Annotated in this window: 53 protein-coding genes; 31 read left to right on the top strand and 22 right to left on the bottom strand. The window is 62.4% G+C overall.

What is annotated here, in order from left to right; genetic code table 11:
- The first annotated feature begins 228 nt into the window (after nt 1-228).
- A complete protein-coding gene (gene htpG / locus ACH2CW_RS13530) occupies nt 229-2,109 on the top strand; it encodes a molecular chaperone HtpG (protein WP_395058985.1) in 1,881 nt (626 codons plus the stop codon).
- A 10-nt stretch (nt 2,110-2,119) separates the two neighbouring features.
- Here the strand turns inward: htpG and ACH2CW_RS13525 are convergent, their stop codons facing one another.
- The 3 genes from ACH2CW_RS13525 to ACH2CW_RS13515 form a co-directional block, all read right to left on the bottom strand.
- A complete protein-coding gene (locus tag ACH2CW_RS13525) occupies nt 2,120-2,827 on the bottom strand; it encodes a molybdate ABC transporter substrate-binding protein (protein ID WP_395058983.1) in 708 nt (235 codons plus the stop codon).
- A 14-nt stretch (nt 2,828-2,841) separates the two neighbouring features.
- Nucleotides 2,842-3,702, bottom strand: a complete 861-nt coding sequence (locus ACH2CW_RS13520) for a tripartite tricarboxylate transporter substrate binding protein (RefSeq protein WP_395058981.1) — start codon at nt 3,700-3,702, stop codon at nt 2,842-2,844.
- Between the two features lie 152 nt (nt 3,703-3,854).
- The gene (locus ACH2CW_RS13515) at nt 3,855-4,823 is read right to left on the bottom strand and encodes a tripartite tricarboxylate transporter substrate binding protein (RefSeq protein ID WP_395058979.1); all 969 of its coding nucleotides are present in this window, start codon (nt 4,821-4,823) and stop codon (nt 3,855-3,857) included.
- 171 nt (nt 4,824-4,994) lie between these two features.
- Here ACH2CW_RS13515 and ACH2CW_RS13510 point away from each other — a divergent pair, with 171 nt between their 5' ends.
- Complete coding sequence (locus ACH2CW_RS13510; RefSeq protein WP_395058977.1) at nt 4,995-5,867, top strand: fumarylacetoacetate hydrolase family protein; 873 nt, start codon at nt 4,995-4,997, stop codon at nt 5,865-5,867.
- An 89-nt stretch (nt 5,868-5,956) separates the two neighbouring features.
- On the opposite strand, the gene ACH2CW_RS13505 is transcribed toward ACH2CW_RS13510, so the two are convergent.
- The 4 genes from ACH2CW_RS13505 to ACH2CW_RS13490 all read right to left on the bottom strand — a co-directional run bounded on the left by ACH2CW_RS13505 (nt 5,957) and on the right by ACH2CW_RS13490 (nt 9,391).
- Nucleotides 5,957-7,021 (bottom strand): serine/threonine protein kinase, encoded by a 1,065-nt coding sequence (locus ACH2CW_RS13505; RefSeq protein ID WP_395058975.1) that lies wholly within the window; start codon nt 7,019-7,021, stop codon nt 5,957-5,959.
- Nucleotides 7,022-7,132: 111 nt separating this feature from the next.
- A complete protein-coding gene (locus ACH2CW_RS13500) occupies nt 7,133-8,224 on the bottom strand; it encodes a DUF2855 family protein (RefSeq protein WP_395058973.1) in 1,092 nt (363 codons plus the stop codon).
- Between the two features lie 247 nt (nt 8,225-8,471).
- The gene (locus ACH2CW_RS13495; RefSeq protein WP_395058971.1) at nt 8,472-8,891 is read right to left on the bottom strand and encodes an organic hydroperoxide resistance protein; all 420 of its coding nucleotides are present in this window, start codon (nt 8,889-8,891) and stop codon (nt 8,472-8,474) included.
- 59 nt (nt 8,892-8,950) lie between these two features.
- Entirely contained in the window at nt 8,951-9,391 is a 441-nt protein-coding gene (locus ACH2CW_RS13490) for a MarR family winged helix-turn-helix transcriptional regulator (RefSeq protein WP_395058969.1), read from the bottom strand.
- 92 nt (nt 9,392-9,483) lie between these two features.
- Here ACH2CW_RS13490 and ACH2CW_RS13485 point away from each other — a divergent pair, with 92 nt between their 5' ends.
- Nucleotides 9,484-10,416, top strand: coding sequence for a class I SAM-dependent methyltransferase (locus ACH2CW_RS13485; protein ID WP_395058967.1), 933 nt, complete (start codon nt 9,484-9,486; stop codon nt 10,414-10,416).
- Nucleotides 10,417-10,458: 42 nt separating this feature from the next.
- Here ACH2CW_RS13485 and ugpQ read toward each other — a convergent pair whose 3' ends face one another.
- The 5 genes from ugpQ to ugpB all read right to left on the bottom strand — a co-directional run bounded on the left by ugpQ (nt 10,459) and on the right by ugpB (nt 15,413).
- On the bottom strand, nt 10,459-11,199 hold the full coding sequence (ugpQ, locus tag ACH2CW_RS13480) for a glycerophosphodiester phosphodiesterase (protein ID WP_395058965.1): 741 nt from the start codon (nt 11,197-11,199) through the stop codon (nt 10,459-10,461).
- Nucleotides 11,196-12,200 (bottom strand): sn-glycerol-3-phosphate import ATP-binding protein UgpC, encoded by a 1,005-nt coding sequence (locus ACH2CW_RS13475; protein ID WP_395058963.1) that lies wholly within the window; start codon nt 12,198-12,200, stop codon nt 11,196-11,198. Before ACH2CW_RS13475 ends, ugpQ begins: the two co-directional genes overlap by 4 nt.
- A 9-nt stretch (nt 12,201-12,209) precedes the next feature.
- On the bottom strand, nt 12,210-13,064 hold the full coding sequence (gene ugpE, locus ACH2CW_RS13470) for a sn-glycerol-3-phosphate ABC transporter permease UgpE (protein WP_395058961.1): 855 nt from the start codon (nt 13,062-13,064) through the stop codon (nt 12,210-12,212).
- A 58-nt stretch (nt 13,065-13,122) separates the two neighbouring features.
- Nucleotides 13,123-14,004, bottom strand: a complete 882-nt coding sequence (ugpA, locus tag ACH2CW_RS13465) for a sn-glycerol-3-phosphate ABC transporter permease UgpA (RefSeq protein ID WP_395058959.1) — start codon at nt 14,002-14,004, stop codon at nt 13,123-13,125.
- A 95-nt stretch (nt 14,005-14,099) separates the two neighbouring features.
- On the bottom strand, nt 14,100-15,413 hold the full coding sequence (gene ugpB / locus ACH2CW_RS13460) for a sn-glycerol-3-phosphate ABC transporter substrate-binding protein UgpB (protein WP_395058957.1): 1,314 nt from the start codon (nt 15,411-15,413) through the stop codon (nt 14,100-14,102).
- 213 nt (nt 15,414-15,626) lie between these two features.
- Between ugpB and ACH2CW_RS13455 the strand changes: the two genes are divergently transcribed.
- From ACH2CW_RS13455 to ACH2CW_RS13350, 22 genes are all read left to right on the top strand, one after another.
- Nucleotides 15,627-19,571, top strand: a complete 3,945-nt coding sequence (locus tag ACH2CW_RS13455; RefSeq protein WP_395058955.1) for a DUF3683 domain-containing protein — start codon at nt 15,627-15,629, stop codon at nt 19,569-19,571.
- Nucleotides 19,572-19,593: 22 nt separating this feature from the next.
- On the top strand, nt 19,594-20,007 hold the full coding sequence (locus ACH2CW_RS13450) for a gamma-butyrobetaine hydroxylase-like domain-containing protein (protein ID WP_395058953.1): 414 nt from the start codon (nt 19,594-19,596) through the stop codon (nt 20,005-20,007).
- Nucleotides 20,008-20,163: 156 nt separating this feature from the next.
- On the top strand, nt 20,164-20,895 hold the full coding sequence (gene ubiE / locus ACH2CW_RS13445; RefSeq protein ID WP_395058951.1) for a bifunctional demethylmenaquinone methyltransferase/2-methoxy-6-polyprenyl-1,4-benzoquinol methylase UbiE: 732 nt from the start codon (nt 20,164-20,166) through the stop codon (nt 20,893-20,895).
- 23 nt (nt 20,896-20,918) lie between these two features.
- Nucleotides 20,919-21,857 (top strand): Tim44 domain-containing protein, encoded by a 939-nt coding sequence (locus tag ACH2CW_RS13440; RefSeq protein ID WP_395058949.1) that lies wholly within the window; start codon nt 20,919-20,921, stop codon nt 21,855-21,857.
- Nucleotides 21,858-21,983: 126 nt separating this feature from the next.
- Nucleotides 21,984-22,559 (top strand): hypothetical protein, encoded by a 576-nt coding sequence (locus ACH2CW_RS13435; RefSeq protein WP_395058947.1) that lies wholly within the window; start codon nt 21,984-21,986, stop codon nt 22,557-22,559.
- Between the two features lie 55 nt (nt 22,560-22,614).
- Complete coding sequence (gene ubiB / locus ACH2CW_RS13430; protein WP_395058945.1) at nt 22,615-24,168, top strand: ubiquinone biosynthesis regulatory protein kinase UbiB; 1,554 nt, start codon at nt 22,615-22,617, stop codon at nt 24,166-24,168.
- Between the two features lie 46 nt (nt 24,169-24,214).
- Nucleotides 24,215-25,660: a sodium:solute symporter family protein gene (locus ACH2CW_RS13425; protein ID WP_395058943.1), complete on the top strand. Its 1,446-nt coding sequence runs from the start codon at nt 24,215-24,217 to the stop codon at nt 25,658-25,660.
- Nucleotides 25,661-25,762: 102 nt separating this feature from the next.
- The gene (locus tag ACH2CW_RS13420; RefSeq protein ID WP_395058941.1) at nt 25,763-26,110 is read left to right on the top strand and encodes an FmdB family zinc ribbon protein; all 348 of its coding nucleotides are present in this window, start codon (nt 25,763-25,765) and stop codon (nt 26,108-26,110) included.
- Nucleotides 26,110-26,730, top strand: a complete 621-nt coding sequence (locus tag ACH2CW_RS13415; protein WP_395058939.1) for a DUF502 domain-containing protein — start codon at nt 26,110-26,112, stop codon at nt 26,728-26,730. Before ACH2CW_RS13420 ends, ACH2CW_RS13415 begins: the two co-directional genes overlap by 1 nt.
- A 60-nt stretch (nt 26,731-26,790) precedes the next feature.
- Nucleotides 26,791-28,578, top strand: a complete 1,788-nt coding sequence (gene aspS, locus ACH2CW_RS13410; protein WP_395058937.1) for an aspartate--tRNA ligase — start codon at nt 26,791-26,793, stop codon at nt 28,576-28,578.
- 153 nt (nt 28,579-28,731) lie between these two features.
- Nucleotides 28,732-29,178 carry a dihydroneopterin triphosphate diphosphatase gene (nudB, locus tag ACH2CW_RS13405; RefSeq protein ID WP_395058935.1) on the top strand — a complete coding sequence of 149 codons (447 nt, stop codon included), beginning with the start codon at nt 28,732-28,734 and terminating at the stop codon, nt 29,176-29,178.
- A gap of 10 nt (nt 29,179-29,188) precedes the next feature.
- On the top strand, nt 29,189-30,433 hold the full coding sequence (clsB, locus tag ACH2CW_RS13400; protein ID WP_395058933.1) for a cardiolipin synthase ClsB: 1,245 nt from the start codon (nt 29,189-29,191) through the stop codon (nt 30,431-30,433).
- A 34-nt stretch (nt 30,434-30,467) separates the two neighbouring features.
- Nucleotides 30,468-31,514 (top strand): ligase-associated DNA damage response exonuclease, encoded by a 1,047-nt coding sequence (locus ACH2CW_RS13395; RefSeq protein WP_395058931.1) that lies wholly within the window; start codon nt 30,468-30,470, stop codon nt 31,512-31,514.
- Entirely contained in the window at nt 31,511-33,220 is a 1,710-nt protein-coding gene (locus tag ACH2CW_RS13390) for an ATP-dependent DNA ligase (protein ID WP_395058929.1), read from the top strand. The genes ACH2CW_RS13395 and ACH2CW_RS13390 overlap by 4 nt, the downstream gene beginning before the upstream one ends.
- A gap of 90 nt (nt 33,221-33,310) precedes the next feature.
- Nucleotides 33,311-34,045, top strand: a complete 735-nt coding sequence (folE, locus tag ACH2CW_RS13385) for a GTP cyclohydrolase I (protein ID WP_395058927.1) — start codon at nt 33,311-33,313, stop codon at nt 34,043-34,045.
- Between the two features lie 14 nt (nt 34,046-34,059).
- A complete protein-coding gene (locus ACH2CW_RS13380) occupies nt 34,060-34,485 on the top strand; it encodes a BLUF domain-containing protein (RefSeq protein ID WP_395058925.1) in 426 nt (141 codons plus the stop codon).
- Nucleotides 34,486-34,532: 47 nt separating this feature from the next.
- Nucleotides 34,533-35,414 carry an EamA family transporter gene (locus ACH2CW_RS13375; protein WP_395058923.1) on the top strand — a complete coding sequence of 294 codons (882 nt, stop codon included), beginning with the start codon at nt 34,533-34,535 and terminating at the stop codon, nt 35,412-35,414.
- A 14-nt stretch (nt 35,415-35,428) separates the two neighbouring features.
- Complete coding sequence (locus ACH2CW_RS13370; RefSeq protein WP_395058921.1) at nt 35,429-36,247, top strand: DUF429 domain-containing protein; 819 nt, start codon at nt 35,429-35,431, stop codon at nt 36,245-36,247.
- 92 nt (nt 36,248-36,339) lie between these two features.
- Nucleotides 36,340-36,708 carry a DUF2784 domain-containing protein gene (locus ACH2CW_RS13365; RefSeq protein WP_395058919.1) on the top strand — a complete coding sequence of 123 codons (369 nt, stop codon included), beginning with the start codon at nt 36,340-36,342 and terminating at the stop codon, nt 36,706-36,708.
- Nucleotides 36,705-37,199, top strand: a complete 495-nt coding sequence (locus ACH2CW_RS13360) for a thermonuclease family protein (RefSeq protein ID WP_395058917.1) — start codon at nt 36,705-36,707, stop codon at nt 37,197-37,199. Before ACH2CW_RS13365 ends, ACH2CW_RS13360 begins: the two co-directional genes overlap by 4 nt.
- A 118-nt stretch (nt 37,200-37,317) precedes the next feature.
- Nucleotides 37,318-37,515: a CsbD family protein gene (locus tag ACH2CW_RS13355; RefSeq protein WP_395058915.1), complete on the top strand. Its 198-nt coding sequence runs from the start codon at nt 37,318-37,320 to the stop codon at nt 37,513-37,515.
- A 49-nt stretch (nt 37,516-37,564) separates the two neighbouring features.
- On the top strand, nt 37,565-38,029 hold the full coding sequence (locus ACH2CW_RS13350) for a BON domain-containing protein (protein ID WP_395058913.1): 465 nt from the start codon (nt 37,565-37,567) through the stop codon (nt 38,027-38,029).
- A 159-nt stretch (nt 38,030-38,188) separates the two neighbouring features.
- Here the strand turns inward: ACH2CW_RS13350 and ACH2CW_RS13345 are convergent, their stop codons facing one another.
- From ACH2CW_RS13345 to ACH2CW_RS13320, 6 genes are all read right to left on the bottom strand, one after another.
- Nucleotides 38,189-38,503, bottom strand: a complete 315-nt coding sequence (locus ACH2CW_RS13345) for a BON domain-containing protein (RefSeq protein ID WP_395058912.1) — start codon at nt 38,501-38,503, stop codon at nt 38,189-38,191.
- A gap of 92 nt (nt 38,504-38,595) precedes the next feature.
- Nucleotides 38,596-39,060, bottom strand: coding sequence for a hypothetical protein (locus ACH2CW_RS13340; protein ID WP_395058910.1), 465 nt, complete (start codon nt 39,058-39,060; stop codon nt 38,596-38,598).
- A gap of 10 nt (nt 39,061-39,070) precedes the next feature.
- Nucleotides 39,071-39,391, bottom strand: coding sequence for a hypothetical protein (locus ACH2CW_RS13335; protein WP_395058908.1), 321 nt, complete (start codon nt 39,389-39,391; stop codon nt 39,071-39,073).
- Nucleotides 39,392-39,480: 89 nt separating this feature from the next.
- Nucleotides 39,481-39,885 carry a hypothetical protein gene (locus tag ACH2CW_RS13330; protein ID WP_395058906.1) on the bottom strand — a complete coding sequence of 135 codons (405 nt, stop codon included), beginning with the start codon at nt 39,883-39,885 and terminating at the stop codon, nt 39,481-39,483.
- A gap of 145 nt (nt 39,886-40,030) precedes the next feature.
- Nucleotides 40,031-40,195, bottom strand: a complete 165-nt coding sequence (locus ACH2CW_RS13325; protein WP_305560626.1) for a DUF1328 domain-containing protein — start codon at nt 40,193-40,195, stop codon at nt 40,031-40,033.
- Nucleotides 40,196-40,451: 256 nt separating this feature from the next.
- Nucleotides 40,452-41,801 carry a CHASE3 domain-containing protein gene (locus ACH2CW_RS13320; RefSeq protein WP_395058902.1) on the bottom strand — a complete coding sequence of 450 codons (1,350 nt, stop codon included), beginning with the start codon at nt 41,799-41,801 and terminating at the stop codon, nt 40,452-40,454.
- Nucleotides 41,802-41,935: 134 nt separating this feature from the next.
- Here ACH2CW_RS13320 and ACH2CW_RS13315 point away from each other — a divergent pair, with 134 nt between their 5' ends.
- A complete protein-coding gene (locus ACH2CW_RS13315) occupies nt 41,936-42,568 on the top strand; it encodes a response regulator transcription factor (protein ID WP_077593954.1) in 633 nt (210 codons plus the stop codon).
- Here the strand turns inward: ACH2CW_RS13315 and ACH2CW_RS13310 are convergent, their stop codons facing one another.
- Nucleotides 42,569-42,955, bottom strand: coding sequence for a response regulator transcription factor (locus ACH2CW_RS13310; protein WP_395058900.1), 387 nt, complete (start codon nt 42,953-42,955; stop codon nt 42,569-42,571).
- A gap of 331 nt (nt 42,956-43,286) precedes the next feature.
- Between ACH2CW_RS13310 and ACH2CW_RS13305 the strand changes: the two genes are divergently transcribed.
- Nucleotides 43,287-45,329 (top strand): AsmA family protein, encoded by a 2,043-nt coding sequence (locus tag ACH2CW_RS13305; RefSeq protein WP_395058898.1) that lies wholly within the window; start codon nt 43,287-43,289, stop codon nt 45,327-45,329.
- Nucleotides 45,330-45,341: 12 nt separating this feature from the next.
- Here the strand turns inward: ACH2CW_RS13305 and ACH2CW_RS13300 are convergent, their stop codons facing one another.
- The 3 genes from ACH2CW_RS13300 to gpmA all read right to left on the bottom strand — a co-directional run bounded on the left by ACH2CW_RS13300 (nt 45,342) and on the right by gpmA (nt 48,532).
- On the bottom strand, nt 45,342-46,097 hold the full coding sequence (locus ACH2CW_RS13300; RefSeq protein ID WP_395058896.1) for a HesA/MoeB/ThiF family protein: 756 nt from the start codon (nt 46,095-46,097) through the stop codon (nt 45,342-45,344).
- Nucleotides 46,098-46,189: 92 nt separating this feature from the next.
- Entirely contained in the window at nt 46,190-47,626 is a 1,437-nt protein-coding gene (locus tag ACH2CW_RS13295; protein ID WP_395058894.1) for a S41 family peptidase, read from the bottom strand.
- Nucleotides 47,627-47,788: 162 nt separating this feature from the next.
- On the bottom strand, nt 47,789-48,532 hold the full coding sequence (gpmA, locus tag ACH2CW_RS13290) for a 2,3-diphosphoglycerate-dependent phosphoglycerate mutase (RefSeq protein ID WP_395058892.1): 744 nt from the start codon (nt 48,530-48,532) through the stop codon (nt 47,789-47,791).
- 148 nt (nt 48,533-48,680) lie between these two features.
- Between gpmA and ACH2CW_RS13285 the strand changes: the two genes are divergently transcribed.
- From ACH2CW_RS13285 to ACH2CW_RS13270, 4 genes are all read left to right on the top strand, one after another.
- Entirely contained in the window at nt 48,681-49,091 is a 411-nt protein-coding gene (locus ACH2CW_RS13285) for a rhodanese-like domain-containing protein (RefSeq protein WP_395058890.1), read from the top strand.
- A 43-nt stretch (nt 49,092-49,134) separates the two neighbouring features.
- Entirely contained in the window at nt 49,135-49,392 is a 258-nt protein-coding gene (gene grxC, locus ACH2CW_RS13280; RefSeq protein ID WP_395058888.1) for a glutaredoxin 3, read from the top strand.
- A gap of 76 nt (nt 49,393-49,468) precedes the next feature.
- Nucleotides 49,469-49,936 carry a protein-export chaperone SecB gene (gene secB, locus ACH2CW_RS13275; protein WP_395058886.1) on the top strand — a complete coding sequence of 156 codons (468 nt, stop codon included), beginning with the start codon at nt 49,469-49,471 and terminating at the stop codon, nt 49,934-49,936.
- A 28-nt stretch (nt 49,937-49,964) separates the two neighbouring features.
- Nucleotides 49,965-51,014 carry an NAD(P)H-dependent glycerol-3-phosphate dehydrogenase gene (locus ACH2CW_RS13270; RefSeq protein WP_395058884.1) on the top strand — a complete coding sequence of 350 codons (1,050 nt, stop codon included), beginning with the start codon at nt 49,965-49,967 and terminating at the stop codon, nt 51,012-51,014.
- Nucleotides 51,015-51,325 lie beyond the last annotated feature (311 nt).

The raw sequence follows: 51,325 nt of genomic DNA, 5'->3' as shown, positions 1-51,325 counted from the left end.
CAAGGCCTTCGGTTCCGCCGCTGGCCGCGCATAAGCCGTCAAAGCGCCTGCGCTGCCCGGCAGCGTAACGCCAAACCCGCCCAGGGCAGCCTGGGCGGTTTTTTTCATGGCGGCGCGGGGTGGGGGTCAGACTTGCGACCCGCGATAATCGGTGCTTGAAATATCCACCCACGCCCTCAGTTCCTGAAGCGGCCTTTTTTCCCTTTCTTTATTTCAAGAAAAATCACCATGAGCAAGCAAACCCTTTCCTTTCAGGCGGAAGTCGCCCAGCTGTTGAAGCTGGTCACCCACTCCCTGTACTCCAACCCCGACATTTTCCTGCGCGAACTGGTCTCCAACGCTTCTGACGCCTGCGACAAGCTGCGTTTTGAGGGCCTCAACAATGCGGCACTCTACGAAAATGCCCCCAATCTGGAAGTCCGTGTCAGTTTTGACAAGGCGGCAAAAACCATCACCATCACCGACAACGGCATCGGTCTGTCGCAGCAGGACGCTGTCGAGCATCTGGGCACGATTGCCAAAAGCGGTACGCGCGACTTCATGTCCAAGCTCTCGGGCGACCAGAAAAACGATGCACAACTGATCGGCCAGTTCGGCGTCGGCTTTTATTCGGGTTTTATCGTCGCCGACAAGATCACGGTGGAAAGTCGCCGCGCCGGCTTGGCAGCGGCGGAAGGCGTGCGCTGGAGCAGCGCCGGCACGGGCGACTTCGAGGTCGAGACGATGGAGCGTGCCGAGCGCGGTACCAGCGTCATCCTGCACCTGAAAGACGATGCCGCCGAGTACCTGAACACCTGGAAGCTCAAAAGCATCATCAGCAAGTACTCCGACCACATCTCGCTGCCCATCCTGATGAAGAAGGAAGAATGGAAAGAGGGTGAGAACGACCAGCCCGGCGGGATGGTCACCACCGACGAGTGGGAAACCGTGAACCAGGCGGCGGCCCTGTGGACACGCGCCAAGAAAGACATCACACAAGAGCAGTACGACGAGTTCTACAAACAGATCAGCTACGACAGCCAGGCCCCACTGGCCAGCACGCACAACCGCGTCGAAGGCTCGACCGAGTACACGCAACTGCTCTACATCCCGGCCAAGGCGCCGATGGACCTGTTCAACCGCGACAAGGCTGCGGGCGTCAAGCTTTATGTCAAACGCGTCTTCATCATGGACGATGCGCAGGCGCTGCTGCCGACCTACCTGCGTTTTGTCAAAGGGGTGGTCGATTCGTCGGATCTGCCGCTCAACGTCTCGCGCGAGTTGCTGCAGGAAAGCCGCGCCGTCAAGGCGATTCGTGAGGGTTGCACCAAGCGGGTGTTGTCCATGATCGAGGACCTGGCCGCCAACGAGCCGGAAAAATTCGCCAGCTTTTACGCCGAGTTCGGCGCCGTGCTCAAGGAAGGCCTGGGCGAAGACTTCGCCAACCGGGAGCGCCTTGCCAAGCTGCTGCGTTTTGCCAGCTCGACGACCGACACCACCAGCGTCGGTTTTGCCGACTACAAGGCACGCATGAAGGAAGGCCAGGACGCGATTTACTACATCACGGCCGACACCCAGGCCGCCGGCAAAAACAGCCCGCAGCTCGAAATTTTCCGCAAGAAAGGCATTGAGGTGCTGCTCATGACGGACCGCGTGGACGAGTGGGCTCTGAACTACCTGCACGAGTTCGACGGCACACCGCTGCAGTCGGTGGCCAAGGGCGCGGTCGATCTCGGCAAGCTGCAGGACGAGGACGAGAAAAAGGCCGCCGAGGACGCGCAGACCCAGTTCAAGCCCATGCTCGACAAGCTCAAGGAGGCGCTGAAAGACAAGGCGAAAGACGTGCGTGCCACCACGCGCCTGGTCGATTCACCGGCCTGCCTGGTGGTGCAGGACGGCGACATGTCGACCCAACTCGCGCGCATGCTCAAGCAGGCCGGTCAGGCCGCGCCCGAGCTCAAACCGATTCTGGAAATCAATGCCCAGCACCCGCTGGTGCAAAAACTTGAAGGCAGCGCACACTTCGACGACTTGGCCCACATCCTGTTCGACCAGGCACTGCTGGCCGAAGGCGGCTTGCCCGATGACCCGGCGGCTTATGTGAAGCGGGTCAACGCTCTGCTGCTGTAAGGCCCGAGCTTTACTCCGGAAGCGGCTCAAAGCCGCCGGCGCTGCGAAGCCCGGCGGCTTCTTCGCTGGTGAGCAACTCGATCAGCGCGGCGGCGGCGCGCGGGTGTTCTGCGCGGCTGCTGACGGCGGCGGTGTACACCGTCGCCAGCTCGAACTCGCGGGGCAGGCTGGCGGCAAGTTGCACACCCGCTGCAAAGATGATCTCGGTGGCCTGGGTGCAGCCGATGGCCCTCGGCTCGCTGGATTGCGCCAGCGCATGCATGGCCGCCGCGCCATTGGGGTACGGGTGCAGCCGCCCGGCCATTTCGGTATCGACGCCGAGCAGGTGCATGACCTTCATGAAGTGGATACCGGCAGTGGCTTTTTCCGGATCGGGAAAATAAATCGCGCCGGCGGCCAGCAAGGCCTGCCGGAGCTCCGCCACGGTTGCCAGCGGCGGGATGGGCGCGCCGTCTTTCACGGCGATGCCGGTCTTGACCAAGCCCAGCGGACGCGCGCTGCCCGATGCCACATCGCAGCTTTCGGTCAGTTGTGTGATCAGCGCGCTGGTCAGGATGACAACGTCGCAGGGCGCGCCGGCCAGCAACTGGTCCTTCATTTTGCCGACGGCGTCGAACTGGCCTTCAATCACCATCCCGGTCTCCCGGGAAAAACGGTCTTGCACCGCAGTGACCAGGCCTTTGGCGGCGCCGCCGCTGAGCAAATGGAGAGAAGTCATGGGTTGTAATGCTTTCAGTCGGCCTTGATGCCGGCGGTCTTGATCACGCGTGACCACTTGGCGATATCGTCGCGTGCGTAGGTGTCAAAGGCTTCGGGCGTCATCACCATGGGCGTGGCGCCCTGCCTGGACCAGAGCTGCTTGACCTCGGGCTGGCTGGCAATTTTTGAGACGGCCTCATTGAGCTTGTCGACCACGGCTTTGGGCGTGCCGCGCGGTGCCATCAGGCCCAGCCAGATGGTGGCTTCGTAGCCCGGCACGCCGGCTTCGTTCATCGTGGGTACGTCGGGCAGCACGTCGGAGCGGACACGGCCGGTGGTGGCCAGCGCCTTGACCTTGCCGGCCTTGATCTGCTCTGCCATGGTGGTGACGGCGTCAAACATCACATCGACCTGACCGCCGATCACGTCGGTGCGCGCACCCGAGCTGCCGCGATAGGGAATGTGCACCAGGTAGACGCCGGCCATGCTCTTGAACAGCTCGCCGGCCATGTGGTAAGGCGTGCCGGGGCCGGACGAGGCGTAGTTGAACTTGCCGGGTTTGGATTTGGCCTGCTGCAGCAGGTCCCGGAGGTTGGTGGCCGGCAGCCCCGGATGGGCCACCAGCACCAGGTCTGAGTAGTTGACCGGCGCCACCGCCACGAAGTCGCGCATCAGCTGGAAGGGCTTGGTGGGAATCAGCGTCTCGTTGACGGTGTGCGTGTTTGACATCATCAAGAGGGTGTAACCGTCGGGCGCCGATTTGGCGGCCAGGTCGGTACCGATGATGGAGCCGCCCCCCGGCCGGTTGTCGACCACAAAGGACTGGCCCAGGGTGTCTTGCAGGCGCTGCGCGATGAAGCGCGCGTAATTGCGCTGCTGGGCCGCCTGCGGCAAAAGGCACGATGATCCTGACCGGCTTGGCCGGGTAGGCCTGCGCAAAAGCCGGCGCGCTCAGTGCCGCTGCGGCGAGCCCCAGGCCCAGCCCGATGACGTGTTTGAAGTTCATGCTTGTCTCCAGTGCACCGGGGCCCGCAAGCCCCGATTTTTTATTCTACTTTTCCGATGCGTTTGACGACTTCTATCATGCGCCGTGAATCGGCCTGCACGTACTTCTCAAAATCAGGTGAGTCCTGGTACAGCACCGGGCTGCCGGCGTTGAGGATCACCTCCTTGACCTTGGCGTCCTGTGCGGCCGCCTTGGCAGCAGCGCGCAGGCGCTGGGCCACCGGCTCGGGCGTGTCGCGCGGAATGAACAGGCCTGACCACTGGGCGTATTCGGCGTTGTAGCCGGCGTCTTTCAGGCTCGGTGCGTCGGGCAGCGCGCCCAGTTGCGCCGTGCCCCAGTGGCCCAGCACCCGGATCTTGCCGGCCTTGACATGTTGCAGCACGGTGGCGGGTCCGGAAGACACCGCATCAATCTGCCCGCCCAGCAAGGCCACCACGGCCGGACCGGCGCCGGTGAAAGGCACATGCGTCATCCTGATACCCGCGTTTTGCGACAGGATTTCCATCGGCACATGCATGGTGCCGTAGTTGCCGGAAGAGCCGTAGTTGATCGCGCCGGGGCGCTTTTTTGCATCCTCAACAAAATCCTTCACAGTCTTCCAGGGCGAGTCGGCGCGCACCGCCAGCACGGTCGGATCGGCGGTGAAACGTGCAATCGGACGCAGGTCGTTCAATGCAAACATGGGCGCGCGCCCCAGCACCGCATCGGCCTCGGGAATCACGGTCAGCGAGGACAGCGCCAGCACCACCGTGTAGCCATCAGGTTTGGCCTTGGCGGTCAGGCCCATGCCGATGCCGCCGCCGGCACCGGCCTTGTTTTCAATCACCACCGGTTGGCCCAGTTCGCGTGCCATGGCCTCAGCCACCGGGCGTGCGACCAGATCGGCCAGGCCGCCCGGCGGGAAGGGCACGATCATGGTGATGGCGCGGGTGGGCCAGGCATTTTGTGCGGCGACCAGGGTGGCGCTGGACAGCAACAAACTGGCAAGCAGCATGGATCTGCGTTTCATTTTTGTCTCCTTGTAGTGCGGGTCTGGCGCAAGGCAAGAACGTCGTCTTGCGCATTCGTCTTGCTCATGTTTGCATGCTAACATCCGCTTGAATTTTGGGGATCATCGCAATCCCTAGTCCACCCTAACGGCCAGCGTGCACCGCCGGGCCACGAGACAAGAAAGCCCTTCATGAAAATTGTTGCCTTCCGTCACAACGGCCAGCCCGGTGTGGGTCTGGTGTCCGCCGATCTCCAGTCGGTTCAGCCCTTTGATCTTCCCGAGGCACAGCGTGAACTGGGTGCCTTGCCAGTGATCGAGATGTTGTCGCGCGACGAGACCTTGCCGGCCCTGCTGAGGGCCGTGCCCCTCGCCGATGTGCAGATCATTGCGCCTATCCCCAAGCCACGCCGTAATATTTTCTGCGTCGGCAAGAACTACTTCGCCCATGCGCGTGAGTTCGCAGGCAGCGGTTTTGACAGCAGCGCCAAGGCCGGTGAAGACATCCCGCCAGACCCGATTTATTTCACCAAGGTGCCCGAATCGGTGGTCGGTCCCGGCGCCGCCATCGAAATGCCGGCGGCGTCCAGCGCCATTGACTACGAAGCCGAGCTGACCGTCATCATTGGCCGCGGCGGCAAAGGCATCGCCGCGAAAGACGCGATGGCCCATGTCTGGGGCTACACCATCATCAATGACGTGACCGCGCGCGACTGGCAGAGCCGCCACAAGCAGTGGCTGCTTGGCAAATCGTTTGATACTTTTTGCCCGATGGGCCCGTGGCTGGTCAGCGCGGACGAATGTGACGGCACCCAAACCAGCGTGCGTTGTTATGTCAACGGCGAAGAGCGCCAGAACGCGTCCACGACCGACCTGATCTTCGATATTCCCAAACTCATCGAAACCCTGTCGGCCGGCATCACGCTGTATCCCGGCGACATCATCGCCACCGGAACGCCGGTCGGTGTCGGCATTGGCTTCAAGCCGCCGAAGTACCTGAAGTCCGGTGACGTGGTGCGGGTCGAGATCGACGGCATCGGTACGCTGGAAAACCCGGTCAGGTAGCCGAGCCCCCACGTTCGTTCGCTTCGCCTCACTTTCTGCCCCCTCAGGGGCTATTTTCCTTGGGACGGCCCGGCGGAAAATTCACGGGATCAGGCCAACAGCGGCGCGTCCTGCATCGCCTCTAGCTGCTCTTCGAGCATGTCGACCTGGCCTTTCCAGTAGTCGCTGGAGCCGAACCATGGAAAGTTGATCGGGAAGATCGGGTCGTGCCAGCGCTGGGCCAGCCAGGCGCTGTAGTGCACCAGGCGCAGGGTGCGCAGCGGCTCGATCAGCGCCAGCTCGTTTCTGGGGAACTCGCGGAACTCCTCATACCCGTCGACCAGTGCGCCGAGCTGCCTCAGACATTGCGGCCGGTCGCCGGACAGCAGCATCCACAGGTCCTGCACCGCCGGTCCGCTGCGCGCGTCGTCAAGATCGACAAAATGCGGCCCCGCGCCCTCCAGGCCTTCCGGTGTCCACAGGATGTTGCCCGGATGGCAGTCACCGTGCAGGCGCAGCGTGCGGATGTCGCCGACACTTTCAAACACGGCCTGCGCCACATTCATGGCTTCCTCGAAGGCCTTGAGCCAACGCGACTCCATGTCCAGCGGCAAATAGTTGCCAGCCAGCAGCAGGTCCCGGCTGGCGTGGCCGAAGGTCTGCAAATCCAGCGCCGGCCTCTGCGCGAAAGGCTGGGCACCGCCGACGGTGTGGATGCGCGCGAGGAAACGGCCTATCCATTCGAGCACGCTGAAGTCCTCCAGCTCGGGCCGGCGGCCGCCACGGCGCGGCGAGACGCTGAAGCTGAAACCGTTGAAATGGTGCAAGGTGCGGCCGGCGATGACCAGCGCGCCGACCACCGGAATTTCAGCCGCCATCAGCTCGGCCGCAAAGTCATGCTCTTCGACAATCTGCAGATCGCTCCAGCGGCCCGGCCTGTAGAACTTGACCACCACGATGTCGCCGGCGGCTGCGCCCGTGCCTGCCGGGGTTTCGAGGTGAACCTGGTAGACCCGGTTTTCGTAACTCGACAGCGCCATCAGGCGGCCGTCACCCAGCAGGCCCACGCTGGCCAATGCATCAAGCACCACGTCGGGCGTGAGCTTTTCGTAGGCATGCAGCGCCTGGGGCGGCATGGCGGTCGGAGGCAGGTCAGTCAGGGGCTCGTTGCGCATGCCCCCATTGTCGTTGTTCCCGCTCCAGGCCCCGTTTTTCAATAAAAAATGCCCCCAGCCCATGACTGGCGGGCGCAAGCAGCTATAAAAAATATAGCATTCTGGCTGATCTCAGAACGCCAGGATGTGCCCGCTTCTCGGGTCGCCCTGGCCGCCCAGCACCTGCTGGTAGGCAGCCGCCACAGCGGGTTCCCCCGCGTGCTGCTGCACCCGTAGCCAGGGCGTCGGCCCCTGGCTGACGCGCATGCTGAAGGCCTGCCAGGCCTGGACCAGGCGCTGGCCCAGGCCCTCCTTGCCCCAGTCGGCGCTGCGCTTCTTGATCTGCGCTGGCGCAAAAAACAGGGTGGCACGCGGACCGGGCAGGTCCTTGCCGCCGCTAAGTTCTGAAACGTGGGTGCCGCCTATGGCGCAACTGTATTTCAGATTCTCAAAGCGGCTGTGGATGGCGTGGCGCAGTTTGGCGTTGCCGGCAAAGTCGATGTAGATGCAGGCGCGGTCTACGGCGATTTTTCCAACTTGGTCATAGGTCAGCACGCGGCTGTAACAACCGAGGCTTTCGCAGAAGGCCACATTGCCCGGCGAGGTCAGGCCGATGACTTCGATGCCGGGACGTTGCGCCAGCTGGAAGGCCGTGCCGTAGGCGGTCTTGCTCGACGCGCTGGACAGCAGCATCGCGCCGCCTGAGGCACCGAAAAAATCGTTGTCAGCCAGGAAGTCATCAATCAGGAAGGAGGTGATGAACAGTGGCCGCAGCAAGGCCTGGATCGCTTCGGTCGATGCCGTGTAAAACGGATCGGTGTTGCAGCGCAGGTACTGGTTGTAGACCGGGTGCAATTCGCGCCGGTGCGCAGCGCCGTCGTAAAAGCCACTGCTGTCCAGCCGCGCCGGGCTCAGCACGGCTTCGGACGCCATCGGGAAGTAGCCGTAGATTTTTTCACCGACAGCAACGCCGCGGTGCAGCGACTGGCGGACCGTGCCGAAGCCCCAGACCGGGATGGTGCCCCAGCCATCCTCGGCAGTCGGAAAAAATTGCCAGTAGTTCATCGCGTCGCCAAAGGCGGCGTAGGTGATGTTGTTGGAGGTTAGCGCGAAGGAATCGACGTGAATACGCACCTGGCCGTCGGCCAGCGCGATGGCTTCGGCGGTGTGCAGGCGGGTTTCGGCAAGCTGGTTTTTGCGGACGAGGAGGGTGGTGGTGCTCATTGGATAAGCTTCGCCTTTCAGGCTGCGATGGTTGCCTTGGGAACGGCCCGGCGGCTCATGTCCCCAACATAAGCGAAAAAGCCCGCCGGCTCAACACCGGCGGGCCGCTTTGGCGACAGCATTCACAAGGAGGGCGCTTTACACGAAGTGAAAGCGTGTGAGCGATGTGTGCCGCGAAGGGCCGCCCCGAGCAAGCACGGCCCCCTCGGGGGGCAGCGCAGTACGCGAAGCGACAAGCGTGGGGGCTTTACTTCACGGTGATGGTCACGTCGATGTTGCCGCGGGTTGCGTTCGAATAAGGGCATACCTGATGCGCAGCGTCCACCAGTTCCTGCGCGGCGGCACGGTCCATGCCGGGCAGCGATACGTCGAGGCGGGCGGCAATGCCGTAGCCGGCGGGGATCTTGCCGAGGTCAACGCTGGCGTCGATGCTCAGGCCATCAGGCAAGGTGATTTTTTTCATGCCGGCGACGGCTTTCATGGCGCCGATGAAACAGGCGGAGTAACCGGCCGCAAACAATTGCTCGGGGTTGGTGCCGGTGCCGGCGGTGCCGGGCGAGCTCAGCGTGACGTCCAGCTTGCCGTCGTCGCTTTTGGACTTGCCGTCGCGGCCGCCGGTGGTATGGGCTTTGGCGGTATAGAGGACTTTGTCGAGTTGGGTGGTCATGGTGATTTCCTTGGAGAAGTACTTCGAGATGAAGCGGGTTGAAAAGAGATGAAAAAGATTCAGGCGACCAGCCGCTGGCGCAGGGCTTGCACCTGCTGGGTCAGCGCCATCAGTTCGGGCACCGGGCACTGCGCGGCGGTCAGGATGCGGTCCGGAATTTTTGCCGCTTTGGCTTTGAGCTTGCGGCCGGAGGCGGTCAGCGTGATGTGCACACGGCGCTCGTCTTCGACGGCGCGGATGCGCGAGATCAGGTTAGCGCTTTCAAGGCGCTTGAGCAGCGGTGTCAAGGTTCCCGAATCAAGGTAGAGGCGTTCGCCGATTTCCGACACCATCAGCCCGTCCTGCTCCCACAGCACCAGCATGGCGAGGTATTGCGGGTAGGTCAGACCGAGTTCGTCAAGCAGGGGCTTGTAGAGCTTGGTCATGGCCAGCGAGGTGGAGTACAGCGCAAAACAGAGCTGGTTATCCAGCTTCAGCATGGCATCGGTTTTGTTGGGCATGTTTGAAGTATATCTCACAATTAAATTGTGTGCAATATAAATAACGCCATCGCACCATCTCCTGGATCAGCCTGGCGCTAGACTTCAGGCACATGCCCAAAAACAGCACTCCCCGCGCCGCCAAGCCCGCGCGCCCCGCGTCCGCTCCAGGCCAGCCGGCGCAGGTGATTGAAGAAATCCGACCCGGCCAGTCGATTGAACTGCTCATGGAACTGCACATCCTGACGCGCGAGGGCAAGCTGAATCAGGACACGCGGCGCAAGCTCAAGCAGGTTTACCACCTGTACCAGTTCATCGCGCCGCTGCTGGAGGAAGTCTCCGGGGGCGGAAAAACCTTCACGCTGGCCGACCATGGCGCCGGCAAGTCCTACCTCGGCTTCATCCTGTACGACCTGTTTTTCAACGTCGCGCATGCTGGCGACAAGCCGACGGGAAAAATTTTCGGCATCGAGACCCGTTCCGAACTGGTGGACAAGTCGCGCGAACTCGCGCAGCGGCTGGGTTTTGCCAACATGGCGTTCCTGAATCTGTCGGTGCAACAGGCCACAGGCTCTGCGGAACTGCCGGCGCAGGTGGACATCGTCACTGCGCTGCACGCCTGCGACACCGCCACCGACGACGCGATAGCCTTTGGCCTGGCCAAGCAGGCGCGCCACATGGTGCTGGTGCCCTGTTGCCAGGCTGAGGTCGCCGGCGTGCTCCGCAAAAACAAGGCGTTGAGCCTGTCGAAGAATCCCCTGGCTGAACTCTGGCGGCATCCGCTGCACACCCGCGAGTTCGGCAGCCAGATCACCAATGTGCTGCGCTGCCTGCAGCTTGAAGCCAGGGGCTACCAGGTGACCGTGACCGAGCTGGTGGGCTGGGAGCACTCGATGAAAAACGAACTCATTATCGCCAGCCTGCCTGCTGTGCCCAGCGCCACCAAGACGCGCCAGGCGCAGCAGCGCTTGCGGGAAGTGTTGGCGGCGCTGAATCTGGGCGCGCTGGTCACGCGTTTTGATGTGGCGGAGTCTTTGCTGGCCTGAGAGCCTGTTCCAAGCCGGGCTTGGACCGCGTCGGTTTGCGGCCTATTCGGTCGCTGGCGAGAACAGGTCAATGCGGTCGGTGATGATGCCGTCCGTGCCCAGGTCCAGCAGGCGCCGGGCCGCCCAGTCGTCGTTGACCGTGTAGCTCAAGGTCCGGAACCCTGCGCTTTTGGCCTGCAGCACCGTGGCGCTGTCCCAGAGCGCGTGGTTGCATACCAGTGCGGCGCAATCGAGGGTCAGCGCCGTTTCCAGCCAACCCTTCCAGAAGCTGTCGAGCAGCAGCCCGCGCGGTAACTGCGGCTGCGCTGCCCTGGCGGCTTCCAGGGCCTCGGGCTGAAACGACGTCAGCAGCGGGGGCACGGTGTGACCTTGCCAGAGCCGCGCGGCAGCGTCGGCCACCACGGTGCCGGTCTGGGTCTCCAGGCCAGGTGTGGGTTTGATTTCAATGTTCAAAAAATAGCCGTTGTGCTGGCAATAACGCGCGACATTTTCCAGGCTGGCCAGTGGCTCTCCGGCATAGTTGCGTGAATGCCAGCGTCCGGCATCCAGCTGTGACAGCATGCGCCATGGTTGCTCGCCACCTGTGCCGTGGCCACTGGTGGTGCGATTGAGGGTTGCATCGTGCATCAAAAAGGGCACACCGTCGGCGCTGAGCTTCACATCGCATTCGAACATGCGGTAGCCGTGCGCCGCGCCCAGGCGAAAGGCCGCCAGTGTGTTCTCCGGCGCGAGCTTGCCGGCACCGCGATGGGCGATCCAGCGCGGGTAGGGCCAGGGTTTCAAAGCCTTTTGCCGCTCTCGGCGTCAAACCAGTGCAGCCGGTCGGGACGGGGAAGCACGTGAATGATGGCGTCCGGTACGGGCGAATGGGTACCTTCTTCCACTCGCACGATCAGTTGCTCCCCGTTCACGCGGCCGTAGATCAGGCGTTCTGCGCCCAGCAGCTCGACGGTTTCGACCTTGACTTCCCAACCCTCGCTGCCTACGTCCAGGTGTTCAGGCCGGATGCCCAGGATGGTGCCGGGCTTGCCGCCAGGTGCGATTTTCAGGAGATTCATCGGCGGCGAGCCGATGAAACTTGCCACGAAGGTGGAGGCGGGAGAATGGTAGACCTCTTCAGGCGTTCCAAACTGCTCCATCTTGCCGGCGTTCATGACGATCATGCGCTGCGCCAGCGTCATGGCCTCGACCTGGTCGTGGGTCACGAACAGCGAGGTGATGCCGAGCTCGCGGTGCAGCTTCTGGATTTCCAGACGGGTCTGGGCACGCAGCTTGGCGTCGAGGTTGGACAGCGGCTCGTCGAACAGAAAGACCTGGGGCTGGCGCACGATGGCGCGGCCCATGGCCACACGCTGGCGCTGGCCGCCCGAGAGCTGGCGCGGCTTGCGGTCCAGCAGGTGGCCGAGCTCCAGAATGCCGGCGGCCTTGTCGACGCGCTGTTTGATCTCGGCGATCGGCATCTTCTTGATCTTCAGCCCGTAGGCCATGTTGTCGAAGACGCTCATGTGCGGGTACAGCGCGTAGTTCTGGAACACCATGGCGATGTCACGCTCGGCCGGCTCGAGCTGATTGACCACGCGGTCGCCGATCCAGATTTCGCCACCGGAAATTTCTTCCAGGCCGGCCACCATGCGCAGCAGTGTCGACTTGCCGCAGCCCGAGGGCCCGACGATGACGATGAACTCGCCATGGGCGATGTCGGCGGTGACACCGTGGATGACCTGCAGCTCGGCCTTGCCCTTGCCGTACTTCTTGACGATGTTTTTGAGTTGGATTGAAGCCATTGCGCTCTCTTATTTTTCGGTATCAACCAGGCCCTTGACGAACCACTTCTGCATCAGCATCACGACGATGGCCGGCGGCAGCATCGCCAGGATGGCGGTGGCCATGACCACGTTCCATTCAATGTAGACCTCGCCAAAAATCAGGCGCTTGATGCCCATCACGATGGGATACATGGATTCATCGGTGGTCACGAGCAGCGGCCACAGGTACTGGTTCCAGCCGTAGATGAACTGGATCACGAACAGCGCGGCCATCGACGTTTTGGACAGCGGCAGCAGCACGTCCTTGAAAAAGCGCATCGGTCCGGCGCCGTCGACACGGGCTGCCTCAACCAGTTCGTCGGGCACCGTCATGAAAAACTGCCTGAACAAAAAGGTGGCGGTGGCCGACGCGATCAGCGGAATCGTCAGGCCCGACATGCTGTTGAGCATGCGCAGGTCGGAAATGACCTCGTAGGTCGGGCCGATGCGCACTTCCACCGGCAGCATCAGGGTGACAAAAATCATCCAGAACACCAGGTTCTTGAACGGGAAGCGGAAGTAGACGATGGCGAAGGCCGAGAGCAGCGAGATCGCAATCTTGCCGATGGCGATGATCAATGCGCTTGCCAGGCTGACGCCCATCATGGGCAGGGCCGGAGCCACCGTGGCGCCGGCTTCGGTCTTGCCGCCGAACAGCGCGAAGCGGTAGCTTTCCACAATGTTGTTGCCGGGCAGCAGCGAGATCGGGTTGCTGGACATGATCTGCTCGGCGGTCTGGGTTGAACCGATGAAGGTGACGTAGATCGGAAAGAACACGATCACCACCCCGAGGATGAGGATCGCGTGCGACACGAAGTCGAGGATGGGGTGGCGTTCGATCATGAAGGCCTCCTTGGTGGCTGCGAAGTGAGCGGGCCGGACGGCGTTGGGTCGGTTGTCATCAGTAGTGGACTTTTTTCTCGACAAACTTGAACTGGATTACGGTCAGCACAACAACAATCACCATCAGTACCACCGACTGCGCGGCCGAGCCGTTGATGTCCATGGCCTTGAAGCCGTCGTAATACACCTTGTAAACCAGGATCGAGGTGTCCTTGCCCGGTCCGCCGCTGGTGGCGGCGTCGACGATGGCAAAGGTTTCAAAGAAGGCGTGGACGACGTTGATGACCAGCAGGAAGAAGGTGGTCGGCGAGAGCAACGGCCAGACGATGCTCCAGAAGCGCTTCCAGGGTGTGGCGCCGTCAATTGTCGCCGCCTCGATCAGCGAGTGCGGAATCGACTGCAGGCCGGCCAGGAAAAACAGGAAGTTGTAGGAGATGTATTTCCAGATCGACGCCATGACGATCAGCGCCATGGCATGTCTGCCGTTGAGCACATGGTTCCAGTCAAAGCCCATCTCGATCAGCGCGTAGCGGATCACGCCATAGGGCGAGGCGAACATCATCAGCCACAACACGCCGGCCACCACCGGGGCCACCGCATATGGCCAGATCAGCAGCGTTTTGTAGATGCTTGCAGCGCGCACCACCCGATTGGCCATCACCGCCAGCAACAGCGCCAGTGACATGCCACCGACAGCCACCAGCGCTGAAAAGATCGCGGTGACGCGGAACGAGTCCAGGTAAGCCGGGTCGGAGAACAGCTGGCGGAAATTGTCCAGGCCGACGAATTCGCTGGAGGAGCCAAAGGCGTCCTCCAGCAGCACGCTCTGGTACAGCGCTTGGCCGGCCGGCCAGAAAAAGAAGACCAGGATGATCGCCATCTGCGGCGCAATCAGCACCCACGGCAGCCAGGACGATTTGAAGAGGACTCGTTTTTCCATGCCGTTATTGTCGCCTGCAAAAAAACACCCTCCCCCGCTTGGCGGGGGAGGGCAGGGGAGGGGTTGCCGTCAATGCGGCCATGGCAAGAAGTCCGTCAGGACTTGTTTGCTTTCTGGAAGCGCTCAAGTTGTTCGTTGCCGCGCTTGACGGCATTGTCCAGCGCTTCCTTGGCCGGCTTGCTGCCCTGCCACACGCCTTCGAGTTCCTCGTCGATGATGGTGCGGATCTGCACGAAGTTACCGAGGCGCACGCCGCGCGACTTGTCGGTGGTCTTACGGATCATCTGGTTGACCGACACGTCGGCACCCGGGTTCTGCTTGTAGAAGCCGGATTTCTCGGTCAACTCAAACGAGGCCTTGGTCACGGGCAGATAGCCAGTGCGCTGGTGGCTGGCGGCCGCGACTTCCGGTTTGGACAGGTGGTTGAGGAAAGCGGCCACGGCCTTGTATTCCTCAGGCTTCTTGCCCGACATGACCCAGATGCTGGCGCCGCCGATCACGGTATTTTGGGGTGCGCCTTCCACATCAGGGTAATAGGGAAGGGTGCCGGTACCGTAGCCGAACTTGCCGTTGCGCTTGACGCTGCCGGCCAGGGCCGATGAACCCGTGGCCATGGCGCATTCGCCCGACACAAAGGTGGCGTCGGCCTTGTTCTCGCGGCCCTTGTAGACAAACAGGCCGGTTTTGGCCATGTTGGCCAGGTTGTCGATGTGGCGCACATGCAGCGGGCTGTTAAACGCCAGGCGGGTATCGGTGCCGCCGAAGCCGTTGTTTTTGGTCGCGTACAACACGTTGTGCCAGGCCGAGAAGCTCTCCAGCTGGGTCCAGCTGATCCAGCTGGTGGTGAACGGGCATTTGTGGCCGGAGGCCTTGAGCTTGGCTGCTGCCAGCGCGACTTCAGGCCAGGTGGTCGGCGGTTTCTCGGGGTCCAGGCCGGCGGCCTTGAACGCGTCCTTGTTGTAATGGAACACCGGCGTGGAGCTGTTGAAGGGGTAGCTCAGCATCTGGCCGTTCGGCGCGGTGTAGTAGCCCGAAACCGCCGGCACATAGGCGGCGGGGTCGAATTTCAGGCCCGCGTCGCTCATCACCTTGCCGACTGGCACGGTGGCGCCTTTGGCAGCCATCATGGTGGCGGTGCCGACCTCGAACACCTGAATCATGTGCGGCGCATTGCCGGCGCGGTAGGCGGCCACGCCGGCCGTCATCGATTCTGCGTAGCTGCCCTTGAAGGTCGGTACGACCTTGTAGTCCTTCTGGCTGGCGTTGAAGTCCTTGGCCAGGTCATTGACCCACTCGCCGAGGGCGCCGCCCATGGAATGCCACCACTGGACTTCGGTCTGGGCGTGGCTGGCGAGCGGCGCAACAAGTGCGCAGGCCGCCAGGGTGATGGCTGACAAGCATTTTTTCATGACTACTCCTGGATGAATCGGGTGTTCGAACAAATAAAGCGCCGAGTTTACGAACGATTTATGACAGTTCGATTTAAACGGTGTGACAGTTTCTTCGCTAGCGGGTTTCCACGAACGGGGGCGGGGCGCGCCTGTGAATGTTGCGCTGCGGTAACATAGGGGCAACGCGCCGGACTCAGGCCTACAGGCCCTTTTCGCCCCCGGCCTCCCACGATGAACGCTCCTGAATCCCTCCAAAAGTTAAGCGCCCTGGCCGGTGAGGCCGAGCCCGGCGCAGCCCGCATTCGCGAGATTCCCTACAACTACACCTCGTTTTCCGACCGCGAGGTCGTGATCCGTCTGCTGGGGAGCCGCGCCTGGGACTTGCTGAACCTGCTGCGCGACGAGCGCCGCACCGGCCGCTCGGCCCGCATGTTGTATGAGGTACTGGGCGACATCTGGGTGGTGCAACGCAACCCCTACCTGCAGGACGACCTGCTGGACAACCCGAAACGCCGCCGCATGTTGGTAGAGGCATTGCAACACCGGCTCGGCGAGGTCGAAAAACGCCGCACGCCCGAGCAGGACAGCCAGCGCGACGCCATCGTGGTCGAGCTGCTGGACGCGGCCAAAGGCGCCGTCGCCCAGTTCGCGACCTCGTTTGAAAACATGTACGACCTGCGCCGCCTGACCGCGCGCAAGCTCGGCAAGCTGACCCAGAAGGACAACATCAAGTTTGACGGCCTGTCGCGTGTCTCGCACGTGACCGACGCGACCGATTGGCGCGTCGAATACCCGTTTGTGGTGCTCACACCGGATACCGAGGCCGAGATGGCTGGCCTGGTCAAGGGCTGTATCGAACTCGGCCTGACCATCATCCCGCGCGGCGGCGGCACCGGCTACACCGGCGGCGCGATTCCCCTGACCTGGAAGTCAGTGGTCATCAACACCGAAAAACTCGAAGCCATGACCGAGGTCGAAATGGTCAGCCTGCCCGGCCACAGCCAGCCGGTGGCTACCGTCTGGACCGAAGCTGGCGTGGTGACCCAGCGTGTGGCCGATGCCGCCGAACGCGGCGGTTTTGTGTTTGCGGTCGATCCGACCTCGGCCGAAGCCTCCTGCATAGGTGGCAACATCGCCATGAACGCCGGCGGCAAGAAGGCCGTGCTCTGGGGCACGGCGCTGGATAACCTCGCGTCCTGGCGCATGGTCACGCCCCAGGCCGAGTGGCTGGAAGTCACGCGGCTGGACCACAACCTTGGCAAGATCCACGACGCCGAGATGGCCAGCTTTGAGCTGAAGTATTTCGAGGCCGACGGCAGGACGCCTCTGCGCACCGAACGCCTGGACATCGCCGGCAAGACCTTTCGCAAGGAGGGCCTGGGCAAGGACGTGACCGACAAGTTCCTCAGCGGCCTGCCCGGCATCCAGAAGGAAGGCTGCGACGGCCTGATCACCAGCGCGCGCTGGATTGTGCACCGCATGCCGGCGCACACGCGTACCGTCTGCCTGGAGTTTTTCGGCAATGCCAAGGACGCGGTGCCCAGCATCGTCGAGATCAAGGACTTCATGTTCGCCGAACAAAAGCGCGGCGGCGCCATCCTGGCCGGACTCGAACACCTGGACGACCGTTACCTGAAGGCGGTCGGTTATGCGACCAAGTCGAAAACCCACGGCGGACTGCCCAAGATGGTGCTGTTCGGCGACATCGCCGGTGACGACGCCGATGTGGTGGCCCGTGCAACGTCCGAAGTGGTTCGCATCGCCAACTCGCGCCGCGGTGAGGGTTTTATCGCCATCAGCCCGGACGCGCGCAAGAAATTCTGGCTGGATCGCAAGCGCACCGCGGCCATCTCGCGCCATACCAACGCCTTCAAGATCAATGAAGACGTGGTGATCCCGCTGCCGCGCATGGCCGAATACACCGACGGCATCGAACGCATCAACATCGAGCTGAGCCTGGCCAACAAGGTCAAGCTGTGCGATGCACTCGAAGCCTTTTTCCTCAAGGGCAAGCTGCCGCTGGGCAAGTCCGATGATGCTGGCGAGATCCCGTCGGCCGAGCTGCTGGAGGACCGCGTAGGCCAGGCCGTCACCCTGATCGCCGAAGTGCGGGCCCTGTGGTCAGGCTGGCTGCGTGATGTGGACACGCTGTTTTCGCAGTTGCAGGACCACTCGCTGCGCGCCAGCTGGAAAACCCAGTTGCGCGCGCCGCTGCAAACGATTTTTTCGGGCGCAGCCTTTGCGCCCATCCTGGCCGAATGCAGCGCCATCCACAAACAGGTGCTCAAGGGTCGGGTCTGGGCCGCGCTGCACATGCATGCGGGTGACGGCAATGTGCACACCAATTTGCCGGTCAACAGCGACGACTACGAGATGCTGCAAACCGCGCATGAAGCGGTGGCCCGCATCATGGTACTGGCGCGCTCGCTGGACGGTGTGATCTCCGGCGAACACGGCATCGGCATCACCAAGCTGGAGTTTTTGACCGACGCCGAGCTCCAGCCTTTTGCCGACTACAAGCTGCGGGTCGACCCTGAAGGGCGCTTCAACAAAGGCAAGCTGCTACGAAATCAGGAGCTTACTGGCCATGCTGGACAAGGGCTGGAGGCCAAAAAGGCTTATAAAAGCGGCGTGGACGAGGCCTTGTTCGCAGACCTCACCAACGCCTACACGCCGAGCTTCGGCCTGATGGGCCATGAGTCGCTGATCATGCAGCAGTCCGACATCGGCGCGATCGCCGACAGCGTCAAGGATTGCCTGCGCTGCGGCAAATGCAAGCCGGTCTGCGCCACCCATGTGCCGCGCGCCAACCTGCTGTACAGTCCGCGCAACAAAATTCTTGCGACCTCGCTGCTGGTCGAGGCTTTTCTGTACGAAGAGCAGACGCGGCGCGGCATCAGCATCAAGCATTGGGAAGAGTTTGAAGATGTGGCCGACCACTGCACGGTCTGCCACAAGTGCCTCTCCCCCTGCCCGGTGGACATTGACTTCGGCGAAGTGTCCATGAACATGCGCAACCTGCTGCGCAAGATGGGCCAGAAGACCTTCCGCCCCGGCAATGCGGCGGCCATGTTTTTCCTCAATGCCACCAGCCCGCAGACTATCAAGTTCATGCGCGGCGCCATGGTGGATGTTGGCTTCAAGGCGCAACGCCTGGCCAACGACCTGCTGCGCCGCGTGGCCCGCAAGCAGACAGCCCAGCCGCCGGCCACGGTCGGCAGCGCGCCGGTCAAGGAGCAGGTGATCCATTTCATCAACAAGAAGATGCCGGGCGGCCTGCCGAAAAAAACCGCGCGTGCGCTGCTGGACATCGAGGACAAGGACTACGTCCCCATCATCCGCGACCCGAAAAGCACGACGGCTGAAACCGAGGCGGTGTTTTATTTCCCCGGCTGCGGCTCGGAGCGCCTGTTTTCGCAGGTGGGCCTGGCAACGCAAGCCATGCTCTGGCATGCCGGCGTGCAGACAGTGCTGCCACCCGGTTACCTGTGCTGTGGCTACCCGCAAAAAGGCAGCGGCCAGTTCGACAAGGCCGAAAAAATCATTACCGACAACCGGGTGTTGTTCCACCGCGTGGCCAACACGCTGAACTACCTGGACATCAAGACGGTGGTGGTCAGCTGCGGCACCTGTTATGACCAGTTGCAGGGGTATGAGTTCGAGAAAATTTTCCCCGGCTGCCGCATCATCGACATCCACGAATACCTGCTGGAAAAAGGCATTACCCTGCGCACAGATGCGCCGGGCCGGGGTTATCTGTACCACGACCCTTGCCACACACCGATGAAGCTGCAGGAGCCGATGAAAACCGTCAAGGCGCTGCTGGGCGACCAAGTGCTCAAGTCGGATCGCTGCTGCGGCGAATCCGGCACGCTGGGCGTGACACGCCCCGACATTTCGACGCAAATCCGCTTCCGCAAGGAAGAAGAGCTGCGCAAGGACGAGGCCACGCTGCGCGCCAGCGGCGCGGTCGCCGCGACCGGTAATGTCAAGATTCTCACCAGTTGCCCGAGCTGTCTGCAGGGCCTGAGCCGCTACGGCAACGATTTGAACAACGGCCTGCTGGAGGCCGACTACATCGTGGTTGAGATGGCCAACCAGATCCTCGGCAAGGAATGGCTGCCGGCTTATGTGGCTGCCGCCAACAACGGCGGCATTGAACGCGTGCTGGTTTGATCCCAGCAAGAAAGTACTCCCCATGGCAGGCCTGACACCGGATTCCCCCACCCCCACGGCATTGACAGTGCACAGCCAGTCTCGCGTGCTGGAGATTGCGTTTTCGGACGGTGCCGATTTCAAAATCCCCTTTGAGTTGATGCGTGTTTATTCGCCGTCGGCTGAAGTCCAGGGTCACGGGCCGGGGCAAGAGGTGTTGCAGACCGGCAAGCGCGAGGTGTCGGTGGTCGATCTCGAACCGATTGGCAACTATGCGGTCAAACCGGTTTTTTCGGACGGCCATGAAAGCGGCATCTTTTCCTGGGATTACCTTTATTTTCTGGGCGCTGAACAAGCCCGCCTGTGGGCCGACTACACACAGCGCCTGGAAGCCGCCGGGGCCCAGCGCGACGCACCCATGCCTGCTGCCAGCGGCCATGGCTGCAGCAGCCATTGATGCACGCGGGCCGTTTCTCTTCCACTATCAATTTAATAGCTGCTCGGGTCCGACCGACGAGGGCGGGTGTTGTTTTTCAACATAAATGTCGCCAATGCCCCACGCGGTGACAGGGTTGTCGCTTGAATTGGCGGGTTTCGCCCCTAGCATTAGCTTATGAGCAGCACCCACTTCGGATTCCAGTCTGTCGACGAGAAAGACAAGGCCAGCCGTGTGCGCAGCGTGTTCGATTCGGTCGCGCCCAAATATGACGTGATGAACGACCTGATGTCCATGGGCCTGCACCGCGTCTGGAAAGCCTACACGGTGATGGTGGCCGATGTGAAAGAGGGCCAGAGTGTGCTGGACATCGCTGGCGGCACCGGTGACCTGGCGCTGGCCTTTGCGCCCAAAGTGGGCAGCACCGGCTGCGTGGTGCACACCGACATCAATGAAGCCATGCTGCGCGAAGGTCGCAACCGCCTGCTGGACGCCGGCAAACTCTTGCCGACCACCGTTTGCGACGCCGAGAAGCTGCCGTTTGCCGACGCCAGCTTCGACCTGGTCAGCGTGGCTTTCGGCCTGCGCAACATGACGCACAAGGATCTGGCGCTGGCCGAGATGAACCGGGTGCTCAAGCCTGGCGGCAAGCTGCTGGTGCTGGAATTTTCAAAAATCGCCAAACCGCTGGCCAAAGTCTACGACTGGTATTCCTTCAATATGCTGCCCAGACTGGGCAAGCTGGTGGCCAACGACGACTCGAGTTACCGCTACCTGGCGGAGTCGATTCGCATGCATCCCGGCCAGGACGAACTAAAGGCCCTGATGCATAAAGGTGGTTTTGGTCATGTGGACTATCACAACCTCACCGGCGGGGTAGTGGCATTACATGTTGGAATCAAGTGTTGAAGCAATTACATAGAGGAGACGTCATGAAATTCTGGTCTGCAATTCTCTCGGCCGTGCTGGCCGTCACCATGCTGCTGGCGTATTCGCCTGCCGCAGAAGCCAAACGCATGGGCGGTGGCGGCTCGGTTGGGCGCCAGTCGTCCAACGTGACGCAGCGCCAGGCCACCCCGCCTGCCGCGCCTGCCAACACTGCAGCCGCTGCGGCGCCCAAGAAGCCCTGGGGCGCCATGCTCGGTGGCCTGGCTGCGGGTCTGGGTCTGGCCTGGTTGGCTTCCTCGCTCGGCCTGGGCGAAGCGTTTGGCCAGATCATCATGTTCGCCCTGTTGGCGCTGGTGATCATGGTGGTGGTCGGCTTTGTGATGCGCCGTCTGAAGGCTGGCAACGGCCAGGGCGCTACGCCTTTCGCCATGCAGGGCGCGGGCAATGCCACCACACCGCGCAACTACAGCCCGGAAAACGTGGGCAATGATGCTTCGGCCCGGCCCTGGGAGCGCAACAACATGGCTTTTGACGCCAGCAAGGCGGCCGGTAGCGGTTCGATGATCGGCTCGGCACTGAACGGGCCCCAGGCCTGGGGTGTGCCCGACGGCTTTGATGCTGAAGGTTTCCTGCGTGCCTGCAAGACCAACTTCGTGACCCTGCAGGACGCCTGGGACCGTTCCGACGTGAACAGCCTGCGCGCCATGATGACCGACGAGATGCTGGAGCAGATCAAGGCCCAGCTCGCCGACCGCGAGTCCCACACCGGCGGCAGCGTCAACAAGACCGATGTCGTCATGCTCGAAGCCAAGCTGCTGGGCATCGAGGAACTCAGCGACGTCTACATGGCCAGCGTCGAGTTCTCCGGCATGATCCGCGAAGACGCGTCGGCCGGCGCCAGCCCGTTCCGCGAGGTCTGGAACATGACCAAACCGCGCAATGGTGGCGGCTGGCTGGTCGCCGGCGTACAAGCATTGCAGTAAGCTCCCACGTTCGCTCGCTTCGCGCAGCGCTCTGCCCTCCGCGGGGCGGTCCTTGCTGTCATAAAGCCCCTTCAATCGTTTGTGCGATGAAGGGGCTTTTTCAATCTGCTGCAAAATCGGGGACGTATGAATAACCCGTCCCCTTTTTCTTTTCTGCAATCCTTGGTAACCCGCTTTCAGCCGCCCGCCTGGTTGGTCGATGAGGGGCAGCAGAAGCTGGTGCTGTTCCTCAACCACGTGCTGATGCAGGAAAAAGAAGCCCAGAACCGGCTGCTGCGAAAAAAAGGCAGCGTGGTTCATGTGCGCTGGGGCCTGTTTGCGCTGGACCTGGTCATCACGCCGGCTGGCCTGCTGGACCGAGCTGCCCCCGGCGCCAAACCTGACCTCCTGCTGGCCGTCGCCGCAGAATCACCGACGGTCGTGTTGCAGTCGGTGATGGCTGGCAAAGCGCCGCCGGTCAAGATCGAAGGGGATGTGCAACTGGCCGCCGAGCTCGGCTGGCTGGCCGATAACCTGCGCTGGGATGTGGAAGAAGACCTGTCGCGCATCATCGGCGATGTGCCGGCGCACACGCTGGCTGGCTTCGCCCGCCAGGCCCTGACCGGCCTGCGGCAGTTCCTGGCCCAGGCGCCTGTACCGCCCGCACCCTCTGGCCCCGTGACGGTGCCACCCGCGCCCGCGCCGCCGAAAGCCGCTTCATGAGCCGCCGGGCCGTCCCCAAGGCGAATACCGCAGCCAGCAGGGCGGAGGTTCGCTCATGAGCCGGCTGTTCCGGGGCGTTTTTATCGTCTGGACGGTGCTGCGCTTCGGGCTCGACGAGCTGGTGCTGTCCAGCTTCAGCAAGCCCTGGATCCGCACACTGACGCGGGTGGTGTCCATAGGCCGCGACCTGCGCTCGCCGCGCGGTGCGCGCCTGCGTGAGGCGCTGGAAAGCCTGGGGCCGATTTTTGTCAAGTTCGGTCAGGTCATGTCGACCCGCCGCGACCTGCTGCCGCTGGACATTGCCAATGAGCTGGCGCGACTGCAGGACCGGGTGCCGCCGTTCGACTCGGACGTGGCCATTGCCATCATTGAAAAAGCCTTTGGCCGCCCGATCGCCGCCATCTTCGAAACTTTCGAGCGCCAGCCGGTGGCCAGCGCTTCGATTGCTCAGGTGCACTTCGCCACGCTTCCCGGTGGCCGCGAGGTCGCGGTCAAGGTGCTGCGCCCCAACATGCTGCCGGCGATCGAGAAAGACTTGGCGCTCATGCACATGATGGCCGGCTGGGTCGAAGGCCTGTCGGCTGACGGCAAGCGGCTCAAGCCACGCGAGGTGGTGGGCGAGTTTGACAAGTACCTGCATGACGAACTGGACCTGCTGCGTGAAGCCGCGAACGCGGCGCAACTGCGTCGCAACATGCAGAACCTGAACCTGGTGCTGATCCCGGAGATGGTCTGGGATTTCTGCATGCCCGACGTGATGGTGATGCAGCGCATGAACGGTGTGCCGATCAGCCAGGTCGAGCGCCTGCGCGACGCCGGTGTGGACATGAAAAAACTGGCGCGCGACGGCGTCACCATTTTTTTTACCCAGGTGTTTCGCGACGGCTTTTTTCATGCCGACATGCATCCCGGCAACATCCAGGTCAGCCTGGAGCCAGCCACCTTCGGCCGTTACATCTCGCTGGACTTCGGCATCGTCGGCACGCTGACGGAGGTCGACAAGGAATACCTGGCGCAGAACTTCAGCGCGTTTTTTCAGCGTGACTACAAGCGGGTGGCCGAGCTGCATATCGAGTCCGGCTGGGTGCCGGGCAACACGCGGGTCGATGAACTTGAAGCTGCGATACGCGCCTGTTGCGAACCTTATTTCGACCGCCCCCTCAAGGAAATATCGCTGGGCATGGTGTTGATGCGCCTGTTTCAGACCTCGCGGCGTTTCCATGTAGAGATCCAGCCGCAGCTGGTGTTGCTGCAAAAAACCCTGCTCAACATCGAGGGCCTGGGCCGGGAGCTTGATCCCGACCTGGACCTCTGGAGCACGGCCAAGCCCTTTCTGGAAACCTGGATGCTGGAGCAAGTCGGCCCTGAAAAGCTGCTCGAGCAACTCAAGGCCGAGGCGCCCACCTATGCCAAGCTGCTGCCCGGCCTGCCGCGCCTGTTGCAGCAATACCTGAAAAACCAGTCAGGCGGTAACCGCCGGGAGCTTCAGGAGCTTCTGCAGGAGCAAAAACGAACCAACAAGCTGTTGCAAAGCCTGATCTACGGTGGCCTGGGTTTTGCATTGGGTCTCCTGGCCATGCAACTGGTGCTGCGCATTCGCCTTTTCTAGCGGGGCGGAATCTGGTGATAATCACGCATTCTTGAGGAGGCCCGCTGTGCTTTTAACCCTGGTTTTTGTCTATCTTCTGATCACCATCATCATTGGACTGTACGCCGCCAGACGCGTCAAAAACACCACGGACTATGCGGTCGCCGGGCGCAACCTGCCGCTAATCATGATTGTGACCACAACCTTTGCCACCTGGTTTGGCTCGGAAACCGTGCTGGGCATCCCGGCGAAGTTTGTCAACAGCGGTCTGGGTGGTGTGGTGGAAGACCCTTTTGGCGCAGGGACCTGCCTGATTCTGGTCGGGCTGTTCTTCGCGGGCAAACTCTACAAGATGTCGCTGCTGACCATCAGTGATTACTACCGTGAGCGTTATGGCCGTGTCATCGAGGTGGTTTGCTCCATCATCATCATGATCAGCTACCTGGGTTGGGTGGCCGCGCAAGTGACCGCGCTGGGCCTGGTGTTCAACATCCTGTCGGGCGGAGCGATCACCCCCACCACCGGCATGCTGATCGGCACTGCCTCGGTGCTGGCCTACACCTTGTTCGGTGGCATGTGGTCCGTCGCGATCACCGACTTCATTCAGATGATTGTGCTGGTGGTGGGCCTGGCGGTGCTGGCTGTGTTTGCCGGCAACCTGGCCGGCGGCGCCGACAAGGTGATCGCGCTGGCGACCAGCCGGGACTTGTTCAATTTCTGGCCTGAACCCAGCTTCAAGGAGATGATGTTTTTCCTCGCGGCGGCCATCACCATCATGTTTGGTTCGATTCCGCAGCAAGACGTTTTCCAGCGCGTGATGTCGGCCAACAGCGTCAGTGCCGCCACCAAAGGGCCGGTGATTGGCGGCGTCTGCTACATCCTGTTTGCCTTTGTGCCCATGTTTCTGGTCGCCAGCGCATTGATCATCATGCCGGAGCAAACCGCCGTGCTGCTCAAGGAAGATCCGCAAAAAATCCTGCCCACCCTGGTGCTGGAAAAAATGCCTTTTGTGATGCAGGTGCTGTTTTTCGGCGCGCTGCTGTCGGCCATCAAATCCACCGCGTCGGCGACCCTGTTGGCGCCCAGCGTAACTTTTGTGGAGAACATCTGGCGCCAGTTCAAGCCGCGCATGAGCGACAAACACGAACTCAAACTGATGCGCACCAGTGTGCTGGTGTTCAGCGCCCTGGTGCTGGCTTACGCCATCACGATGCAGGGGACGTCGATCTACGACATGGTTTCGGGGGCTTACCAGGTGCCTCTGGTGGGCGCATTCGTTCCGCTGGTGGCCGGCCTGTACTGGAAAAAAGCCAGCACACAGGGCGCGATGTTTTCGGTGGTTTGCGGCATCGCCACCTGGCTTTTGTTCACCTTCAGCACGCTGGGCGAACAGTTTCCGGCCCAGTTGGCTGGCGTGCTGGCGGCGGCGCTCGGCATGCTGGTCGGCTCCTTGACGCCGCAAACCATTGAAAACAGCCAGGGCAGCCACCATCGGCTGAGTACCGAAGCCTGAACCGCACGGGCCGGCTCCCCGCGCCTATAATTGAAGGTTTTGCATCCTGCGCTTCCCGCAGGGCAATAGCCGCGACAAGCCCCGACAAAACCTTCCAGAATCATGCCTATTTACGCCTACAAATGCGATGCCTGTGGGCATCACAAGGACGTTTTGCAAAAAATGTCCGATGCGCCGCTGACGGACTGCCCGCAGTGCGGCGCGCCTGCGTTCAAAAAGCAGCTGACCGCAGCCGGTTTCCAGCTCAAGGGCTCAGGCTGGTATGTGACTGATTTCCGCGGCGGTGGCGGCGCGGCCGCTGTCCCGCCTGTCAGTGGCAGCACGGAGGCACCTGCGGCAAGCAGCGGCGACGCCAAACCTGCTGATCCGGCGGCCAAGGCGCCGGCTGCGGCGCCCGCGCCTGCCGCCTCGGCACCGTCTCCGGGCGGCACGACCCCCAAGGCGAGCTGATGGCCGCCATTCGCCGATGGTTGCTGGCCGGCTTGCTGGTGCTCGTGCCGCTGGCCGTCACGGTATGGTTGCTCAACTGGATCATCGGTACGCTGGACCAGACGCTGCAGATTCTTCCTGAGACCTGGCACCCTGACAAATTGCTCGGGTTTCACATGCCCGGCTTCGGTGTGTTGCTGGCCTTCGCGATTGTGCTGTCGATCGGTGCTGTCGCAAGCAATTTCTTCGGCAAGAAGCTGGTGCGCTGGTGGGATGCATTGCTCAGCCGCATTCCCATCGTTCGATCGATTTATTCCAGCGTCAAACAGGTGTCGGACACGCTGTTCTCGGAAAACGGCAATGCTTTCCGCAAGGCGCTGCTGGTGCAGTGGCCGCGCGAGGGCGTGTGGACCATCGCCTTCCAGACTGGCATGCCCGGTGGTGATGTGGCCAATCACCTCACCGGCGACTACATGAGTGTGTATGTACCAACCACCCCCAACCCGACCGGCGGTTACTTCGTCATGCTCAAGCGGTCTGACTGTATCGAACTCAAGATGAGTGTCGATGAAGCCCTGACCTATGTGATTTCGATGGGCGTGGTGGTGCCCGGCACGGCTGCCAGCTACAAGCCGAAATAGTTTTCTTTCCGGAGCGCGCAAGCGTTCACAAGCACAAGCGATTTATTTATGACTTCCCAAATGCGTTCCCACTATTGCGGTCTGGTGACCGAAGCCCTGCTGGGCCAAACCGTGAGCCTGTGCGGCTGGGTCAATCGCCGGCGCGACCACGGTGGCGTGATCTTCATCGACCTGCGTGACCGCGAAGGGTATGTGCAGGTGGTCTGCGACCCGGATCGCGCCGATATGTTCACCACGGCCGAGGGTGTGCGCAACGAGTTCTGCGTGCAGATCAAGGGCCTGGTGCGGGCGCGTCCCGAAGGCACCGTCAACGAGGCGCTCAAAAGCGGCAAGATCGAGGTCTTGTGCCATGAGCTGATCGTGCTCAACCCGAGCGTCACGCCGCCGTTCCAGCTCGACGACGACAACCTGTCCGAGACCACCCGCCTGACCCACCGCGTGCTGGACCTGCGCCGCCCGTACATGCAGAACAACTTGATGCTGCGTTACCGCGTGGCGATGGAAACCCGCAAGTTTCTGGATGCCAACGGCTTCATCGACATCGAAACGCCGATGCTGACCAAAAGCACGCCCGAAGGCGCGCGTGATTATCTGGTGCCCAGCCGCGTCAACGAAGGTCAGTTCTTCGCGCTGCCGCAAAGCCCACAGCTGTTCAAGCAGCTGCTGATGGTGGCCGGCTTCGACCGTTACTACCAGATCACCAAATGTTTCCGCGACGAAGACCTGCGCGCTGATCGCCAGCCTGAATTCACGCAGATCGATATCGAAACGTCCTTCATGGGCGAGCAGGACATCCGCGACATGTTCCAGGGCATGATCAGCAACATCTTCAAGACCGTGCTGGCCACCGACCTCGGCGAATTTCCGGTCATGACCTATGCCGACGCCATGCACCGCTTCGGCTCGGACAAGCCCGACCTGCGCGTGAACCTCGAATTCACCGAGCTGACCGACATCATGGGTGATGTGGACTTCAAGGTGTTCAGCGCGCCGGCCACCACGCCGGGCGGCCGCGTGGTTGCGCTGCGTGTGCCGGGCGGCTCCGAGATGAGCCGCGGCGAGATCGACGGCTACACCGAGTTCGTCAAGATCTACGGCGCCAAGGGGCTGGCCTGGATCAAGGTCAACGACGTCAGCAAGGGCCGCGACGGGCTGCAAAGCCCCATCGTCAAGAACATCCATGACGCCGCTGTGGCCGAGATTATCAAACGCACCGGCGCGCAGAACGGCGACATCATCTTCTTCGGCGCCGACAAGGCCAAAATTGTCAACGACAGCATGGGCGCCCTGCGCCTGAAGGTCGGGCTCAGCCCGCTGGGTAAAAAGCTGGGTCTTTTTACCGCCGGCTGGAAGCCGTTGTGGGTGGTCGACTTCCCGATGTTCGAATACGACGAAGGCGCCCAGCGCTGGAGCGCGGTGCACCACCCCTTCACGGCGCCCAAGGACGGCCATGAAGACTGGATGGACACCGACCCCGGAAAATGTATCTCCAAGGCCTACGACATGGTGCTTAACGGCTGGGAGTTGGGCGGCGGCTCGGTGCGTATCCACCGCGCCGATGTACAGAACAAGGTGTTCACTGCGCTGAAGATCGGTCCGGAAGAGGCGCAGGAGAAATTCGGCTTCCTGCTCGACGCCTTGCAGTACGGCGCGCCGCCGCACGGCGGCCTGGCCTTCGGCCTGGACCGCATCGTGACCATGATGACCGGCGCCGAGTCGATTCGCGACGTGATCGCCTTCCCCAAGACCCAGCGCGCGCAGTGCCTGCTGACTCACGCGCCCAGCCCGGTCGACGAGAAGCAGCTCAGAGAACTGCACATCCGTTTGCGGACGCCGCAGCCGGTCTGAGTCGGCTTCTTAGCACTGGCGTGACGCTGGTTTGCTACGGTATTAATAGCTGCTAACGCTTGCCAGATATGGGCTGGAGGCCATTTTTATCATCAATGGTAACGGGCCGGGCGGCGTGTAAGGTGCTGGCGACCTGCAACCAAGGACCGCGACATGAAGCCGTTCAAAATCCCCGAGTCCGTTCTTGTGGTGATCCACACACCACAGCAGGAGGTGCTGCTGCTTGAGCGCGCCGACCATCCCGGCTTCTGGCAGAGCGTGACCGGTTCGCGGCACACGCCGGACGAGGCGCTGGTAGACACTGCGGCTCGGGAGGTTTTCGAGGAAACCGGGCTGGCTGCAAGCGCGGCGGATTTTCGCGACTGGGAGGTCTCCAATGTCTATGACATTTACCCCGCGTGGCGCGCACGGTATGCACCCGGCGTGACGCGCAACACCGAACATGTTTTCAGTTTGTGTGTGCCCCAGGCCTGCGTCGTCACCCTAAGCCCGCGCGAACACACGGCCTGGCAGTGGCTGTCCTGGCTGGAAGCGGCCGACCAGTGCTTTTCAGCATCCAATGCCGAGGCGGTTTTACTTTTGCCTCAATTCATGGCGTGAGTCCGAGCCCATGAACCCCTTGCACAGATCGGAAGCCTTGCAACTGCTCCAGAGTGGCCAGCAATATTTCCCCGCCCTGATCCGCGCCATCGACAGCGCGGCGGCCTGGGTGCAGATGGAGACCTATATTTTTGACCTGCACCTGGCCGGCGCCCAGGTGGCCGAGTCACTGGTGCGCGCAGCGCGGCGCGGGGTGCGCGTGGAGGTACTGGTCGACGGCATCGGTTCCGACCCCTTGCCGCCGGCCTGGCAGCAGAAGATGAAAGACGCCGGCGTGGTGTGGCTGGTCTATTCGCCGCTGGCGGCCGGGCTGGGCGGGCTTGGCCTGCTGGCGCCGAACCGCTGGCGGCGGCTGCATCGCAAACTGTGTGTGGTGGATCAGCGCACGGTTTTTTGTGGTGGTATCAATGTGCTGGATGACTTCTACGATCCCAACCATGGCGAGTTGTCATCCCCGCGGTTCGATTTTGCGGTCGCCGTGACCGGGCCCCTGGCGGCGGAGGCGGCCGAAGCCATGGCCTTGTTATGGTGGCGCGTGCAAGCCGGCTACAGTGCCCGGCAGAACCACTTGAGCGCAGCCTGGGAAAAATTCAAGGCGGCCGGGTATGGCCGACGTACCGACGCAGCAGGCCTGTCTGCCAAAGCTGCGTCAGCAGCGCCGGGCGCTGCGCCGCTGCCTGGCGCCAAAGCGGCGCTGGTGCTGCGTGACAACCTGCGCAACCGCAGCAGCATCGAGAAGGTGTATCGCCAGGCCATCGGCAAGGCGCACCACGAGATTTTGATCGCCAATGCCTATTTTGTGCCCGGCGGCAAGCTCAGGCGCGCGTTGATCAGGGCGACCCGGCGCGGCGTCAAGGTCACCCTGCTGCTCCAGGGCCGGTATGAATATTTCATGCAATACCACGCCGCCCGGCCGGTCTATGGCGCGTTGCTGAAGGCGGGTGTTGAAATTCATGAATACGAAGCCAGCTTCCTGCATGCCAAGGTCGCGGTGATCGACGGGCACTGGGCCACGGTCGGTTCGTCCAACCTCGACCCGCTGAGCCTGCTGCTGGCGCGCGAAGCCAACATGGTGATTGAGGACAAGGTATTTGCCGGCGAACTGCGCGACAGCCTGTGCGCGGCGATAGCTGGGCACGGACGCCTGCTCGATCCCGTCGCCTACAGCCAGCGGCCCTGGGGCCAGCGTATTCTGGACCACTTCGCTCATGCGCTGATGCGACTGGCTATTTTTGTGACGGGCCAGCGTTACTGATTTCTTGACCGTTTCCTGAAAGCCCCCGCACGACATGCAGGACCTGATTGTCCAGAGGCCTGAAGGCCTGTACTGCCCGGCCGGTGATTTTTATATCGACCCCTGGCGGCCGGTGGACCGCGCTGTCATCACCCATGCCCATGCCGACCATGCGCGCATGGGCCACGGCCATTACCTGGCCGCCACGCCCGCCGAGGGCGTGTTGCGTTCGCGCCTGGGCCAGAACATCACGCTGCAGAATCTCGACTACGGCCAGCAAATCGTCCACAACGGCGTGGTGCTGTCGCTGCACCCGGCCGGCCATGTGCTGGGGTCTGCCCAGGTGCGCCTTGCGCATGCCGGCCAGACCTGGGTCGCCAGCGGCGACTACAAGGTTGCGCCCGATGCGACCTGCACGCCTTTCGAGCCGGTACGCTGCGATGTGTTCATCACCGAATCCACCTTCGGCCTGCCGATTTACCGCTGGCGGCCCGATGCCGAGTTGTTTGCACAGATCAACAACTGGTGGGCCGCCAACGCCGCGCTGGGCCGCGCCAGCGTACTCATGTGTTACAGCTTCGGCAAGGCCCAGCGCATCCTGAGCGGGGTTGACCCGAGCATTGCGCCCATCATCGTGCACAGCGCGGTGCAAACGCTGAATACCGCCTACCGGGCGGCTGGCGTTGATTTGCCGGTGACGCTGACGGTCGATGAGGTCAGCGACCCGGCTGATTTCAAACGCGCGCTGGTCTTGTGCCCACCCAGCGCTGCCGGCGGTCCCTGGGCCAAGCGCTTCGGCGACTTCAGCGATGCTTTTGCCAGCGGCTGGATGCAGTTGCGCGGTGCGCGCCGGCGCGGCGCTTATGACAAGGGTTTTGTGCTCAGCGACCACGCCGACTGGCCGGGCCTGATGGGCGCCATAGGCGCGACCGGCGCCCAGCGCGTTATCGTGACCCACGGCAGCGTGCCGGTGCTGGTGCGTTACCTGACGGAGCAGGGGTTGCAGGCTGAAGCCTTTCACACCGAGTACGGTGACGACCCGGTCGAAGAGCAGGTTCAGTCCGCAATGCCTGACCCGGCGGCAGAGGTCCCCGCGCCATGAAACATTTCTCACGGCTGTTTGCCGAACTCGACAGCACCACCTCGACCAAGGCCAAGGTGGAAGCCCTGCAGCGCTACTTCGCGCGCACACCGGCACCCGACGCGGCCTGGGCGGTGTATTTTCTGGCCGGCGGCAAACCGCGTCAGGTGGTCAAGACCGCGACGTTGCGCCAGCTCGCCTGCGAGACCGCAGGCATAGACGACTGGCTGTTCGAGGCGTGTTACCAGGCGGTCGGCGACCTGGCAGAGACCATTGCCTTTATCCTGCCGCTGCAGGCCACAGAGTCTGACCTGGGCCTGGCCGACTGGGTGGAAAACCGGCTGCTGCCGCTGCGCGGATTGCCCGAGGACGACGTGGCCCGCCGGGTGCGCGGCTACTGGCGGGAACTCGATGCGCAGGGCCGCTTTCTGCTGGTCAAGCTGGTTGGCGGCGGTTTTCGGGTAGGCGTCAGCAAATTGCTGGTGCAGCGCGCGCTGGCAGCGCATTCCGGCATCGATGCCAAACGCATCGCGCAGCGCATGATGGGTTACATGGACGCGAAGGTGATGCCGTCCGCAATCAAATACGAAGCCCTTCTGGTCGATGCGACCGGGGCTGAGGGTGATGTGCGTGATGCAGGCCAGCCCTACCCGTTTTTCCTGGCGCACCAGCTCGACACGCCGCTGGCCGGACTGGACGCGAAGCTGGGCCCGGTCGGCGACTGGCAGGTGGAGTGGAAATACGACGGTATCCGCGGCCAGATCGTCAAGCGTGCCGGTCAGGTTTGGCTCTGGTCGCGCGGTGAGGAACTGGTGACCGAGCGTTTTCCTGAAATTGTGGCGCTGGCCCAGCCGCTGGCTGATGGCACCGTGCTCGATGGCGAGATTCTGGTGTGGGTCGCTGATGGAGACGTCGCTGGCCGGCCGGCGAGTTTTGCACTGCTGCAGCAACGCATAGGCCGCAAGACCCTGGGCAAAAAAATCCTCTCCGACGCACCGGTGACCTTTATGGCCTACGACCTGCTCGAACTCGCCGGCCAGGACCTGCGCGCCCAGCCGCAGCGCCTGCGGCGGGAACTGCTGGAGCAGTTGCTGGCAGGTTCGCCGCTAAAAATTTCGCCTGTGGAGCGGCTGGCGTCGTGGCAGGAATTCGCCACGCTGCGCAACGAATCGCGCCAGCGCGGCGTCGAAGGTTTCATGCTCAAACGCCTGGACGCAGCCTACGGCACCGGCCGCACCAAGGCCGACGGCCTGTGGTGGAAATGGAAGATAGAGCCCATGACCATCGACTGTGTGCTGATCTACGCGCAGGCCGGTCACGGGCGGCGCGCCTCGCTCTACACCGACTACACCTTTGCGGTCTGGAACCGCACGCCGAAGGATGCCGAAGAAGCCGCGGCCGTGGTAGAGGCGATTGCGAAAAGGCAACCGGCCCAGCCCGACGGCCTTCAACTGGTTGCCTTCGCCAAGGCCTATTCCGGCCTCACGGACGCGGAGTTCAAGCGCATCGACAGCGTGATCCGCAAAACCACACTGGAGAAATTTGGGCCGGTGCGCAGTGTGCGGCCCACGCTGGTGTTCGAGCTCGGTTTCGAGGGCATCAACCGCAGTCCGCGCTACAAAAGCGGCATTGCCGTGCGCTTTCCGCGCATGTTGCGGATTCGGGACGACAAGCCCCTACACGAGGCTGACACCCTCGATGCGCTCAACATGCTCCTGAATTTATAGCTACTTACGACCACCCAGCATGGGTTGGAGGCCTAAAACCCTTTCAAAAATCAGGCATGACCTGCGCTGGACGGGCTGGTAACATTGGTCATGCTCATGAAATCCGACACGCCCGCAGGACAAGCGGCCCCTGACGACGCAGGAACCCCGGTCTCCGTCAAGATCCGCGAACGTCTGGCCGCCGCCAAAAAGCGCTTCAACGCCAACGACAATATCGCCGCCTTCATCGAACCGGGCGAGCTCGAAAAGCTCCTCGACGAAGTCGAAACCAAGATGCAGGGCGTGCTCGACAGCCTGGTGATCGACACCGTGGGCGACCACAACACCCAGAACACCGCGCGCCGGGTTGCCAAGATGTACCTCAATGAGGTGTTCAAGGGCCGCTATGTGGAGGGCCCGACCATCACCGAGTTTCCGAACGCCGAACACCTCAACGAACTCATCATCGTTGGCCCCATCACCGTGCGCAGCGCCTGTTCGCACCATTTTTGCCCGGTGATCGGCCAGCTCTGGATCGGCGTGATGCCCAACGAACACACCAACGTGATCGGCCTGTCCAAGTACGCACGCCTGGCCGAGTGGATCATGGGCCGCCCGCAAATCCAGGAAGAAGCCGTGGTGCAACTGGCCGACCTGATCCAGCAGAAAACCCGGCCTGATGGCCTGGCCATCGTCATGGAGGCCAGCCACTTCTGCATGGGCTGGCGTGGCGTCAAGGACATGGACAGCAAGATGATCAATTCCGTGATGCGCGGCGTGTTCCTCAAGGACCCGAACCTGCGCCGCGAGTTTTTGTCTCTCATTCCCAAAAAGAGCAGCAGCTAAGGACACACACAGATATGTTGGTACGCCTTCTTTACGCCAGCCGCTCGGCCAATCCGGCCTCCAGCGACAGCACCGAGTCCATTCTGGCCCAGTCGCGCAGCCACAACCCGGCCATGGGCATCACCGGCATCCTGTGTTACGGCGGCGGCATTTTCCTGCAGGCGCTTGAAGGGGGCCGGGCTCAGGTCAGCGACCTGTACGGCCACATCCAGAAGGACCCGCGCCACACCGACGTGGTGCTGCTGCACTATGAAGAAATCAGCGAGCGCCGTTTCGGCGGCTGGACCATGGGCCAGGTCAATGTGGCCAAGGTCAACACCTCCATCTTGCTGAAATACTCGGAAAAACCCGAGCTCGACCCCTATTCGGTGTCGGGCAAGGTGTCGCTGGCGCTGCTGGAAGACCTGATGGCCACCGCCGCCATCTGCGGCAGAGCCTGAACTTGCTGCCGGTGCTGATGCGCTGCCGGCGCGTCGGGTAATCCCCGGTGCCGCTTTCCGCCCTTGCGCTGGTCATTCTCGCCGGGCTGATCCACGCCAGCTGGAACATTGCCGCCAAAAAGGCTGGTGGCGACGCGCGTTTTGCTTTTTTCACCAGCGTGGTTCTGATGTGGATCTGGGCGCCGGTCGGGCTGTGGGCCGCCTGGGGCGTCGTGCCGGGCTGGGGCTGGCGCGAGTGGGCGGTGATTGCCCTCAGCGGCGTGCTGCATGTGCTGTATTACGTGGTGCTGCTGCGCGGCTACCGCAAGGCCGACCTGACCGTGGTCTACCCGCTGGCGCGCGGTTCCGGACCGCTGCTGTCGTCCCTGTTTGCCATCATGCTGCTGGGCGAGCAGATCTCGGCCTTGGGACTGTTCGGCATCGTCGGTGTGGTCGGCGGGGTGTTCCTGATTGCCGGCGGGCCCGGCCTGCTGCGCGCCGCGCATGACCCGGCGCAGCGCCAGCGGGTCCACAAGGGCATGGTCTATGGCCTGCTGAGCGGGGCCTTCATTGCCAGCTACACCGTGGTCGACGGTTATGCGGTCAAGTTCATGCTGATGTCCCCGATCCTGGTCGACTACCTGGGCAACTTTGTGCGGCTGGCGCTGCTCGCGCCCACGGTGCTGCGTGACCGGCCGGCGGCGCGGCTGCTGTGGATCCAGCAGTGGAAATACGCGTTGCTGGTCGGCGCCATCAGCCCGGTGTCGTATGTGCTGGTGCTGTATGCAATGCAGGTGGCGCCGCTGTCGCATGTGGCGCCAGCGCGCGAAGTCTCCATGCTGTTTGCGGCGCTGATTGGCGGGCATTTGCTCGGCGAGGGTGACCGGCTGCAACGCGCGTTCGGCGCGGCGCTGATTGGCCTGGGTGTGATGGCGCTGGCGCTGGGCTGACCGACAATCCGGGCATGATGCTGATCGGTTGCGATTTCTCCAGCGCGCCTACGCGCCGTAAACCCATCGTGCTGGCATTGGGTTCCAGCGCCGGCGGGCGCGTGCAACTGGCCCGGCTGGTGCAACTGCACTCACTCGACGATTTTGACGCCTGGTTGCGGCAACCCGCGGGCTGGTTGGGGGCGTTTGATTTTCCGTTCGGGCTGCCGCGTGAACTGGTCGAGCAGCTCGGCTGGCCGCTCGGCTGGCCGGCCCTGATGGCGCATTACGCCGGGCTGAGCCGCGCCGAGATACGCCAGACCTTCGCCGCGTTTTGTGACGCCAGACCGGTTGGTGGCAAGTTCGCCCACCGCGCCACCGACCGACCAGCCGGCGCCAGCCCCTCGATGAAATGGGTCAACCCGCCAGTCGCCTACATGCTGCATGCGGGCGCACCGCGCCTGCTGGCGGCCGGTGTGCATCTGCCAGGGCTGCATGACGGTGACCGCAACCGGGTTGCGCTGGAAGCCTATCCGGGCCTGCTGGCGCGCGAGGTGCTCGGCCACCGCTCCTACAAAAGCGATGATCGCGTGAAGCAGACAGCCGAGCGGCTGATTGCCCGCAAGGATCTGATCACTGCGCTGGAGATGGGCCAGACCCGCCTGGGCCTGCGCCTGAAGTTGACGCACGCCCAGCGCGATACGCTGGTGGACGACGGCAGTGGCGACGCCCTCGACGCCGTGCTTTGCCTGATGCAGGCCGCCTGGGCGCAGACGCAACATACCCAGGACGCACCCTGCTACGGCCTGCCGGCGGAGATCGATCCGCTTGAGGGCTGGATCGTCTCGGCCTGACCCCGGCCTGATCCCTGCTGAACGGAAATTCATGAAAAATCGGCCCCCAGCCCATGTCCCGCTTGTATGAGAAGCTATAAAAAGAGTAGCAAATGATGGCCTCCTTGCTGGCTGACCTGGTGTTGCTGGTGCACCTGCTGTTCATTGTGTTTGCGGTGGGCGGCGGGGCGTTGGCCCTGCGCTGGCGCTGGATGCCCTGGTTGCACCTGCCGGCGCTGGCCTGGGGCGCGACGGTGGAGTTCACCGGCTGGATCTGCCCACTGACGCCGCTGGAAAACGCCTTGCGCCGGGCTGCCGGTGCGGCCACCTACAGTGAGAGCTTCATCGAACGTTATCTGATGCCTGTGATTTACCCGGGCGATCTGACACGCGAGTTGCAGTGGGTGTTGGGTGCGCTGCTGCTGGTGATCAATGGCGTGGTTTATGCCGTGGTCTGGCGCCGCCGGAAGCGCCTGAAGTGACCGGGCTGCGTGTCTGCCTCGCATGGCTGGTGCTCTGGGCAGCGGTCGCCGCCCAGGCAGGTGGCGCCTGGAGCGGGACGGTCACGCGTATTGCTGATGGCGATACGCTGTGGGTGCGGCCTCGGTTGGGCGGCCCACCGGTCAAGATACGGGTTCACGGGATCGACGCGCCGGAGATCTGCCAGGCCGGCGGACCCGCGTCACGCGCAGCGTTGGCGCAGCGGTTGGCGGGGCGGCGGGTTCAGGTCAGTCCGCAACGCACGGACGACTATGGCCGCACCGTTGCGGCCCTCCATCTGGAAGGGGAGGATGTCGCAGGCTGGATGGTGGATCAGGGACACGCCTGGTCTTACCGTTTTGGCCGGGATGGCGGCCCGTACAGGGCGCAGCAAGCCGACGCGCAGGCGGCAGCGCGGGGTTTGTTTGCCGATCAACTGGCTGTGGAGCCACGCCTGTTTCGCAAGCAAAACGGTCCCTGTGATTCGCCATAAACAGCGAGGGGCAACGTCCTACATGGAATTGCGGCGCTGCTGACGAGGCGTCTCCGGCCACAAAACTACAGTGGAATTTCGCCTGCCACACCGGCGGGTTTCACTCAAAGGAAGCACCATGAACAAGCACCAAGTTGAAGGCCGGGTTGACGCAGCCAAAGGCAAGGCCAAAGAAGTTGCCGGTCGTGTTGTCGGCAACGAAAGCCTCGAAGCCGAAGGCATGGCCGATCAGGTCAAGGGCAAGGCCCAGTCCGGTTACGGCGATGCCAAGGAAGATGCCAAGAATGCGGCCAGGAAGGTTATCGACAAGCTCTGAACCGCGCGTCCACGGAACCGTTCAAGGACCATTTGAAAGGAGATTCACCATGATGACCCATTCCAATCCGGCCGGCGCAGTGCGTCGCCCTTTCGCCGTCGCTGTTTGTTCGGTGGCGGTTCTCCTGGCACTGGCTGCCTGCGGCAAAACCGACGAGGGCAAAACTGTCGGCCAGTCGGTCGACTCGGGCATTGCAAAAACCGGGCAGGCGGCCAAGGATGCTGGCAATGCCATGAAGGATGCGACCAAGGAGGCCCAGGCAACTGGCAGCCAGGCCAGCACCACCATGGGCGAAAAAATTGACGATGCTGTGATCACAACTTCGGTCAACGCCAGTTTTGTCAAAGACACCGATCTGAGCGCGATCAAGATCAATGTCGACACCAAGGGGGGGGTCGTCACGCTCATGGGTCCGGCACCTACGGCGGCGGCCAAGGACAAGGCCACCGACCTGGCCAGGCAGGTCAAGGGTGTTGTTTCGGTCAACAACCAACTGGTGGTCACGGGCAGCTGAACTGCGGCTTGACCCACCGGCCGCGCCTGCAGGGCGCGGCTTTTTTTTGCCCGATGCGGATGCGGCATCCGACGAAAAAACAGGGCCAGGCATTTGACCGCCTGGCCCTGTTGTTCAGACCTGACGCGAACGCCAGATCAGGTCGCCGTGTGCTTTCGCTTAAGGACGGACGACGATGTCGTTGCGCACCGCACGGACGTTTTTGGTGTCGCGTGCAAGGGTTTCAGCCTGGGCTTTTTCCGTGGCGGACTTGGCGAAGCCGGACAGTTGCACCGTCCCGTTCAGGGTCTCCACATTCAATGCGGTGGCCGAAACGGTCTTGTCCGATGCGAATTTGGCTTTGACGGCGGTGGTGATAGCGGCGTCATCCACATAGGCACCGGCTGTCTGCTGACCACGCCCCACGGCGCAACCGGTGCTGATGATGGTGATGCCGGCGAGGGCGGCGAAAGCAATGGCGCGAGCGTATTTCATGGTGTTTTCCTTGAGGTTATAGATCTGTTTGGTGCGGTGAGTTGAAAAGCTGGCCGACTGACGGCACCACGCCAGTCGGTTTGCGAAGAGTGTCAATGAGGGCGGCGGTGGTGTTCGCGCCCGGTGTCACGCGATCCGAAAATAAGGGACTGCACCACACCCGTCAGTTGTGTCGACTTGAGCAGCGCAATCGCCACACCGGTCAGGGAAATCAGGCGCCAGGGCCGCAGCACCACCAGCGCAACGCCGGTTCCGGCTGCAATCCCGAGCAGTTTTAATGGCTGCTCTTTGGCAAAGGTTTGCATCATGGGTTTGGCGACATCCACAGCCAGGTGTGCAGGGTGCGAGCGCCACCAGGATTGGCCGACCTGCTTGATCAAATCCCAGGAACCGGACGAGGCGTCAATGCCGGTCTCGCTGATATCGGACGGGTCCACCCCATCGGTATCGGGGTGAGCCCCTTGATCGATGTCGGAGTCGTTGCGGTGCATGTCACGCACGATGGCCTGGCGGCTGGCTGCCAGGCGTTGCTGGGCGGTGAGGAGAGGCGTTGTCATACGGGTCTTTTCATGAAGCTGAACGCAAAGCCTGCGCATCGCGATCGACTTGCGCCCTGACTTCGGCAAAATGGTTCGACGTCAATGGCTTGCGGGTTTTCAGCCAGGCCACGAACATCAGGACCAACACCGCCGACGGAACCGCGACCAAGGCCCAGTGAAACGGGCTTGTCACCATCGCGAGCATCAGGGCCACGCCGGCCAGCACCAGGAACACGATGGCGCACACGGCAACCATCACCCAGGCCATGACCCGGCCCAGAAAATCAACACCCGCTTCAGAAGCTTCCTCTCGAATCAGCTCCGCATACCCCGCCAGATGGTCGATCAAGAGATTGGGCCGGCGGATCAGCGTAGAGATAAACGGGTGCAGCATGACGGATGGTTACAACGCGGTTGGGTTGACAGTGGGGCCGCAGATCAACGCGAATCGCGGCTGCGGGTGGAGGAGGCGACCAGCAAGGCGACCGCAGCGCCGACAGCGGCGGCAATCAACACGGCCTTGACGGGTTCGTTGGCCACATACCGTGTGGTCGCATCGGCATAACGGTGCATGGAGCGCTGCGCCCGGTCGCTGGCTTCTGCGGCCATGTCCATGCTCTGGCGGGCCAGTTTTTGGGCTTGGGTGGCGAGCTTGTCGACGATGGGGTCGATGCTGCCGCGCAACTGGCGGACCTTGCTTTCGGCCTTGTCCAGGGTCTCGTTGGCCAGGCTGCGGCTGCTTTCAACCGCATGTTCGGCACCGCTGATCATCTGATCGGACAGGTGGCGCGCACCGGTCAGCGCGTCGTGGGTGGACGGAATGTTGGAGCTTGGGGTTTTCATGTTGAGTTCCTTGAAGTAGTGAAAGACCGGATAAACAGCCCCGGAGAAGGCAAATGGGAAGGGGAAAAAGGGATGACGGCGAAGGCACCAGGGACCAACAGCAAGGGAAGCTGGCCAGTGCGCTGTCGCCCGTTGATGGGCTGGGTCAGTTTCTTTTCATCAGGCCAACCACGAAGCTGACGACGGCGAATATCGCGAAGATGAAGAACAGAATTTTGGCAATCTCGACCGCGCCAGCGGCGATACCGCCAAAGCCAAACACGGCGGCAATCAATGCAATCACCAGAAAGACAACGGAATAATGCAACATGTCGATCTCCTTGCAGGGCGGTGCCCATGGGTTGCGGCGCTCGCAATTGAAACACCTGCTGCAAGGTTAAAGCGGGCACCCAAACGCGTTCATCGGTAAGGGTCGGTTGGCCCTGTCGGGAAGCGCGATGACGCTGTGTAGGACGGTGCCGCCCCGCTTTTGGTGCGGTATGCGGCCTCGCGGCGACCGGGCAGGTATCCACCGCAGATGGCTTCACGGCGCATGACCGCCGCAAGAAGTTGTGCCGGCGTCGGGCTCAGGGGGCGAGCGCCACCTTGGGCAATACGGCAAAAATGCGCGTCCCCTGGCCGGGGCTGGACGCTACGGTCAGTCTGCCCCCCGCGGCTTCCACCCGGTGCCGCATGCCGGTCAGGCCGTGGCTGGTGCTGCCGACCTTCATGCTGTCGAAACCCTTGCCGTCGTCCTTGACCTCGACGGTAAGGTAACTGTCGAAGCTGTGCAGGCTGATCTCGGCGTGTTTGGCCTCGGCATACTTGGCCATGTTGGTCAGAGACTCCTGCACGAGGCGATAGACCGTGAGTTGCGCCGACCCGCCGATCTCCACCATTTCGAGGTCGGTGGTGATGTCCAGCCCGGACCGGTCCTCAAATTCGCGCGCCAGGATTTCCAGCGAGGCAACCAGGCCCAGATGCGACAGCGACGAGGGCCGCAAGTCCTCGACGATGCGGCGTTTGAGCGCGATGCCGCTGTTGAGCGTTTCAATCAGGTGCTGGATCCGCTCGGCGGCTTCTGGCGTGATGACCCCCAGCCTTGACTTGATGCGCGCCACGTCAAGTTTGGCGGCCGTCAGCAAGGCGCCCAGCTCGTCGTGCAACTCCCGCGCCAGGTGGCCACGCTCGTCTTCGCGCACTTGCTGCAGGTGGGTGGCCAGCTCAGCCAGCGTGGCGGTGCGGTCGCGCACCTCTTTGTCGAGCTGGTCGCGTTCGCGCTGCAGGGACTCCTGCTCGCGTCTGCCGGAGTTCAGCAGCGCCTGGGTCTGGCGCAGATACATGTAAAACGCCAGCAAACCAGCCAACGCCATCAATGCAATGCCCAGCCGCGATAGCTGCAACGAGCGGGTAATCTGGATTTGTGCCGCCTGCATTTTCGAATTGCTTGACTGAATCAGTTTGCCGATCTGGCTGCGGATGGCGTTCATCTGCGCCATGCCGACATCAGTGGTCAGCACAAACTTCCAGGCTTCCTCGTTGCCCTGCTTGCGCATGCGCACGCTCAGGTCCATCTCTGCGAGCTTGCGCGAGACGTTGTGTGACAACATGCCAAACTGGGCCAGCTCCGCAGGGTACGGCGCGTAGAGTCGGCGCAAGGTGTCTGAGGTCTGGATGATGTCAGTGGATGCCGCGTCGTAAGGCTCCAGATATTTGGGATCCCCCGTGAGCAGGTAACCCCGTTGCCCGGTTTCGGCGTCCAGCATGTGTTGCAACAACTTGGTGACGGAACCACGGGTTTCCTGCGCCTCCTCAATGCTGGTGGCCGCCTGGGTGGACAGGCGAAAACCGGCTTCGTTGATGGCGATCAAAATAGCCGCCGCAAGCACTGCCAAAGGCAGGCTGATCGCCATTCTGGGGATTGCAAACCATCTCATCGTGATCTCCGGTCCGTATTTCAGTCGAAAATTCGTGAATAATCGCTTGTGGGGCAAAAAAGCCGTCGCAATTGCGCGACGCTGTGTGGAAGCATTGTGCCGCGTTGAAACGCCGGCCTAAAAAAGGAAAAGAAATGATCAAAATCGGAATTGTTGACGACCATGCCATCGTGCGTTCGGGGCTGAAACAGTTCTTTTCCGACCAGGTTGATTTGCGGGTGGTCGGCGAAGCAGCCAGTGGCCGTGAAGCGATTGACCTGGTGCGCAACGTCGAGCTCGACATTCTGGTGATGGACCTGTCCATGCCCGGCCAAAGTGGCATCGACGCGCTGGCCATGATCCGCGCCAAGGCCCCCGATGTGGGCATCCTGATTCTCAGTGGCTATCCGGAAGAGCATTACGCGGTGAACCTGATCCGTCAGGGGGCCAGCGGCTACCTGAACAAGGAATGCGATCCGATGGAGATCGTCAACGCGATTCGCGTGATCTCGCTGGGCAAGCGTTACATCACGCCGGCCGTGGCCGAGTTGCTCGCGCAACAGCTCAATCGCAAAAATGACGCGACACCCCATGAGCAACTTTCTGAGCGTGAATTTCAGGTTTTCCTGAAACTGGCCAAGGGTGAAACGGCTGGTGACATTGCCAAGGCCCTGTCGCTGAGTGTGAAAACGGTCAGTACCTACCGGACCCGCGTGATGGAAAAAATGAGTCTTGCGTCCAACAGCGACCTGACCTACTACGCGCTGAAGAACAAGCTGATTGATTGATTAAGCGCCGGCGCCAGCCGGTGATTGCGCCAGGCAGTAATCCACCAGCGCATCAATTTCGTTGGATTTGTCAAACACGGCGTCGACACCCAATTGCGCGCAACGCTTGCGGATGTCTGCCGTCGCGTAATTGCTCAAAACAATGACTTTTTGATGTGACCCCCGGTTGCGGCAAGCCTCCAGGACGCCCAGGCCACTGCCCTGTTTCAGGAAAAGGTCAACAATCGCGAGGTCCCATGCCTGGTCGGGTCGCCTGAGCCAATCCTTGGCCTCGTTCTCGGTTTCCGCCGTGCCTACGACATGGATGCCGACAAGTTCTTCCAGTGTGGCTATGAGGTTGTCGCGGATCGTCGCGTTGTCTTCGACGATATAAGTTTTGAGTCCCACTGATCTTCAATCTGTCTGTTGAGTAGATATGTTAACTAATGTTTCCATGCCTGCTAGCAGATTTTGACAGGGCCACGGCAGCTCAGCTGTAGGATGTTGACTACAGTCGTGCCTGTAGTCAAACGCTGACAGTGGTTCATGGCTGCAGCCGATGGTCGCCGGACGTTGCCCGGCCCACACTTGCCTCACCAATGACTGTCCCCTGGCAGATCCATTGCAGGCGAACCGGCTTTCCGGTGCCGGTTTCAAGAGCCTGGTCACGATTCATAGGGCCCCTGTGGACCGTGTGCAGGCTTTCAGCAACCTCACCCAAGAATCGCATGAACCTCCTATGAGCAAGCCTAACTCTGTCGCACCCCGGCTTCACCAAGCCTTGTGGGTGAGGATTGCGGCGGGGGGCGCGGTGGTGCTGCTGGCGCTGATACTCCTGGTGGTGTTTTTCCCGTGGGACTGGCTGCGCGGTCCCCTGAACCGGTACGTCAGCGAGCAAAGCGGGCGAAAGTTTGAAATTACCCGCAAGCTGGACGTCAAGCTGGGCCGGACAACCCGTGTTTTTGCCGATGGTATCGAGTTCGCCAACCCGGACTGGGCGCGCGACCCCTACCTCGTCAAGGCCGAGTCGGCCGAGATCGAGATCAAATTCTGGCCGCTGCTTCGGGGCCGGGTGGAGCTGCCGCTGATCAAGCTGCAGCAGCCGGTGTTCGGGCTGCAAATCCAGCCGGACGGCCGGCGTACCTGGGCCCTGGGCAAGGATACGGCCGACACGGGCACGGTGCCAGTGATTGACGCCCTGGTGGTCGACCAGGGAAAGCTTAACTACCTGGCAGAGGCCCAGGGGGCCGACATCCGGACCGAATTTGCGATTGCCGGTGCCGACCCCCTCTCGACGGCTGCTGCCGGCCAGGGCGAGATGCCGCTGAGCTACAAGGCGCGTGGCACCTGGAGAAAAGAGGCCTTTGCCGCCGAGGGTCGGACCGGCAACGTGCTGCAGCTGAGCGAAACCAAGGCCAACCCTTTCCCGGTCGAGGTCAAGGCGTCGGCCGGCCGCACCAGCCTGCAGGCCAGGGGCAGCATTGGCAACCTGGGCGCACTCGATGGCCTCGATGCCAGTTTTGACCTGAAGGGCCAGACGCTGGCGGACCTTTACAAGGTGCTGGGGGTGGTGCTACCGGATACCCGGCCTTATACGCTGCGGGGCCGCCTGTCCAAGCAGGGTGCGGTATGGAAAGTCGCCGCGATCCAGGGGCGGCTGGGCCAGTCGGATATTGCCGGCAATCTGGCCTATGACAAGTCGGGCCCGCTGGCGCTGCTTTCGGGCAGGGTCGAGTCCCGGTCGCTTGATTTCGTGGACCTGGGCCCGCTGGTGGGTGTGCCCACCGACGCCTCGGGCAAGACCACCAAAACCGTCACCAAGAGTGCAAGCTCTTCGGCACCCAAACAGGTGCAGGTGGCCGGCAAGGTTCTGCCCACTGCCGAACTGGATTTTGAGCGCCTGAAAGCCATGAATGCCGACGTCTGGTTCAAGGCTGCCGAGGTCAAAAATGCCAAGGGCCTGCCGCTGGAGCGGATTGACACCCACATCAAGCTCAATGACGGGGTGCTGCAGCTGGATCCGCTGGACCTGGGCGTGGCGGGCGGCAAGCTGGTGGGCCTGATTCGCATCGACGCGCATGCCAAGCCAGTGAAAGTGCAAGCCCGGCTGGACGCGCGCACGCTTCAGCTGGCCCGGCTTTTCCCCCGGATTGAAGCCACCAAGGGCAGCCTGGGTCGGTTGAATGGCCGCATTGATCTGGCGGGCAACGGCAATTCGATTTCAAAGGTGCTGGGCTCGTCGTCCGGAACCATGGCCTTGCTGATGGGCAAGGGCGAAATCAGCGCCGTGCTCATGGAGTTTATGGGCCTGGACGGTGGCGAGATCATCCAGTTCTTCATGGCTGGGGACAAAAACATCACCCTGCGATGCGCTGCAGCGGCTTTTGATGTGAAGCAGGGCCTGATGAGCAGCCGCGCGATTTTGCTGGACACGGCAGACACCGTGATCAATGGCAATGGCCAGATGAGCCTGGCCGATGAAACCCTGAACCTGGTGCTTTATCCCGAGCCCAAGGACAAAAGTATTCTGAGCCTTCGTTCCCCGCTCAGGGTGACGGGCACGTTTGCGCGCCCCTCTGCCACCCCCGACAAGGCGGCACTGGTCAAGCGTGGTGGTTTTGCCCTGCTGCTGGGCGCCCTCAATCCGCTGCTGGCCCTGGCGGCCACGGTGGAAACCGGGCCCGGCAAGGATGCTGATTGCGAAGGTGTGCTGGCTACCGCCAGCCCGGTCAAGCCGCCAGAAAAACCGGCAGCAGCCACGCCCATGCCCGGCAAGAAATAGCTTGAGTGGAGATCAGTGCGGCCGCTGCCCGCAGACCGGGCATCCGGGATGGCGCGCGATGCGCACCTCGCCCCATTCCATGCTGCGGCCGTCAAGCATCATCAGGCGTCCGGTCAGCGGCCGGCCAATGCCGCAGAGCAGTTTGAGCGCTTCTGCGGCCTGCATCGTCCCAACCATGCCCACCAGCGGCGCAAACACGCCCATGGTCGCGCAGTTGGCTTCTTCCACGGTTTCCGAGGGCGGAAACACGCAGGCATAACAGGGCGAGCTTGCCTGCCGGGGGTCGTAGACCGACACCTGGCCGTCAAAACGGATGGCGGCGCCCGAGACCAGTGGCTTGCCGTGCCTCACGCAGGCGCGGTTGATGGCCTGGCGCGTGGCAAAGTTGTCGCAGCAGTCCAGCACCACGTCCACCTGGGGCAGCAGCGTGTCAAGCAAGGCCTCGTCGGCGCGAACGCTGAGCGGCGTGACCTGAACGTCGGGGTTGATGTCGGCAATCGCCTGGCGCACGGATTCGGCCTTGAACTGGCCGACGCGTGACAAGGTGTGGGCAATTTGCCGCTGCAGATTGGTGGTGTCGACACGGTCGTTGTCCACCACGGTGATGCGGCCGACGCCGGCACTGCCCAGGTACAGCGCGACCGGGGAGCCGAGTCCACCCGCACCAATGATCAAGGCGTGCGAGGACAACAATGTGTTTTGTCCCTCGACCCCGACTTCATCGAGCAGGATGTGTCGGGAGTAGCGCAGCAGCTGGCTATCGTTCATGGCGCGGGCTGAGCCGGTTCTGTGCGCGAGGCATCAGGGGGCAGGCCGGCCACCGGCCTGCGGGTCTGCCGCGGTCCGAGCCGGCTGGCAGCTCAGTTTTCCTTTTTCTCTTCCTTGCGCTCGACGATGGTCTTGCTGACCAGCACGGGGCGACCCTTGAGCTGGTTCAGTGCCTGTGTGAGCTGGAAGTCCTTGTCGCTGCCGAACTCGGGTGGGCGGCGCTGCTCGGGGCTCTTTTTGGACTCTTCTTCCAGGCGCTTGAGCGCTTCCTCGCGGGCTTTTTCACGGCCCGGGTCCTTCGCGTCGGCGCCCTGGCCGCTGGCCAGGTGTTTTTCAAGGTCGGCTTCACGGGTGCGCAGGGCTGCAAACGGGCTGCCTTCGGCGGTGTCGTCAATCATCACATCTGGAACGATGCCTTTGGCCTGGATCGACTTGCCGCTGGGCGTGAAATAACGCGCGGTGGTGAGCTTCAGGCCGGTATCGGGGCCGAGCGGACGCACTGTCTGCACCGAACCCTTGCCAAAGGTCTGGTTGCCCATGATGGTGGCGCGTTTGTAATCCTGCAGCGCGCCGGCGACGATTTCGCTGGCCGATGCCGAGCCTTCATTAACCAGCACCACCAGCGGCACGGTCTTGATGGCCGCGGGCAAGCGTTTGAGCGGATCGGCGGCATTGCGGCGCTGGTAGAACTCAGGTGCAGCCTTGTAGGTGAACTTGCTTTCGGGCAACTGGCCGTTGGTGGACACCACCGTGACGTTTTCCGGCAGGAAGGCGGCCGACACCGCGACGGCGGCGTCCAGCAGGCCGCCCGGGTCGTTGCGCAGATCCAGCACCAGCCCTTTGAGGTTGGGTTCCTGCTTGTAGATCTGCTCCAGTTTGGTGACGAAATCTTCGACCGTGCGTTCCTGGAACTGGCTCAGGCGAATCCAGGCGTAACCGGGCTCCATCACCTTGCTGCGTACCGACTGCGTGCGGATTTCTTCCCGCGTGATGGTCACCGGGAAGGTGCGATTTTCGTCCTTGCGGAAGATCATCAGCATGACTTTGGTGCGCGGTTCGCCACGCATTTTTTTGACGGCCTCATTGAGGCTCAGGCCCTTGACCGCCGTGTCGTCAATTTTGGTGATCAGGTCGTTGGGCTTGAGGCCGGCGCGGTCGGCCGGTGAGCCTTCAATCGGCGACACCACCTTGACCAGGCCGTCTTCCTGTGAAATTTCGATGCCGACCCCAACAAAGCGGCCGCTGGTGCCTTCGCGGAATTCCTTGAAGGATTTTTTATCGAAATAGACCGAATGCGGGTCCAGGCTGGCGACCATGCCGGAGATGGCGTCGGAGATCAGTTTTTTCTCGTCGACCGGCTCGACATAGTCGGTTTTGACCATGCCAAACACGGCGGCCAGTTGTTGCAGTTCTTCCAGGGGGAGGGGGCTCAGTCCGCCGCGTGCAACGGCCTGCAGTTGCACGGTGGTCAGTGCGCCAGCCACTGCGCCTATGGAGATCCAGCCTGCTATCTTGAGTTTCTGACCCATAAATACCCTCGTTTGCCTGAATTAAAGGCAGTTGCCACAGAATTTGAACCAATATACACCTTGGAGAAAGGCCCCGGCTGGCAGTTCCCGCGCGGCGGGCTCCGGAGGCCGGCAATGTGTCAAATACTGCCCGGCTTTACCCGCGCTTCACACAACGGCCGCTCAGGACTTGCCCTGGGCCGCAACCGCCGCTGCGGCTTTGGCAATGGCTTCGCTGTCGCCCAGGTAAAAGTGGCGCAGCGGCTTCAGATCTGCGTCGAGCTCGTACACCAGCGGAATCCCATTGGGGATGTTCAGGCCGACGATGTCCTGGTCGGAAATGTTGTCGAGGTACTTGACCAGCGCGCGGATGGAGTTGCCGTGGGCCACAACCACAATCCGTTTGCCGGCGCGGATGGCGGGCGCCATGGCCTCGGTCCAGAACGGGAGCACGCGGGCCACCGTGTCTTTCAGGCATTCGGTCAGGGGCGCCTCGCCCGGCTTCAACTTGGCGTAACGCGGGTCCTTGCCCTCCCAGCGCTCATCGCTGGCAGTCAGCGCCGGCGGCGGGGTGTCGTAGCTGCGGCGCCAGACCAGCACCTGCGCGTCGCCGTATTTCCTGGCCGTCTCCGCTTTGTTCAGGCCCTGCAGCGCGCCGTAATGCCGCTCGTTGAGGCGCCAGTTGTGCACCACCGGCAGCCAGGTGCGGTCCATTTCGTCAAGCGTGTGCCAGAGCGTGCGGGTCGCGCGTTTGAGCATGCTGGTGTAGGCAATGTCAAAGTCGTAACCCTCGCTTTTGAGCAGCTTGCCGGCGGCGATGGCTTGCGTGATGCCGGTGGCTGTGAGGTCCACATCGGCCCAGCCGGTGAAGCGGTTTTCAAGGTTCCAGGTGGATTCGCCGTGGCGGATGAGCACAAGTTTGTACATGGGTGATGCCGTTGAGAAAGGTGTGTGGGGCAGGTAAAAGCTGAGGCTGGAACTGTGGAAAACCAGAGCCGCGGCAAGGCGCACGCAGACCGGTTGACCCCTGCATTCTAAAATCACTGATTAACTGCAAAACCCTGAAGGACTCAAAGTGAAATTTTTCATCGATAACTGGATGCTGATCAGCATTGCGCTGGCATCCGGCGGCATGCTGGTGTGGCCCCTGATTTCCAGTGGCATGGCGGCTGGCTCACTCAGCGCCAGCGGGGCGGTGCAGCTGATCAACCGGGAAAAGGCCGTGGTCGTCGATGTCAGCGAAGTCGAGGAGTTTGCCGCTGGCCACGTGGTCGGCGCCAAAAACATCCCGCTGGGCCAGTTGGAGGAAAAACTGCCCAGCGCTGTGAAAAACAAGGACTTGCCGCTGATTCTGGTGTGCCCCAGCGGTGCGCGCGCCAACCGCGCGCTGGCCATGGCCAAAAAACTCGGCTACCAGCAGGCTCAATGCCTGGCCGGTGGGCTGAAATCCTGGAAAGAGGCTAACCTGCCTCTTGAAAAGGCCTGACTCGCGGGCTGAGCCCTTGAACCCGACCCGGAGAGATTGATCGATGCAAACCGTCAAGATGTACCTGACTGCCAGCTGTCCCTATTGCACACATGCCAAACAGCTGCTCAAGCAGCGTGGTGTCACCGCCATCGAGGAAATCCGCGTGGACATGCAGCCGGCCGAGCGCCAGAAAATGATGGAAATCACTGGCCGCCGCACCGTGCCACAGATTTTTATCGGCGACACCCATGTCGGCGGCTGCGACGACCTGGTGGCGCTGGACGGCCAGGGCGGCTTGTTGCCGCTGCTCAACAGCTGAGCCCTGAGATAATGCGCCGTGCCTGCTGCCCGCGCAGCAGGCTTTATTTTTTCAAAAGCAATCCGAAAGATTCACCATGGCCGAAGCCAATCTTGATCCCGTCTTCCAGATCCAGCGCGTTTACCTTAAGGACATCTCGCTGGAGCAGCCCAATTCGCCGGAAATCCTGCTCAACCAGGAGCAACCTGCCGTCGACATCCAGCTCGGCGTGGACGCCTTGCCGATCACCGACGGCCTCTACGAAGTCAGCGTGACCGCCACCGTGCACACCAAGATCGAAGACAAAACCGTGTTTCTGGTCGAGGCCAAGCAGGCCGGTATTTTTGAAATCCGCAACATGCCGGCCGAGCAGCTCAATGCGGTGCTGGGCATCGCCTGCCCGCAGATCGTTTATCCCTACTTGCGCGGCAATGTGGCCGACGTGATCCAGCGCGGCGGTTTCCCGCCGGTCAACCTGGCGGAGATCAACTTCCAGGCCATGTTCGAGCAGCAGCAGGCCGCCGCCGCGTCGGCCGCCCAGGAAACGCCGCAAATCATCGTCTGAGTCCGGCTTTCCGCCGTTCCTGCCCGCCATGAAAATTGCCGTTCTCGGCGCCGGTGCCTGGGGTACGGCCCTGGCCATCAGCGCCGCCCGCGCGGCATCTTCCCGTTCTGCTGCCCCGCGCCACCAGGTCAGCCTGTGGGCGCGTGATGCGGCGCAACTGGCCGAGATGCAGGCGCTGCGGGTCAATGCCCGCTACCTGCCGGGCATGGTGTTGCCGCCCTCCTTGCAGTTGACCGGCGGCGCTGACGACTCTTTTCATGCGGTGCTGGCCAGCCAGGACCTGATCGTCATCGCCACCCCGATTGCCGGGCTGCGCGGCATGTTGCAGCGACTGCAGCACCTCAGCGTTCCCGTGGCCTGGCTGTGCAAGGGTTTTGAAGCACCGCTTGCAGAGACCTCCCCGGATTCCAAGCCTTTTGGGCTTCTAGCCCATGAAATACGGGCGCAAGCAGCTATCCATTTGAGAGCGGGTGCGCTCAGTGGTCCGAGTTTTGCGCAGGAGGTTGCACGCGGTCAGCCGACCGCGCTGGTGGCCGCCAGCGGGCATGCCGACGTGCGCGACGCGCTGGTCGAGGCTTTCCACGGCCCCACGCTGCGCGTTTACGCCAACGACGACATCGTCGGCGTCGAGGTCGGCGGCGCGGTCAAGAATGTGCTGGCGATCGCCACCGGACTGTGTGACGGCTTGAACCTGGGGCTCAACGCCCGCGCCGCGCTGATCACGCGCGGCCTGACCGAAATGACGCGACTGGGCCTGGCACTCGGGGCGCGCGCAGAGACCTTCACCGGCCTGTCGGGCCTGGGGGACCTGGTGCTGACAGCCACCGGCGACCTCAGCCGCAACCGCAAGGTGGGTCTGCTGCTGGCGCAAGGCCAGTCGCTGGCGCAGGCGGTGCAGTCGCTGGGCCATGTGGCCGAAGGGGTGTACTGCGCCCGCACCGTGGTGCAGCGCGCCCAGGGGCTGGGTGTGGAGATGCCAATCTCTGAAGCCGTCGTGGCGCTGCTCGACGGGCAGATTCAGCCGGCCGAGGCGGTTGCGGCGTTGATGGGGCGGGATCCGGCGGCTGAATTGCGGTAGTGTCTTGTCTCAGCTTGCCCTGGTTTGGTCGGACTTGTAGTATTTTGTGGCTCCAGCCCTTATGCGGTGGGCGCAGGCAGCTATCGAATTTATAGCTGGGGCTTCCTTGAACTTGTCATCCCGGACCCCGGATCAAGTCCGGGGCAGGCCCGATCCGGGAACCATATGCGCTGACTACTTCGGCTCTTCGTCTGTTTGTAGTTCGCCATCAAGCCGGGGGTTGCCCGGCGGCAACTCACTTTCTTTTTGCGTCGCCAAAAAGAAAGTAAGCAAAGAAAAAAGCGACCCGATGGTCTGGGTCCTTCCGCTTC

It is taken from the genome of Polaromonas sp. (assembly GCF_043778355.1).
In the GTDB taxonomy this organism is placed as follows: domain Bacteria; phylum Pseudomonadota; class Gammaproteobacteria; order Burkholderiales; family Burkholderiaceae_C; genus Polaromonas.
Note: the sequence above shows the minus strand (reverse complement) of the source record. Positions and strands in the feature narration are given on the sequence as shown.

Coding starts and splice junctions, on each gene's coding strand:
- htpG (WP_395058985.1), top strand. CDS start 229: ATGAGCAAGCAAACCCTTTCCTTTCAGGCGGAAGTCGCCCAGCTGTTG.
- ACH2CW_RS13525 (WP_395058983.1), bottom strand. CDS start 2,827: ATGACTTCTCTCCATTTGCTCAGCGGCGGCGCCGCCAAAGGCCTGGTC.
- ACH2CW_RS13515 (WP_395058979.1), bottom strand. CDS start 4,823: ATGAAACGCAGATCCATGCTGCTTGCCAGTTTGTTGCTGTCCAGCGCC.
- ACH2CW_RS13510 (WP_395058977.1), top strand. CDS start 4,995: ATGAAAATTGTTGCCTTCCGTCACAACGGCCAGCCCGGTGTGGGTCTG.
- ACH2CW_RS13505 (WP_395058975.1), bottom strand. CDS start 7,021: ATGCGCAACGAGCCCCTGACTGACCTGCCTCCGACCGCCATGCCGCCC.
- ACH2CW_RS13500 (WP_395058973.1), bottom strand. CDS start 8,224: ATGAGCACCACCACCCTCCTCGTCCGCAAAAACCAGCTTGCCGAAACC.
- ACH2CW_RS13495 (WP_395058971.1), bottom strand. CDS start 8,891: ATGACCACCCAACTCGACAAAGTCCTCTATACCGCCAAAGCCCATACC.
- ACH2CW_RS13490 (WP_395058969.1), bottom strand. CDS start 9,391: ATGCCCAACAAAACCGATGCCATGCTGAAGCTGGATAACCAGCTCTGT.
- ACH2CW_RS13485 (WP_395058967.1), top strand. CDS start 9,484: ATGCCCAAAAACAGCACTCCCCGCGCCGCCAAGCCCGCGCGCCCCGCG.
- ACH2CW_RS13475 (WP_395058963.1), bottom strand. CDS start 12,200: ATGGCTTCAATCCAACTCAAAAACATCGTCAAGAAGTACGGCAAGGGC.
- ugpE (WP_395058961.1), bottom strand. CDS start 13,064: ATGATCGAACGCCACCCCATCCTCGACTTCGTGTCGCACGCGATCCTC.
- ugpA (WP_395058959.1), bottom strand. CDS start 14,004: ATGGAAAAACGAGTCCTCTTCAAATCGTCCTGGCTGCCGTGGGTGCTG.
- ugpB (WP_395058957.1), bottom strand. CDS start 15,413: ATGAAAAAATGCTTGTCAGCCATCACCCTGGCGGCCTGCGCACTTGTT.
- ACH2CW_RS13455 (WP_395058955.1), top strand. CDS start 15,627: ATGAACGCTCCTGAATCCCTCCAAAAGTTAAGCGCCCTGGCCGGTGAG.
- ACH2CW_RS13450 (WP_395058953.1), top strand. CDS start 19,594: ATGGCAGGCCTGACACCGGATTCCCCCACCCCCACGGCATTGACAGTG.
- ubiE (WP_395058951.1), top strand. CDS start 20,164: ATGAGCAGCACCCACTTCGGATTCCAGTCTGTCGACGAGAAAGACAAG.
- ACH2CW_RS13440 (WP_395058949.1), top strand. CDS start 20,919: ATGAAATTCTGGTCTGCAATTCTCTCGGCCGTGCTGGCCGTCACCATG.
- ACH2CW_RS13435 (WP_395058947.1), top strand. CDS start 21,984: ATGAATAACCCGTCCCCTTTTTCTTTTCTGCAATCCTTGGTAACCCGC.
- ubiB (WP_395058945.1), top strand. CDS start 22,615: ATGAGCCGGCTGTTCCGGGGCGTTTTTATCGTCTGGACGGTGCTGCGC.
- ACH2CW_RS13420 (WP_395058941.1), top strand. CDS start 25,763: ATGCCTATTTACGCCTACAAATGCGATGCCTGTGGGCATCACAAGGAC.
- ACH2CW_RS13415 (WP_395058939.1), top strand. CDS start 26,110: ATGGCCGCCATTCGCCGATGGTTGCTGGCCGGCTTGCTGGTGCTCGTG.
- aspS (WP_395058937.1), top strand. CDS start 26,791: ATGCGTTCCCACTATTGCGGTCTGGTGACCGAAGCCCTGCTGGGCCAA.
- nudB (WP_395058935.1), top strand. CDS start 28,732: ATGAAGCCGTTCAAAATCCCCGAGTCCGTTCTTGTGGTGATCCACACA.
- clsB (WP_395058933.1), top strand. CDS start 29,189: ATGAACCCCTTGCACAGATCGGAAGCCTTGCAACTGCTCCAGAGTGGC.
- ACH2CW_RS13395 (WP_395058931.1), top strand. CDS start 30,468: ATGCAGGACCTGATTGTCCAGAGGCCTGAAGGCCTGTACTGCCCGGCC.
- ACH2CW_RS13390 (WP_395058929.1), top strand. CDS start 31,511: ATGAAACATTTCTCACGGCTGTTTGCCGAACTCGACAGCACCACCTCG.
- folE (WP_395058927.1), top strand. CDS start 33,311: ATGCTCATGAAATCCGACACGCCCGCAGGACAAGCGGCCCCTGACGAC.
- ACH2CW_RS13380 (WP_395058925.1), top strand. CDS start 34,060: ATGTTGGTACGCCTTCTTTACGCCAGCCGCTCGGCCAATCCGGCCTCC.
- ACH2CW_RS13370 (WP_395058921.1), top strand. CDS start 35,429: ATGATGCTGATCGGTTGCGATTTCTCCAGCGCGCCTACGCGCCGTAAA.
- ACH2CW_RS13365 (WP_395058919.1), top strand. CDS start 36,340: ATGATGGCCTCCTTGCTGGCTGACCTGGTGTTGCTGGTGCACCTGCTG.
- ACH2CW_RS13355 (WP_395058915.1), top strand. CDS start 37,318: ATGAACAAGCACCAAGTTGAAGGCCGGGTTGACGCAGCCAAAGGCAAG.
- ACH2CW_RS13350 (WP_395058913.1), top strand. CDS start 37,565: ATGATGACCCATTCCAATCCGGCCGGCGCAGTGCGTCGCCCTTTCGCC.
- ACH2CW_RS13345 (WP_395058912.1), bottom strand. CDS start 38,503: ATGAAATACGCTCGCGCCATTGCTTTCGCCGCCCTCGCCGGCATCACC.
- ACH2CW_RS13340 (WP_395058910.1), bottom strand. CDS start 39,060: ATGACAACGCCTCTCCTCACCGCCCAGCAACGCCTGGCAGCCAGCCGC.
- ACH2CW_RS13330 (WP_395058906.1), bottom strand. CDS start 39,885: ATGAAAACCCCAAGCTCCAACATTCCGTCCACCCACGACGCGCTGACC.
- ACH2CW_RS13325 (WP_305560626.1), bottom strand. CDS start 40,195: ATGTTGCATTATTCCGTTGTCTTTCTGGTGATTGCATTGATTGCCGCC.
- ACH2CW_RS13320 (WP_395058902.1), bottom strand. CDS start 41,801: ATGAGATGGTTTGCAATCCCCAGAATGGCGATCAGCCTGCCTTTGGCA.
- ACH2CW_RS13315 (WP_077593954.1), top strand. CDS start 41,936: ATGATCAAAATCGGAATTGTTGACGACCATGCCATCGTGCGTTCGGGG.
- ACH2CW_RS13305 (WP_395058898.1), top strand. CDS start 43,287: ATGAGCAAGCCTAACTCTGTCGCACCCCGGCTTCACCAAGCCTTGTGG.
- ACH2CW_RS13300 (WP_395058896.1), bottom strand. CDS start 46,097: ATGAACGATAGCCAGCTGCTGCGCTACTCCCGACACATCCTGCTCGAT.
- ACH2CW_RS13295 (WP_395058894.1), bottom strand. CDS start 47,626: ATGGGTCAGAAACTCAAGATAGCAGGCTGGATCTCCATAGGCGCAGTG.
- gpmA (WP_395058892.1), bottom strand. CDS start 48,532: ATGTACAAACTTGTGCTCATCCGCCACGGCGAATCCACCTGGAACCTT.
- grxC (WP_395058888.1), top strand. CDS start 49,135: ATGCAAACCGTCAAGATGTACCTGACTGCCAGCTGTCCCTATTGCACA.
- secB (WP_395058886.1), top strand. CDS start 49,469: ATGGCCGAAGCCAATCTTGATCCCGTCTTCCAGATCCAGCGCGTTTAC.
- ACH2CW_RS13270 (WP_395058884.1), top strand. CDS start 49,965: ATGAAAATTGCCGTTCTCGGCGCCGGTGCCTGGGGTACGGCCCTGGCC.